Source organism: Pseudomonas sp. P7759 (assembly GCF_013386445.1).
Classification (GTDB): Bacteria; Pseudomonadota; Gammaproteobacteria; order Pseudomonadales; family Pseudomonadaceae; genus Aquipseudomonas; species Aquipseudomonas azotoformans_A.
This window is the reverse complement of record NZ_JACART010000002.1, coordinates 1-57112: the sequence shown is the minus strand read 5'-3', so window position 1 is coordinate 57112 and position 57112 is coordinate 1. Positions and strand designations below refer to the sequence as shown.

At 59.7% G+C, this 57112-nt stretch carries 51 protein-coding genes; 26 read left to right on the top strand and 25 right to left on the bottom strand.

The window, feature by feature from the left end; all coding sequences use genetic code 11:
* Window positions 1-162: 162 nt before the first annotated feature.
* Together HX823_RS00305 and HX823_RS00300 are read left to right on the top strand one after the other, a co-directional pair.
* On the top strand, window positions 163-585 hold the full coding sequence (locus HX823_RS00305; protein ID WP_122560937.1) for a hypothetical protein: 423 nt from the start codon (window positions 163-165) through the stop codon (window positions 583-585).
* Window positions 586-640: 55 nt separating this feature from the next.
* Entirely contained in the window at window positions 641-1234 is a 594-nt protein-coding gene (locus HX823_RS00300; RefSeq protein WP_177073836.1) for a tail assembly protein, read from the top strand.
* Between the two features lie 27 nt (window positions 1235-1261).
* Here the strand turns inward: HX823_RS00300 and HX823_RS00295 are convergent, their stop codons facing one another.
* Window positions 1262-1456 (bottom strand): hypothetical protein, encoded by a 195-nt coding sequence (locus HX823_RS00295; RefSeq protein WP_170042750.1) that lies wholly within the window; start codon window positions 1454-1456, stop codon window positions 1262-1264.
* Window positions 1457-1635: 179 nt separating this feature from the next.
* On the opposite strand from HX823_RS00295, the gene HX823_RS00290 reads away from it, so the two are divergent.
* The 6 genes from HX823_RS00290 (at window position 1636) to HX823_RS00265 (ending at window position 9636) form a co-directional block, all read left to right on the top strand.
* Complete coding sequence (locus HX823_RS00290; RefSeq protein ID WP_177073906.1) at window positions 1636-5205, top strand: host specificity protein J; 3570 nt, start codon at window positions 1636-1638, stop codon at window positions 5203-5205.
* A 1000-nt stretch (window positions 5206-6205) separates the two neighbouring features.
* The gene (locus HX823_RS31885) at window positions 6206-7831 is read left to right on the top strand and encodes a pyocin knob domain-containing protein (RefSeq protein WP_256349935.1); all 1626 of its coding nucleotides are present in this window, start codon (window positions 6206-6208) and stop codon (window positions 7829-7831) included.
* Window positions 7828-8226, top strand: a complete 399-nt coding sequence (locus HX823_RS31880; protein WP_256349934.1) for a hypothetical protein — start codon at window positions 7828-7830, stop codon at window positions 8224-8226. The genes HX823_RS31885 and HX823_RS31880 overlap by 4 nt, the downstream gene beginning before the upstream one ends.
* A 58-nt stretch (window positions 8227-8284) precedes the next feature.
* Window positions 8285-8710, top strand: coding sequence for a structural protein (locus tag HX823_RS00275; RefSeq protein ID WP_177073835.1), 426 nt, complete (start codon window positions 8285-8287; stop codon window positions 8708-8710).
* Window positions 8707-9207, top strand: coding sequence for a lysis system i-spanin subunit Rz (locus tag HX823_RS00270; protein ID WP_177073834.1), 501 nt, complete (start codon window positions 8707-8709; stop codon window positions 9205-9207). Before HX823_RS00275 ends, HX823_RS00270 begins: the two co-directional genes overlap by 4 nt.
* A 93-nt stretch (window positions 9208-9300) precedes the next feature.
* A complete protein-coding gene (locus HX823_RS00265) occupies window positions 9301-9636 on the top strand; it encodes a hypothetical protein (RefSeq protein ID WP_177073833.1) in 336 nt (111 codons plus the stop codon).
* Here the strand turns inward: HX823_RS00265 and HX823_RS00260 are convergent.
* Window positions 9620-10300 carry an SOS response-associated peptidase family protein gene (locus tag HX823_RS00260; protein WP_177073832.1) on the bottom strand — a complete coding sequence of 227 codons (681 nt, stop codon included), beginning with the start codon at window positions 10298-10300 and terminating at the stop codon, window positions 9620-9622. The two genes, HX823_RS00265 and HX823_RS00260, sit on opposite strands and share 17 nt — an antisense overlap.
* A 164-nt stretch (window positions 10301-10464) precedes the next feature.
* On the opposite strand from HX823_RS00260, the gene HX823_RS00255 reads away from it, so the two are divergent.
* The gene (locus HX823_RS00255) at window positions 10465-10743 is read left to right on the top strand and encodes a helix-turn-helix domain-containing protein (protein ID WP_177073831.1); all 279 of its coding nucleotides are present in this window, start codon (window positions 10465-10467) and stop codon (window positions 10741-10743) included.
* Window positions 10744-10758: 15 nt separating this feature from the next.
* Here the strand turns inward: HX823_RS00255 and HX823_RS00250 are convergent, their stop codons facing one another.
* The 4 genes from HX823_RS00250 to HX823_RS00235 all read right to left on the bottom strand — a co-directional run bounded on the left by HX823_RS00250 (window position 10759) and on the right by HX823_RS00235 (window position 15062).
* Window positions 10759-10968 (bottom strand): hypothetical protein, encoded by a 210-nt coding sequence (locus tag HX823_RS00250; protein ID WP_177003950.1) that lies wholly within the window; start codon window positions 10966-10968, stop codon window positions 10759-10761.
* Window positions 10969-11296: 328 nt separating this feature from the next.
* Window positions 11297-11659, bottom strand: coding sequence for a response regulator (locus HX823_RS00245; RefSeq protein WP_105523560.1), 363 nt, complete (start codon window positions 11657-11659; stop codon window positions 11297-11299).
* A gap of 23 nt (window positions 11660-11682) precedes the next feature.
* Complete coding sequence (locus HX823_RS00240; RefSeq protein WP_177004066.1) at window positions 11683-13125, bottom strand: ATPase domain-containing protein; 1443 nt, start codon at window positions 13123-13125, stop codon at window positions 11683-11685.
* A gap of 698 nt (window positions 13126-13823) precedes the next feature.
* Window positions 13824-15062, bottom strand: a complete 1239-nt coding sequence (locus HX823_RS00235; protein ID WP_177073905.1) for an MFS transporter — start codon at window positions 15060-15062, stop codon at window positions 13824-13826.
* Window positions 15063-15217: 155 nt separating this feature from the next.
* Here HX823_RS00235 and HX823_RS00230 point away from each other — a divergent pair, with 155 nt between their 5' ends.
* On the top strand, window positions 15218-16030 hold the full coding sequence (locus HX823_RS00230) for a bifunctional 2-polyprenyl-6-hydroxyphenol methylase/3-demethylubiquinol 3-O-methyltransferase UbiG (RefSeq protein ID WP_177073830.1): 813 nt from the start codon (window positions 15218-15220) through the stop codon (window positions 16028-16030).
* 136 nt (window positions 16031-16166) lie between these two features.
* Here HX823_RS00230 and HX823_RS00225 read toward each other — a convergent pair whose 3' ends face one another.
* A complete protein-coding gene (locus HX823_RS00225) occupies window positions 16167-16553 on the bottom strand; it encodes a TIGR03067 domain-containing protein (RefSeq protein WP_038850435.1) in 387 nt (128 codons plus the stop codon).
* Between the two features lie 402 nt (window positions 16554-16955).
* On the opposite strand from HX823_RS00225, the gene HX823_RS00220 reads away from it, so the two are divergent.
* Window positions 16956-18269 carry a Wzz/FepE/Etk N-terminal domain-containing protein gene (locus HX823_RS00220; RefSeq protein WP_177073829.1) on the top strand — a complete coding sequence of 438 codons (1314 nt, stop codon included), beginning with the start codon at window positions 16956-16958 and terminating at the stop codon, window positions 18267-18269.
* A gap of 253 nt (window positions 18270-18522) precedes the next feature.
* Window positions 18523-19422, top strand: coding sequence for a lipid A hydroxylase LpxO (lpxO, locus tag HX823_RS00215; protein WP_010210619.1), 900 nt, complete (start codon window positions 18523-18525; stop codon window positions 19420-19422).
* 21 nt (window positions 19423-19443) lie between these two features.
* Here the strand turns inward: lpxO and ligD are convergent, their stop codons facing one another.
* Both ligD and HX823_RS00205 read right to left on the bottom strand, forming a co-directional pair.
* Window positions 19444-21903 (bottom strand): DNA ligase D, encoded by a 2460-nt coding sequence (ligD, locus tag HX823_RS00210; protein WP_177073828.1) that lies wholly within the window; start codon window positions 21901-21903, stop codon window positions 19444-19446.
* A gap of 3 nt (window positions 21904-21906) precedes the next feature.
* Window positions 21907-22737, bottom strand: a complete 831-nt coding sequence (locus HX823_RS00205) for a Ku protein (protein WP_038850440.1) — start codon at window positions 22735-22737, stop codon at window positions 21907-21909.
* A gap of 184 nt (window positions 22738-22921) precedes the next feature.
* On the opposite strand from HX823_RS00205, the gene HX823_RS00200 reads away from it, so the two are divergent.
* A complete protein-coding gene (locus tag HX823_RS00200; RefSeq protein WP_038850441.1) occupies window positions 22922-23236 on the top strand; it encodes a hypothetical protein in 315 nt (104 codons plus the stop codon).
* 12 nt (window positions 23237-23248) lie between these two features.
* Window positions 23249-24406, top strand: coding sequence for a PQQ-dependent sugar dehydrogenase (locus HX823_RS00195; protein WP_177073827.1), 1158 nt, complete (start codon window positions 23249-23251; stop codon window positions 24404-24406).
* A gap of 32 nt (window positions 24407-24438) precedes the next feature.
* Here HX823_RS00195 and HX823_RS00190 read toward each other — a convergent pair whose 3' ends face one another.
* Window positions 24439-24918 carry a nuclear transport factor 2 family protein gene (locus HX823_RS00190; protein ID WP_033901169.1) on the bottom strand — a complete coding sequence of 160 codons (480 nt, stop codon included), beginning with the start codon at window positions 24916-24918 and terminating at the stop codon, window positions 24439-24441.
* Window positions 24919-24971: 53 nt separating this feature from the next.
* On the bottom strand, window positions 24972-25535 hold the full coding sequence (locus HX823_RS00185; RefSeq protein WP_177073904.1) for a TetR/AcrR family transcriptional regulator: 564 nt from the start codon (window positions 25533-25535) through the stop codon (window positions 24972-24974).
* 125 nt (window positions 25536-25660) lie between these two features.
* Between HX823_RS00185 and pssA the strand changes: the two genes are divergently transcribed.
* Window positions 25661-27004, top strand: coding sequence for a CDP-diacylglycerol--serine O-phosphatidyltransferase (gene pssA / locus HX823_RS00180; RefSeq protein ID WP_038850445.1), 1344 nt, complete (start codon window positions 25661-25663; stop codon window positions 27002-27004).
* Window positions 27005-27067: 63 nt separating this feature from the next.
* On the opposite strand, the gene efeO (HX823_RS00175) is transcribed toward pssA, so the two are convergent.
* From efeO (HX823_RS00175) to efeU, 4 genes are read right to left on the bottom strand one after another with little or no spacing between them, the layout of a single operon-like run.
* The gene (gene efeO / locus HX823_RS00175; RefSeq protein WP_016979902.1) at window positions 27068-27886 is read right to left on the bottom strand and encodes an iron uptake system protein EfeO; all 819 of its coding nucleotides are present in this window, start codon (window positions 27884-27886) and stop codon (window positions 27068-27070) included.
* Between the two features lie 26 nt (window positions 27887-27912).
* The gene (gene efeB, locus HX823_RS00170) at window positions 27913-29211 is read right to left on the bottom strand and encodes an iron uptake transporter deferrochelatase/peroxidase subunit (protein ID WP_177073826.1); all 1299 of its coding nucleotides are present in this window, start codon (window positions 29209-29211) and stop codon (window positions 27913-27915) included.
* Between the two features lie 14 nt (window positions 29212-29225).
* Window positions 29226-30428 carry an iron uptake system protein EfeO gene (efeO, locus tag HX823_RS00165; protein ID WP_038850448.1) on the bottom strand — a complete coding sequence of 401 codons (1203 nt, stop codon included), beginning with the start codon at window positions 30426-30428 and terminating at the stop codon, window positions 29226-29228.
* Window positions 30429-30438: 10 nt separating this feature from the next.
* Window positions 30439-31284, bottom strand: coding sequence for an iron uptake transporter permease EfeU (efeU, locus tag HX823_RS00160; RefSeq protein ID WP_177073825.1), 846 nt, complete (start codon window positions 31282-31284; stop codon window positions 30439-30441).
* 169 nt (window positions 31285-31453) lie between these two features.
* Here efeU and HX823_RS00155 point away from each other — a divergent pair, with 169 nt between their 5' ends.
* Entirely contained in the window at window positions 31454-32470 is a 1017-nt protein-coding gene (locus HX823_RS00155) for an AraC family transcriptional regulator (RefSeq protein ID WP_177073824.1), read from the top strand.
* Between the two features lie 85 nt (window positions 32471-32555).
* Here HX823_RS00155 and HX823_RS00150 read toward each other — a convergent pair whose 3' ends face one another.
* From HX823_RS00150 to mexE, 3 genes are read right to left on the bottom strand one after another with little or no spacing between them, the layout of a single operon-like run.
* Window positions 32556-33971, bottom strand: coding sequence for an efflux transporter outer membrane subunit (locus tag HX823_RS00150; RefSeq protein ID WP_038850453.1), 1416 nt, complete (start codon window positions 33969-33971; stop codon window positions 32556-32558).
* A complete protein-coding gene (locus HX823_RS00145) occupies window positions 33968-37147 on the bottom strand; it encodes an efflux RND transporter permease subunit (RefSeq protein WP_038850455.1) in 3180 nt (1059 codons plus the stop codon). The genes HX823_RS00150 and HX823_RS00145 overlap by 4 nt, the downstream gene beginning before the upstream one ends.
* A gap of 15 nt (window positions 37148-37162) precedes the next feature.
* On the bottom strand, window positions 37163-38404 hold the full coding sequence (gene mexE / locus HX823_RS00140; RefSeq protein ID WP_033901191.1) for a multidrug efflux RND transporter periplasmic adaptor subunit MexE: 1242 nt from the start codon (window positions 38402-38404) through the stop codon (window positions 37163-37165).
* Window positions 38405-38813: 409 nt separating this feature from the next.
* Here mexE and HX823_RS00135 point away from each other — a divergent pair, with 409 nt between their 5' ends.
* The 7 genes from HX823_RS00135 (at window position 38814) to HX823_RS00105 (ending at window position 46219) form a co-directional block, all read left to right on the top strand.
* Window positions 38814-39761: an AraC family transcriptional regulator gene (locus tag HX823_RS00135; RefSeq protein ID WP_177073823.1), complete on the top strand. Its 948-nt coding sequence runs from the start codon at window positions 38814-38816 to the stop codon at window positions 39759-39761.
* A gap of 106 nt (window positions 39762-39867) precedes the next feature.
* Window positions 39868-41244, top strand: a complete 1377-nt coding sequence (locus tag HX823_RS00130) for a Rieske 2Fe-2S domain-containing protein (RefSeq protein WP_177073822.1) — start codon at window positions 39868-39870, stop codon at window positions 41242-41244.
* Window positions 41241-41729: a benzoate 1,2-dioxygenase small subunit gene (gene benB / locus HX823_RS00125; protein ID WP_177073821.1), complete on the top strand. Its 489-nt coding sequence runs from the start codon at window positions 41241-41243 to the stop codon at window positions 41727-41729. Before HX823_RS00130 ends, benB begins: the two co-directional genes overlap by 4 nt.
* A 10-nt stretch (window positions 41730-41739) precedes the next feature.
* Complete coding sequence (benC, locus tag HX823_RS00120; protein WP_177073820.1) at window positions 41740-42762, top strand: benzoate 1,2-dioxygenase electron transfer component BenC; 1023 nt, start codon at window positions 41740-41742, stop codon at window positions 42760-42762.
* Between the two features lie 10 nt (window positions 42763-42772).
* Window positions 42773-43534: a 1,6-dihydroxycyclohexa-2,4-diene-1-carboxylate dehydrogenase gene (locus HX823_RS00115; RefSeq protein ID WP_177073819.1), complete on the top strand. Its 762-nt coding sequence runs from the start codon at window positions 42773-42775 to the stop codon at window positions 43532-43534.
* A 54-nt stretch (window positions 43535-43588) separates the two neighbouring features.
* A complete protein-coding gene (locus HX823_RS00110; RefSeq protein ID WP_177073818.1) occupies window positions 43589-44923 on the top strand; it encodes an MFS transporter in 1335 nt (444 codons plus the stop codon).
* Between the two features lie 39 nt (window positions 44924-44962).
* Window positions 44963-46219 carry an OprD family porin gene (locus HX823_RS00105; protein WP_177073817.1) on the top strand — a complete coding sequence of 419 codons (1257 nt, stop codon included), beginning with the start codon at window positions 44963-44965 and terminating at the stop codon, window positions 46217-46219.
* Here the strand turns inward: HX823_RS00105 and HX823_RS00100 are convergent.
* Window positions 46216-46440 (bottom strand): DUF2790 domain-containing protein, encoded by a 225-nt coding sequence (locus HX823_RS00100; protein ID WP_038850465.1) that lies wholly within the window; start codon window positions 46438-46440, stop codon window positions 46216-46218. The two genes, HX823_RS00105 and HX823_RS00100, sit on opposite strands and share 4 nt — an antisense overlap.
* A 109-nt stretch (window positions 46441-46549) precedes the next feature.
* Here HX823_RS00100 and HX823_RS00095 point away from each other — a divergent pair, with 109 nt between their 5' ends.
* A complete protein-coding gene (locus HX823_RS00095) occupies window positions 46550-47515 on the top strand; it encodes a LysR family transcriptional regulator (protein ID WP_177073816.1) in 966 nt (321 codons plus the stop codon).
* Here the strand turns inward: HX823_RS00095 and HX823_RS00090 are convergent.
* The 5 genes from HX823_RS00090 to HX823_RS00070 are packed head-to-tail and all read right to left on the bottom strand — an operon-like array spanning window position 47496 to window position 55031.
* The gene (locus tag HX823_RS00090) at window positions 47496-49109 is read right to left on the bottom strand and encodes an ABC transporter ATP-binding protein (protein WP_177073815.1); all 1614 of its coding nucleotides are present in this window, start codon (window positions 49107-49109) and stop codon (window positions 47496-47498) included. The genes HX823_RS00095 and HX823_RS00090 overlap by 20 nt on opposite strands.
* A complete protein-coding gene (locus tag HX823_RS00085; protein WP_177073814.1) occupies window positions 49106-50005 on the bottom strand; it encodes an ABC transporter permease in 900 nt (299 codons plus the stop codon). The genes HX823_RS00090 and HX823_RS00085 overlap by 4 nt, the downstream gene beginning before the upstream one ends.
* 3 nt (window positions 50006-50008) lie before the next feature.
* Complete coding sequence (locus HX823_RS00080; protein ID WP_177073813.1) at window positions 50009-50959, bottom strand: ABC transporter permease; 951 nt, start codon at window positions 50957-50959, stop codon at window positions 50009-50011.
* Entirely contained in the window at window positions 50956-52566 is a 1611-nt protein-coding gene (locus HX823_RS00075) for an ABC transporter substrate-binding protein (protein WP_177073903.1), read from the bottom strand. The genes HX823_RS00080 and HX823_RS00075 overlap by 4 nt, the downstream gene beginning before the upstream one ends.
* A 44-nt stretch (window positions 52567-52610) precedes the next feature.
* Window positions 52611-55031, bottom strand: coding sequence for a TonB-dependent siderophore receptor (locus HX823_RS00070; RefSeq protein ID WP_177073812.1), 2421 nt, complete (start codon window positions 55029-55031; stop codon window positions 52611-52613).
* Window positions 55032-55373: 342 nt separating this feature from the next.
* On the opposite strand from HX823_RS00070, the gene HX823_RS00065 reads away from it, so the two are divergent.
* Entirely contained in the window at window positions 55374-55847 is a 474-nt protein-coding gene (locus HX823_RS00065; protein ID WP_038850475.1) for a hypothetical protein, read from the top strand.
* Window positions 55848-55880: 33 nt separating this feature from the next.
* Here HX823_RS00065 and HX823_RS00060 read toward each other — a convergent pair whose 3' ends face one another.
* Window positions 55881-56876 carry a LacI family DNA-binding transcriptional regulator gene (locus tag HX823_RS00060; protein WP_177073811.1) on the bottom strand — a complete coding sequence of 332 codons (996 nt, stop codon included), beginning with the start codon at window positions 56874-56876 and terminating at the stop codon, window positions 55881-55883.
* On the opposite strand from HX823_RS00060, the gene HX823_RS31825 reads away from it, so the two are divergent.
* A partial coding sequence (locus HX823_RS31825) for a hypothetical protein (protein WP_218169598.1) occupies window positions 56869-57112 on the top strand: 244 nt, incomplete at its 3' end. The genes HX823_RS00060 and HX823_RS31825 overlap by 8 nt on opposite strands.

Sequence of the window (57112 nt, the reverse complement as noted above, 5' to 3'; positions counted from 1 at the left end):
AGCTTTCTCAAGCTCCTGATGGGGGCGCAGACATCGGTTAGCCCCAATCGCTGAACGTCTGCTTCTGGCCGAAAGCTGTCTTTGGAATAGCCCAGCCCCGCGCTGGGCTTTTTACATCTCCCCCTCAGTGCTACATTCCCGCCAAACCAAAGAGGGAACGACATGCGGATTTTGATAGCGGCGGTTGCGGTGGCGATGCTGGCGGGGTGTGCCTCATCGGCGATCTCGGTGCGGGATGCGAAGCCGGTTCCGTCGGACGAGGTCTATGCCTTCCAGACTAAACCGGCTGGCGAGAGCGGAAAAATCACCGTGGTGCGCGACTCTGGCGCGGTCGGCTCTGGTTGCGACATTGTTGTTTATGTCGACGGCCGCAGGGCTGCAAAAATCGGTACTGGTCAGCGAGCTACATTCTACCTTCCGCCGGGGTCGCCCAATCTCGGCGCAGGCCTGGCTGGCTCTGGCTTGTGCGCAGGCGCTGCAATTCGAACCATCGCAGCAACGGTGCAGCCAGGCAAAGAAAGCCTGTACCGTATCAGCGGCGACATGGCTGGGTTCTACATAGGGCCCTATGTCGATTACAACTGAATCAAGAAAACCTTGAAACCGCCTCCGGGCGGTTTTTTATTGCTCGGAGAAAGTGATGCAGGCATCAGCGATCAACTACCAACCCATGACGACGATTCGCCTGCACGGGCAGCTCCGACAGTTCGGAAAGTCCTTCAGGCTCGCAGTGAAATCGCCGGCGGAGGCGATCAAAGCACTATGCGTGCAGATCCCTGGATTCGAGCGGTTTCTCTCGAATGCCAAGTCGCGCGGCCTTGAGTTCGCGGTGTTTCGCGATAAGCGTAATATCGGGGAGAAGGAGCTGTGCTACAACGGTGCCGGAGACATCCGGATTGCGCCCGTGATCGTAGGCAGCAAGCGCGGCGGTATTCTTCAAACCATCGTCGGTGCGATCTTGATTGTTGTGGGTGTTATTTTCTCTGCAACGCCTTTCGGTACTCCGCTCATAGGTGCAGGCATCGGCCTCGTCGCCGGCGGCGTGATCCAAATGCTCAGCCCCCAGGCGGGCGGACTCAAGACCAGCGCGGCGCCCGAGAACACGCCTGGATATGCCTTCGGCTCAGCGCAGAACACAACAGCGTCTGGGAACCCTGTACCGCTTTGTTATGGGAAGCGCCGCGTTGGCGGAGCCATAATCAGTGCCGCAATTTACGCTGAAGACCAAGCGTGACCAGGCTTCAGCCTGGTCGGTGCATGATTACTGGGGTATGGAGATTTTTGAGGCGCGCAGTGCTGCCTCAAGCTTTTTCACTCGCTGATCGAGATCATTAATTACGACCTTGAACGCCTGAGCGACGCTGTGGAGTTCGTTTGGCACCTTGCCGCTAACGCTCTTGTCTGCGATGTCCTGCAGCGCTCGGGATAATGCTACGTGTCCAGGTGTATCGTTCATTGCTGACCTCCTAGGTCATATCGCCCGGGTCCATGGGCTTGCGAATCAAAGGACCGGAGCGGCTCATTGGAGGCGCAAAGCTACTACTCCGACACCGGCAAGTGCCACTGGAATTTCATCCAAGCTGTACAGATACCCACACCGCCCGCGAGGCGGTTTTTTATTGCCTGGAGAAAAGCATGGGCGCAGCACAAAAGATCGACATCCACGGCGCCAAGGGCGGCGAAGAGAAACCCAAAACGCCAACGGAAGCCCCGGATAGCCTGCGCTCTGTTGCTATTGCCAAGATGCTGATTGCTGTCGGTGAGGGCGAGTTCGAGGGTACGCCAACGGCCAGGGACATCTATCTGGACAACACCCCACTGCAAGACCCCCAAGGCAACATGAATTTCCCGAACGTGAAGTGGGAGTGGCGGACCGGCGCGGTGGATCAGCCCTATATCCAAGGGATCCCATCGGTAGAAAACGAGACCACCATCAGCACCGAGTTGCGCAGCGGTACGCCATGGGTGCGGGCCATCACCAATACTCAGCTCTCTGCTGTGCGCGTGCGGTTTGCTTGGCCGGCACTTCAATCGGTCGACTCGGGCGGAAACATCAACGGTTACGCGATTGGCTACAAGGTCGAGCTGGCAACTGACGGCGGTGCCTACCAGGAGGTGCTGAACGAGGCTGTATCCGGCAAGACCACGAGCGTCTACGAGCGCACGCGCCGTATCAATTTGCCGAGGGCTACTTCTGGTTGGCTGATGCGGATCACTCGCCTGACTGCAAACCAGAACAACAACAAAATCTCCGACACGATGCAGATTGCCGGATTCACAGAGGTGATCGACGCCAAGATCCGGTACCCGAACACCGCGTTGCTCTACATCGAGTTTTCCGCCGAACAGTTCCGCAGCATCCCGGCCGTGACGGTCGAGACAAAGCTGAAGAAGATGCAGGTGCCGAGCAACTACGACCCAGTGTCTCGAACCTATTCCGGCGTTTGGGACGGCACATTCAAACAGGCCTGGACCGACAACGCGACCTGGATGACGTATGACATCACCACCGCCGACCGCTTCGGCCTGGGCCGCCGAATCAAGCCGTGGATGGTAGACAAGTGGGAGCTGTACCGCATCTCGCAGTACTGCGACCAGCTGGTGCCGGACGGGAAGGGCGGCCAGGAGCCTCGCTTCATCTGCAACCTGAACCTGCAGAGCAAGGCTGACGCCTGGTCGCTGCTGCGCGATATCTCGGCGATTTACCGGGGCATGACCTACTGGGCCCAAGGCCAGGTCTTTACCCTGGCGGACATGCCACGGGCAACTGACTTCGACTTCGCCTATACCCGGGCGAACGTCATCGACGGCAAGTTCACCTATTCCAGCGCGTCGGAGCGCACCCGCTACACGCGGGCGCTGATCAGCTACGACAACCCGGGGAACAACTTCGACACCGATGTCACGGCTGTGACCGATGCCAAGTTGCAGCGGCGCTACGGCGACAACCCGCTGGAGATCAGTGCCATCGGCTGCACCCGCGAATCCGAGGCCCAGCGCCGCGGTAAGTGGGCACTGCTCACCAACTCCAAGGACCGGGCTGTCAATTTCAAGGTAGGCCTCGACGGGCGCATCCCGCTACCTGGCTACGTAATCCCAATCGCCGATGAACTGCTGGCCGGTCGCCCGGTGGGCGGGCGTATTTCGGCAGTCAACGGCAAAGTCATCACCCTGGACCGCGACACCCAGGCCAAGCCCGGCGACCGGCTGATCCTCAACCTTCCCGACGGCAAATGCGAGGGCCGCACCGTGCAGCTGGTCAGTGGCCGGCAGGTCACCGTGACCGTGGCTTATTCCGTGCCGCCGGAGCGTGAACTGGTGTGGGCGCTGGATGCTGACGACTTGGCCATCCCGCTTTATCGCGTGGTCAGCGTGGCGCGGCCAGAACCTGGCGTGTTTGAAATCTCGGCTGTGCAGTACGACCCGAGCAAGTTCGATCACATTGACACCGGGGCCCGGCTGGAGGAACGACCAATCAGCGTTGTGCCTATCACCGTGGTACCGGCGCCGGCGAGCGTCGACATCTCGTCGAACTACTCTGTGGATCAGGGCTTGGCGATCAGCACCATGAACATCTCGTGGCCCGCTGTGAACGGCGCGGTCGCGTATGACGTGGAGTGGCGTAAGGACAGCGGCAACTGGATCAAGCTGCAGCGCACGGGCGCGACGAGCGTTGATGTCACCGGCATTTACTCGGGGGCCTACATTGCCCGCGTACGCTCGGTGAGCGCCTTCGAGATATCTTCGATCTGGAAGAGCTCCAACCTGACCAACCTGGAAGGGAAGGTCGGCCTGCCGCCGGCGGTGGCGTTCCTGTCCGCCACCAGCGAACTGTTCGGCATCGGCGTTCGGTGGGGTTTTCCTGCTGGCGCCGAGGATACCCAGCGCACCGAGCTTTGGTATGGGCAGGCCAATGACCTGTCTGTGGCAACCAAGCTCGCCGACCTGGCTTATCCCCAGGCGAACTACAGCATGCAGGCCCTCAAGGCAGGCGCGCAGTTCTTCTTCTGGGCGCGCCTGGTGGACCGCACCGGCAACGTTGGGCCGTTCTATCCAGTCGGCAACGGCGTGATGGGTATGGCCAGCGCAGACGCGGCGCCGGTGCTGGACTTGATTGCCGGGCAGATCGGTCGCACCGAACTGGGCAAGGACATCTTGGACGAGATCGACAAGATCCCAGGGCTGCAGGAGCAGATCGATGCGCTCGACGGGCTGTCGGCCTATGACCCTGAGACGGTCTACCTCGAAGGAGACCTGGTGGTCGTCGGCAAGCGGATCTACCAGGCCACGCAATTGGTGCCCGTGGATACGCCACCGCCGAACGCCGATTACTGGGTGGACGTCGGCCAGGTGCTGGAGACTGCCAACGGTCTTGCGCGCCAAGTGGAGATCAACACCACCAGCATCACCGAGTTGGACGGCGTGGTCACGGCGGCCGCGTCGAGCCTTCAGGCCTTGCAGTCAGCGTACCGTGACGACACCGGTGAGGGAGACCTGGCGGATGCACTCCAGGGCTACAACGCTTCGGCCAGTTTTGCTCAGGAGGTGAAGACGCAGGCCACCAAAAATGCCGCGATGGTGCAGCGACAGACTGAACTCACCGCAGAGGTGGAAGAGGTCAGCGGCTCGGTGGTCGAGTTGGAAAGTGTTGTGGTCACGGACCGTGAGGCGACGGCCCAGGCCATCCAGCAGATCGGCGTCAAGATCGAAGACAACTCTGCGGACATCCAGACAGTAAGTCGCGCCCAGGCCGACACTGACGGCAAATTCTCCACGATGTACTCCGTGAAGATGCAGGTTAACGCGGACGGCCAACTGGTCGCTGCCGGGTTTGGCCTGGGTATCGAGCAGGACGAAGAGGGTGTTCTTCGGAGTCAGTTCTTGGTGAGCGCTGATCGTTTCGCGATTGTCAGCACGCTGGCTGGTGGGCAGGTGTTCACACCTTTCACAGTGGATAACGGCCAGGTCTTCATGCGCTCGGCGTTCATCCAGGACGGCAGCATCACCATGCTCAAGATCGGCCAGGCGCTGCAATCGGACAACTACGTCGCCGGTGTGCAGGGTTGGCGCCTTGATAAGGCGGGAAATCTGGAGTTCAACGGGCCCGCTCCTGGTGGCGGGCGACTGACTATGACCAATCGCGCAATCAAGGTCTACGACGAAAACGGAGTCAAGCGCGTACAGCTTGGAGATCTTACAGCATGAGCTTCGGGATGAGGATATGGGGCGCCACTGGCGCCCTTGAGCTCGATGAGAACTCGTTTACAGTCAGGGTAACTTACTCAGAGGTTGTCCAATCTGGGCAGCCAGCACCAGGATATACAAGATTTATACCTATACCGGGGGTTGATCCTTCAACACACTCTGCTGTTTGTATACCAATTGCAAACTATGACACTGGCGGCACCAGTATGTATGCAATTCAATACATCCCTATAGTTTCGTCAGGAGGTGTAACTATATTTTTTGGGCAGCCTGGTGCGCCGTCCGGATCGTCTTTGGGTCTAGCTCCGCAAAGACTTATTGTTATGAGGTTTAGATGATGTCTTTTGGGCTAACCTTCTCCAATAGCGATGACGTGGTCACATTAGATTCTGAATTCTCAAGATTGGTTGTTTTGGCGCGGGGTGCCTACAGTGGTGTAGGGGGGGCAGGGGCTAGCTTTCCGTTCCCAATTACCACGCAAGAGCCACCTCTTGTATTTGTAAGGCCAGACCAATCAAATACGCTATGTTTTTGTAAACTATCTGGGAGTGCTGGAGCTTGGACAGGTTTCTCGTTTACAGGGATAGCCGGTTCATCAACTTCTGGTAGGTGGTTTTCTGCTGCTTTTCAATCTAAAGAATTAGCAGTTTTCGGGTTAAGGCTTTGGGGTGGAGACTCTAGGTTACTGTTTGATAATGGCACTGCATGCGCCCAGTTTACAAGAACGATTACAGGATGGTCGTATTTGGGGTCGTCTCCGACAGGGCAGGGTACGTCGAGATTAAGCTGGACATCTAATAGTCCACTGAATACAGGCGATTTCATGTTATTGAACAATATCGCAATGGATGTTGCTGGTACAACCTCCCGCCAGGGCAACCAGTATGCGGTATGGGACTATCCAAACAACCGATTGGTTATGCAGGTTGTAGGTGTTGATATACAAACATCATTCTATACGCCTGTGGTTTTCGCAAAGCCTATTTCATAGGGGAATCAAATGACCTGGTATAAAACAGGAACAGTAACTGTTACGCCTGGCAGCAATGCGGTTATCGGGACGGGAACATCCTTCATTGCCAACTCGCGCGTAGGAGACGGCTTCCGTGGTCCTGATGGTGGCTGGTATGAGATCACCAACATCGCCAGTGATACTGCGATGTCGATCTCACCGCCTTACGGCGATCCATCTGCTTATGCAATCGCTCCGTTGCAGGGGTACGTCAAGGAGTCGGCAGACCAGCTCCGTGCTGCGACTAAAGTAATTGCTGGCGCCGCCACCGATATGACTGCCCAGATTGAAGAGGCGAAAGCCTCAGCAGTTTCCGCTACTGCCTCCGCCGCTATTGCAACAAGTAAAGCTTCTGACTCAGCTACATCTGCAGCCTCCGCGACGAGCCGGGCAGCGGCTGCGCTTGCAAGTCAAAATGCTGCAAAGACATCTGAAACCACAGCTAAAAATTATGCTGATCAGGCCGCGGCATCCGTAGCTGTACCATTGTCGACTCCGCTCAATGGTTTGAGTGTTGCCGTTTCGGCTGCGATTGCAGCATCGGATACCATTATTTCTGCCTTTGGAAAGCTCCAAGCACAAATCACGCTTGGCGGTTGGGGCGCGCCCAAAGGTATCGCTGCCGACATAAATGCGCTGACGGTCAGCCAGCAGTTCAACATAAATACTCCAGCAGCTACCTCCAATATCCCTATGAAACTTGGCAGTACAACAACGCCTTTTGCTGCTGGCTCTACGGGAATAGTCTCGGCATGGCAGAACGGAGGCACGGGACACTGGCAAATGCTGGTTTTTGATCGGAACTCAAACAGCATTGCCTACCGCAGAAAAGCGGCAGGCATTATTCAGCCAGATGACTACCTGGTTGTTTACCCGACAGGCAAAACGGTTCTGGATATCAGTCAAGGCGGCACCGGCGGTAATACCGCGTCAGATGCGAGAATTGCTCTTGGGTTGAAAACAGGGGCGCTGGCGGACGTTACCACGTCCAATACGGACTCCGACGCCTCGCGAGTAATGCGCCCCGGTAACTTCGGCATTGGGAGCTACGACCCTCTTGTCGTGGCAGACGCCAATACCATCAGGATGACTGGGTTCTATTACGGAACAGGTTCAGCCAATACCCCGGAAACATACGGTTTTATCCGGCACCAAGGCGCGGGTGCTCAGGATGGACTTCAAACTTTCATCTCCGCTGTTACCAGGATCGAGTACAAGCGCATCCTTTCTTCCGGGACTTGGGGTGCATGGGATTCTGGATCGTCTAGCGCTCCAATTACTAAGAGATGGACTAGCTCTGCGTTATCCGGTACAGCCGGTTCTCCTATGACACTCACCCATAACCTTGGTATTAAAGCCAAGATTATCAATGTCTACGGTACTATGTTGACTGCGGCTGGGGGTTATTCCGTTGGAGACACTATCGATTTCGGTAGCTGCCCGGTTACGTTGAACGGCTCCCTTAGCTTCAATTTTACTTTTTACAACTCTAGCGTCAACTCGCTGGTAGCTATCCTTGGTTCCAGCGGTATTGCTCTGAACAATAAGACTACAGGGGGTGTTACTTTCCTGACGTCCGCGCAAATTTCACTTACGTTTGAGGTGATGGCATGACAGAGCCGACCAAGCTGATTGAAAGTTCTCAAGAAGACGAAATGCTCTACTACATAGACGCGAACGGGAACTACCTCGGCGCCGCAAATGGTGATAACCCCTACGGCGGCGAACCTGTTTTTCCACCGCCTGAATATGGTGACCAGGTATGGCTGTTTTCCGATGCCGCGCCCTATTGGTCGGAAAGCCCGTCCGTGGCAGCGACGAGAGAAAACAGTTGGCGAGATGAGCAAATGCCTAAGGCCGAGCAGACCGTCACCGCTATTCAATATGGAGAGGAAGGGATCCTGGGCACTGCTCAGCAATGGCAGCGGTACTGGCTGGCGCTGCGTAAGTGGAACGCCGATAACCCCGAGTTCCCAGACAGCAGCAAGCGCCCAATGGCGCCAAGCTGATTGACAGCAGAACACCGTCACCCGCCTTGAGCGGGTTTTTTTTCGCCTGGAGAAAAGCATGCCTATCACCGAAACCCGCGGGGTGCGTAACAACAACCCCGGAAACATCGACTACAGTCCAGCCAACCAATGGCAGGGACAGCTCAAGCCAGACTCGGCCATCGAGAAGCGCTTCGCACGGTTCGATACACCAGAGAGCGGCATCCGCGCCCTGGGGAAATTGCTGCTGACCTACCAGCGCAAGCACGGACTGAAGACGGTGAAGGCCATCATCAGCCGTTGGGCTCCGGCGGGGGAGAACGATACCGCTGCCTACGTGCGTGCGGTGGAGGTGAACACCGGCACCCGGCCTGGTGCCTATGTCGACCTGACCCAGGCAGCGGTGATGTCTGGTTTCGTTAAGGCGATCATTCATCATGAGAACGCCGGGTATGCCTACCCCGACGCGGTGCTGGCTGAAGGCGTGCGGCGGGCGCTGTCATGACGCCCGGTCAGATCCTCGCCGCGATCCTGCTGGCGATGGTGATCAGTGCCGGCGGCACCTGGCAGGTGCAGGACTGGCGCTACGGCAAGCAGCTCGCAGAGCAGGCCGGCCTGCACAAGGATGACTTGGCGGCGATCAGTAATGCCGCCTCTGCCCAGGCCCGCGATGAGCAAGACAAGCGCCTGGCCACGGAGCAGAAGCTCGCCGTCCAAGACCAACAACACACCAAGGAATTATCCGATGCCCAGCGCAACCAGGCTCGCCTGCGTGACCAGCTTGCTACTGCTGATGTCCGGCTGTCAGTCCTCCTCGAGGATTCAGCCAGTGGCTGCGACGTGCCTGCCGCCCCCGGCGCCGTCGGCGTGGTTCATGCAGCCCGTCGAGCCCAACTTGACCCAGCGCATGCTCAACGAATTATCGGCATCACCGATGCGGGCGACCGCGGATTGATTGCACTTAGGGCGTGTCAGGCGTACGTCAGGGAAGTAAATCGATGAGTGCGAACGTCACGGTCAGATGTTGGCTACGAAGGGCTGGCCGTTTATAGAATGTGTCCTAGAATGAACTTCCAAATATGGAAGCCATTCACGATGTTAAATATCGATTTGAAAACTATCGTTTACTGGATGAAAATCGTATCCGGGATTTCTCAGCTTGGTGGGCTGGTGGTCGCCTCCCGAATCGATCTTAAAAGTAAAGCTGTAGATCTCGCATTGGAAAATGTTCCGGGTAATCCAGCTCTAGAGGCATACCAATCCAGCAAGTGCGGTGGCGTTCGTATCCCCTCAGTAGAGGAGATTCGCTACAACGACTTAGCGAGTAGGGAAAATCCACAAAGAAACGCAGCTCTTTTCAAATTGTCGATCGCTATGGTTGGTTTCGGCATGGCGTTGCAATTAATCGCGGACATTATTGAACCGGCTTGATCAGCTCTATCCCTTTATTCCGCACGTTGCCCACTGCCGTGCTGACCTTGAACCACTCGAAGGCCTCGGCCGGCTCGCCTTGGTGCAGCACCATCTGCTCTGCGCGCTCTTTGGGCGTGGCCAGGTCCAACCATTCCCGAGCCAGTTCCGGAGTCAGCACCACTGGCCGCCGGTCGTGGATATCCACCATGCCCCCGGCGCTGTCTGCGGTGATGATCACAAACCCGTCATGCTCACTTGGACCTTCGTCAGCATCTGGTAATTGGCCGATGGCCGCACACAGCACCGGTGCGCCGTCGCGTCGACGGATCAGATAGGGCTGCTTCTTCGGCCCGCCTTCATCCACCCACTCAAACCAACTATCGATAGGCGTTATTGCCCGGTGCGGCCAGATCGCCCGAAAGAATGGCCCGTGCGCCACCTTCTCCACACGCGCATTGATCGGCGCGGCGCGGTCCTTGGCCCAATGAGGGCGCCATCCCCAGCGAACGGAGTCGGCGTGCAGCAGTTCACCATGGATATGCAGTAATGCGACCTGGGTGGATGGCGCGACGTTGTAGCGTTCAATAGGCTCATCGCCCACGGAGTTGGCCAGAGCATTGGGCATGCTCAGCGCTGCAACAAAGTCATGGATTCCCCGATACTGTGTAAGCCTTCCGCACATGCCTGCACCCCCTATTTTAAGTCAGTGTAGATCGTGACCGCTAAGCGTGCAGTGGGGATGGGCGCGATTGCTAGACCAAAATGAGTTGCAGATTTAAGCAGTGCTGCGGCGCCGATAACAGATGGTAATCTTCTGAGAAAGACTTTTGTTGGAGGGTTTTTTAGATGAGTATCGGTGCTAGATTAAAATCTGAACGGCTTCGCCTCGGATTAACCCAAGCCATGCTCGGTGCCGCAGGGGGAGTAGAGGTGAATGCTCAGGGTCGTTACGAGGCCGGAGCTAGAATTCCGCGGGCGGACTATCTAACGTCGATCGCCAAGGTCGGTATCGACGTTCTTTATGTTGTCACTGGTCAGCGAATGAAGAATCGGGCCGCCGACTTCACCAATAGTCGCGAGTTACTATCAGTGAGTCAAAGCGAGCCTAAGATCCGAGTGCACTGAATTCTGTTGTCGAACTCACTCCGGCGACATTAACACTGCCAGCGTCAGCTTTATGAACTCTTCATTCTCATCGATGGTGTGCAAAGCACCTCGAATGTTTTCGGCCACTTCGGAAGAACCACGTTGTTCAACCCAGTTCGATAATTCCATGATGGAAGCTTCGAGTGCGAGTTGGTTGTCGTAGAGCTTGGAGAGCAGCGTAGGGATCAGGTCTGAGTTGGGCATCGGCATTCCTCTGGTGCAGTGAACAGCCTAGCAGTTGGCGATTGGGAGCCCATTCCAAGGTCAGGAGTGTCTGCTTTCGCCCGATTGTGTTGAAAAAGTCGGTCCTTCCAGACTGCCCGCACACTGGTTGCTGAAAACGCCTTTTTTGCGCGCAGCTATGCGAAATCTGAGCCCGAAATCCTCTGCTCATAGTAAAGATTTTATCTCAAGCACGTACTTTTCTGCCGTGGAAACCATGGCCGACTTTTTCAACAGAATCGGCCGAAAGCGGACATCAAGAACGTGTACGAAACCCAGGGCTACTCACATTGCCTCGAGCTGCTACAAGCTACTCCGAACCTAAGAGATTTCTAACCTCGGCGATGATTAAATCGATATTAAATGGCTTTGCCAACACTGCATCAAACAGATCCGATCTCTGCATACCGATGTGCGCCTGGGCACCGCTCATCAAGATGATCGGCAAATCGTTAGCGGAAGGAAGTGCTCGTACAGCCGTCGCGAATTCAAGCCCGTCCATGACCGGCATCATAAAGTCAGTAATGATTAAGGAAGGCCTTTCCCTTTCGAGCACCTCGAGCCCCTTTCGACCATTGCTGGCGGTTACCACCATGAACCCCTCATCCTCCAGCGCGAAGCCGAGGATGTCAGCGATCAAATACTCGTCGTCGACGACTAGGATGGTGGTCATGTTAATTCAATCCGCACAAAGGCTTAGGATCTTGAACCGGGCAATGTCTCAGTGGGGACTGATGGTTCATGTCTTGAAGCCTTTTTCAGGAAAACATCATGATCGCGGATGACGACCTCAAACCGTGAGGGATCGTAAGAGCTGTCTCTTACTTTAAGAATGGATAGCGTCCGGCTTAGTTCAGAGTGATTCTCAGAAAACCGCATCAGCATCAGGTTGTCCACGATGCTAGACAGATCAGAGTTCGGAGCGCTGACCTCGGAGCCAAACAGATCGCGCATTTCCCAGGAGGCAAAGACAGTTACGCCCCTGGATCGCAGCTCGTTCATCAGTGCACTAAAGAAGTCAGTAATCCGTGCGGGGTTTGTCGAGACTCGGGTCATACCGCTAAGGCTATCGATGAACAGTCGCTTGATGCCCTTTTGTTCAACGATACTCAGCAGTCGTGCGCCTAACCCATCCAGCAAGCCTTCGGTAGTCGGCTGCCATGCAATGCTCAGGGCGCCGCTGTCCTCCATACCTTTGATATCGATGCCCAATGATTGGCCTTTGAGTCGCAACCGTTGTGGACTCTCGTAAAAGCCAAAATGCAGTCCTGGAGCATCCACCGTCGACTCGGCAAGAAACTTGAGACCGAGAGTCGTTTTACCTATGCCGGAGGGGCCCATGACCAGAGATACACTGGAACTGTATAGGCCTCCACCCAATATGCCGTCCAGTGAACCAATGCCACTCGGAATGCGCGTCATGTCGGCGCTATCTGGGGCGGACGGGTGGCTGTAAAGGCTTTCGAGTCGAGGGTAAACCACCAATCCGTTATCGGTGATCTCGCACTCGTGAAGCCCAGTCATCGCTCCACTGCCGCGAGTTTTACGCAGTTGAATACGACGTACCGAGCGAGTACCAAATAACTCTTCGCCCATTTCAATAACGCCATCAACCATGGTGTGCTCAGGGCTGCCGTCGTCGAGACGGGAGCTGGTGAGAAAAAGCACTGTGCAACCAGCGAAAGCAGCGTGCCCTTGCAGCTCAGAAATGAATTTCTTAGTGTCAATGTGCGAGTCGGCTTTTGAGCGAGCATTGAGCAAGCCGTCTACCACCATCACTGTGGCTTTCTGACGGCTTATCTCTCGCCGAAGCAGTTTCACCACCTCGTCCAATCCTTCGTTTTCCAGAGTGTCGAACGCGCTGACAAACTGAATTTCAGCGCCTACTTTGGATGAGTCGAAAAAGCTCAGAGTGGAAAGAAACTGAAAAAGACGGTCGTGTGACTCGGCCAGCAGTGTGGCGACTAGAACCCGACCTCCATTGTTCGCATGATGGAACCCAAGTTGGTTGGCTAGGATCGTCTTGCCAGACCCTGGCCGCCCCTGAATTATGTATGAGGCGCCCGCGACCAGCCCTCCCTTGAGCAGAGCGTCGAGCCCTTCAATTCCACTTTGGAGGCGTTTTAGCTTTTCCACGATGCGACCCTGATCTGAAAAACAGGCTGTTTAAGCCAAGTGAGGCGGAATGCTAACGCCATTTTCGCTCTGGGGCCATTCTCGCCTAGAACATGGCTGTTTAAAGGAGTGATAAATTGCAATTTAACCGCCTCCACCTCTGACTTCCCCCCCCTAAAGTTGGGTGAAATCAATGTTGCTAGTAGATGCCCCTTTAATCTCGCAGTGATTCAATTGTAGTAATTGACCCCAGCATTTGCGTCCAAAACGCAGGGTAGAACCTGAACCCCTGGATTTCTTAAATGTGTTCGAGCGCTTCTGGTCGGAAGCGGCCATACGGACTTATCTCACGAGTTGGGGTTATTGGTGGCTTGTGTTCGTCGGCAGGACGCCGAGGGAGGGGTTATGCATTTCCGGCATGGCCCAAAATCCCCCCGTTGGGACCACTTCTGGGACCAACGGGTGCATTTCGGTGCTTTACGAGTGATGACTCACGACGACTTCGCCCAATAAACGCTGATCACCGCTAATCACCAGTATGCGTTTCAGACCGCATGGTGATGTTAGCTGTGGAGATCAATTACTTTACCTATCAATGGGTTGCGAGCGTGGCGGCAGGAGCCTTCAGGCATGCGTCAACAGCGACATCAAGGCGCGAAACCCGGTCGCTGAGCAGAAGATTTTGGATGTGTGTTGGAATTTGGCGCGCATTGTCGCATATGTCAGGCGACAGTTGTATGTCCGGCGAAGGATGGTTTTGCCAAGGTCTCCGGCATCGCCAGCCACAGCAGCGCCAACGCCAGTGCCGCCACGCCGGCCAGGGTCAGGAAGGCCGCGTTGTAGCCGGCCTGTTGCACGACGAAACCGGCCAGGCTGCTGCTCAATGCCGCGCCCAGGCCGAAGACGGTGGACAGGGCGCCCAGGCTGACGTTGAAGCGCCCGGTGCCTTGGGTCAGGTCCTTGACGATCACCGGGAACAGCGCGCCGAAGATCCCGGCGCCGATGCCGTCGAGCATCTGCACGGCCACCAGCCAGTACGGGTCGCTGGACAGCGTGTAAAGCACGCCGCGCAGCGGCAGGATCATGAAGCCGGCCATCAGCAGAGGCTTGCGTCCCCAGATGTCGGCTTTGAGTCCGACCAGCCAAGCCATCGGCACCATCACCAATTGCGCGGCGACGATACACGCCGACGTCAGCGGCGTGGCCATCTGCAGGTTGATCTGAGCGAGCTTCTGGCTGACCAGCGGTAGCATCGCGGCATTGGCCAGGTGGAACAGGGCGCAGCAGATAGCGAAAAGCAGCAGTGGGCGGTTCGCCAGCAACACACGGATACCGGAGGGTTGTTCGTGGTCCGTGTGGTGCTCCGGGTCAAAACCACGGGCGACCTCGTGATCGATCGCCTCTGCGGACACGCAACTGATCGCGACGATACTCGCCACGGCCATGAAGGCCATCAGGTAAAACACCACCACTGGCCCAAACAGATAGGCCAAGCCACCGGCCAACAGCGCCGCGACGGCATTGCCGGCGTGGTTGAAGGTTTCGTTGCGCCCCGTACGGCGGGTGAACGCGCGAGGTCCGGTGATGCCCAGCGAGATTGCGCTGATGGCGGGCGCGAATACGGACGCGGCGACAGCACTGGCGGCCTGGGTTAACGCCACCAGGCTGAAGGAACTGACAAAGGGCAGCAGCAGGCAACTGCCGGTCACCACGATGGCGGCCAGCGCCACCACTGCGCGCTTGCTGCGGGTGCGGTCGATCAGTGCGCCTGCTGGGCCTTGGGTGAGTAGGGCGGCGATGCCTGCCAGGGTCATGACCACGCCGATGCTGGCCGGGTCCCATTTGTGCACGGCCAGCAAGTAAATCGCCAGGTAAGGGCCGAGGCCGTCGCGCACATCCGCCAGGAAGAAATTCAGGCTGTCCAGGGACAAGGCATTACGCAGGTCGGAGTGTTTGGCCACGGCGAGGTCTTCGGAGGCGGCGTTCAAGGGCTGAACACGCATTGCGTTAATGACCCGTGGGCCCTGCGTTAAGTTTCGCCCACTTCTCGGGGTTTTAATCCGAGGGCTCTTGGCTTATTTTCTGGGCCCCGCTGCTATGAATATCTGGAGACGCAATGGACATGCCCTCAGCTCAACAGGCAATCGCCTGCAACAAGGACGCCTGGGACCAATCCGCCAGCCTGCACAAAACCACGGACACCTGGAACGCGCTGCTCAACAGTGTCGGCGCGGCTGGCTTTTCTTGCCTGGACCCGACGCTGACCGGCTTGCTGCAAGACGTGGGTGTGAACGGTAAGGATGTGGTGCAACTGTGCTGCAACAATGGCCGTGAAAGCCTTTCGCTGTATGGCCTGGGTGCGCGTTCGGTGGTGGGCGTGGATCAATCCCGGGCGTTTCTGCAACAGGCCCGTGAACTGGCCGACGTCTCACCGCACAGCCCCGAGTTCATAGAAAGTGATATCCACCAATTGCCGCAACGTTTGCAGGCGCGTTTCGATATCGCGCTGGTGACCATCGGCGTGCTGGGCTGGATGCCGGATGTGGCGCAGTTCATGCGTCATGTCGCCAGCACCTTGAAACCCGGCGGCACGTTGGTGATGTATGAAACCCATCCATTCCTGGAAGTGTTCGATCCGCGTGCGGAAAACCCGTTCCTGCCGGCCAGTTCCTACTTCCAGCGTGAGCCGTTTGTGCTGCAGGAGTCGATTGTCTATGAAGGCCAGGGCGAGGTGGCAGGACCCACATCCTATTGGTACGTGCATACCCTGGGCGATGTGGTCAATGCTGCTATCTGCGCACAGTTGCAGATCGGCCACCTGCAGGAATACGCGCACTCCAATCGCGAAGAGCTGTACGACCAGTACGAGCACCAGCCGGCGCAGCTGCCGATGTGCTTTACCTTGACCGCCACCAAACTTCCCGGATAACGCCAGGTACACAGGCAAAAAAAGCCCGCGAGGAGAGGCGGGCCAAGGGATTCACTGGAGTAGGTAGGCTTCACCTTATCGCCCCGAAAGTGAAGGCTTTGTGAAAATCCAGTCGCAGGTTCAGATGACGCGCTAATCAGGTCAGACGCACGAAAGTGCGCATGGTTTGACCGGGGCCAGTACTGAATTCGAGGGGGCGGGGCATATGTTCATCGGCTGCAATGAACACAAACTCATTGCCTTGCAGCCGATAACTGGCGGGCAACTGTTTGCCTGCGTCATCGCCTATGGAGTCGATCCAGGTAATGCGCTTGGGGACGGTGCTGCTGTCCAGGAAAAATCGGCCAGCCAGTAATACTTCGCCATCGACGGTCTTCACTTCGAAGTGGTCGCCGGTAATCGTGGTGATTGCCCCAGGCGCGCTGTGGGCGTCGATTGGATTGAGCACACCACTGTCTTCGAGTGAAGTTTGCTCCCAGGCGCCTTGCAGGGCTTGAAAGTCCGGGTCTGGAATGGATGACATACAAATTCCTTTTTGCTGAAGGTTATTTCGGCTCTTGTTTCGGTAAAACACGCTGTTCTTTGTCATTAAACGTGCAATTACTCGTAGGAAAAGTCCTGTTTTTACGTTGGTATGCAATTTTTCGTTATTACGAAAAGCAATTGGCGCTAATTTGCCGGGCCGTGGGTAACGTCTTGACACGAACCGTCTATGCTCTGAGGGCTTGTCATAAAGTTATGACACCTGTGTCACTGAAATGAAACCGACTGCTGTTAGGTATAGGTTCAGGGAACTAGGTGGTGTCGTTGCTGGCAAAGGGCCGTGTGTGCCGCGTGCCTGGACGTTGCCCCCTGTTTAGTCAGAAGTTGATCAGGGCTTTTGTAGTAGGGCGCCTAATATCAACTCATCAGGGTGTAAAACAATTTGAACAACGCTCCTCAGCTTCAACATTTATCTTCGGATGAAATCGATCTCTTTGAACTGTTCGGCGCCATTTGGAAGCAGAAAACACTGATCATCGGCTGTACGCTGGTGATGGGCCTCCTGGGCGTCAGCTACGCGTATCTAGCGCCCAAGGTGTATCAGGTCAGCAGCGTGTTGCGGCCCGCCGCCCTCAATGAACTGGATGCCCTCAACCGCTCTGAAGTCTACAAGCTACCGCCGGCGGATGCGTTGGCCAAAGTCGCCGAGCAACTGGACTCGTACGAAACCCGTTTGGGCTTTTTTCGCGCCAATCCCGTGTTGTTTGAAGCGTTCCAGCAGCCTGGGCGCAGTCTGGAACAGAGTTTCGAGACGTTCAACAACAACGCCATCAGTCTAGTGATGCCGGACCCCAAGACGGCCGACGGTCATTCCATTCGCCTTGAACTGCAGTACCCCAATTCAATTGATGGGGTGGCGATTCTGAACGGATTCGTGGCTTATGCCCTTGCGCGGCAACAGGAGCAGGTAGGGGCGGACTTCAGGGGTATCGTCAATAATCGCCTCAGCGAAATCAAAGGCAAGATCGAGGCGGCGCGCGCCAGCTATGAAACCGATAAGGCGTCACAGATCGCCAGGTTGCTGGAGGCGGATAAAATCAAGCGCGCTCAATTACACGACGAACTCAGTGCCTTGCGCTTGCAGATGGAAACGCAGCGGACCAGCCGCCTGGCCGAGCTGGCCGAGGCCATCTCGATTGCCAAGGCAATGGGCATCAAGACTCCCACTACACCTTCTGCGATGGGCGCTGAAGCACTGCGCGGCTCCAGCCAAGTGATGCGCACTGAAGTGACCAATCAGAGAATCCCCATGTACTTCATGGGCACCGAGGCGCTGGAAGCCGAGCGAGCTGCCTTGGAGCGACGCACCAACAGTGACTTTACCAGCCCTCGCATTGCTGAAATCGGCAAGGAATTGCATATGCTTGAGGTCAACCGCAAGGTCGAAGTCCTCGGCAGTCGCGAGAATCAAGACACGTTCCTGTACCTGTATGACGTCGAGCGCCTCTGGGCCGAGGAAACTCGGCTGCGCAGCCTCAATACTGATATGAGCGCGTTGAAACTGGTAACGGTCGACCGGCAGGCGCAGGAACCGCTGGGACCGATTAAACCCAAAAAGCTATTGATCATCGTCTTGAGCCTGCTGGTAGGGCTGATGCTGGGCGTAGTGGTGGCGCTGATCCGATACTTCGTCCAAGTCCGCCGCCAAAATGGGCCGTTTTCGGTGTACGGGGAGCGCCAGCTGACACCCCGCTAGTCGTCGCTGCACCCATCGCGGGCTTGCCATTCGACAAGCCCGCCCATCCCATTCAGAAGACAGCTTTTCACAATTCCTAGTTAACTTTTAGTTACAACCTGTGGCTAAATAACTGCAAAGGGCCACGAGCCGGGTTGTCACTCAGCCGGTCGTGCCGATTGTGTGAATTGTGATTTCAGGTGCTGCTATTCAACCTCGGCCGTTGTGGGCACGCAGGAGCAGCCTGTTCTCTTCTGACTTGTGACGAAATCTCTTGAAACTCATCATTGTTGTTCTCTACGTTGCCTCGATTGCGTATGTACACCTGCGTGGCCGGGTGCGGCACAAGCTGGGCCGCCAGCTCAGTGATCATTCGACCTTCCTGGCACCGATCAACTGCTTTCTTTATCTCTTCTCCAAACTACCCAGCCGACCGTACCTCTCGCCCAGCGATTTCCCTGACCTGAGCCCGCTCCAGGAACACTGGGAAGAAATCCGCCTGGAAGGGCAGAACCTGATGCGTGCCGGGGAAATCAAGCGTTCAGATCAATATAACGATGTGGGTTTCAATTCGTTCTTCAAATCGGGCTGGAAGCGCTTCTACCTGAAATGGTATGGCGACAGCCATCCTTCAGCGATGAAACTGTGCCCGCGCACCACTGAGCTGGTGCAAAGCATCGGTTCGATCAAGGCCGCGATGTTCGCCGAGCTGCCGCCAGGCTCCAAACTGGTGCGCCACCGTGACCCGTATGCCGGTTCGTACCGCTATCACCTGGGCCTGGATACTCCGAACGATCCCGGCTGCTACATCAATGTGGATGGCGAAAACTACTACTGGCGTGACGGTGAGCCGGTGATGTTTGACGAGACCTACATCCACTACGCCGAAAACACCACGCAGCAGAACCGCATCATCCTGTTCTGCGACATTGAGCGCCCGATGAAGTACCGTTGGGCCGCGGCTTTCAACCGCTGGTTCAGCCGCAACGTGATGGCGGCCGCAGGCTCGCCCAACGATGCCGGGGACAAGACCGGTGGACTCAACCGCGCCTTTACGCGCCTGTACAAGATCCGCCTGCGCGGCAAGGAGCTGAAAAAACGCAATCGTACGCGCTACTACCTGGAAAAGTGGGCGATCTTTGCTGGGTTGGCGGCGATTTTCCTGCTGATCTAAGGCCCACCTCACGGGCGCTGTTCACTTCGGTGGATGGGCGCCCAGTTTGTCCCACATCTTCTTGCTGATCTTCTGTCGATTGGCATACCCGACCCACGGATCCGCTTTCAACGCGTTCAAGCGCCTAAGCAAATTGGCAACTGTCCATTGTTGTGCACTGCGCAGGTCCTGCAACTCCTCACGACTGACCGGGACCGACACGGGTAGCCCCGGCCGCGCGCGCACAGAGTATGCCGCTACCGTACTGGCACCGCGTGCATTGCGCAGGTAATCGATAAAGATCTTGCCAACCCGATTCTTGGGCCCCGATGTCGCGGTAAAACGTTCGGGCAACTGCTCGGTCATGAACTGGGCGATGGCCTTGGCGAATGCTTTGACGGTATCCCAATCGTCTCGGCGCGCAAGCGGCACGACCAGGTGCAGGCCCTTGCCGCCGCTGGTCTTGACGAAGGCTTGCAACCCCAACTCATCCAGCACCGACAGGGTCAGTTGCGCGGCCTCCAGCATGGTTTTCCAGGGCAATGCCGGGTCCGGGTCGAGATCAAGCACAAACTGGTCCGGGGTTTCGATCTTGTCCGAGGTGGCACCCCAGGTGTGAAACTCTACGCTGCCCATTTGCACCGCGCCGATCAACGCGCCGACGTTGTCGATTTCCATCAGCCGCGCGTGGCCCGGATCGAGTGCCTGATCCAGGTGCTTGATGTTGGGGATCGTCAGGCGCTCCGAGTGTTTCTGGAAGAACTGCTCGCCCTCGATACCCTCGGGTGCTCTCAGCAAGGACACCGGCCGATGCCGCAGGAAGGGCAGAATCCACTGGCTGATGCTCTCGTAGAACTGCGCCAGTTGCTGTTTTTGCGTACCGCTTTGTTTGTCGATCACGCGGTCTGGGTGAGTGATATTCACCTCACTGCGGGTCTTCTTGGCAGGCTTCATGGATTTGGCCGTTCGCGGTTGTTCATGAACAATCTGCGCCGCGGGCTTGTCAGTGCGCAGCCCGACGAATGCGGCTTGGCGGACCACGCCCTCGCGTGTCCACTCGGCAAACTGCACCTCACCGACCAACGTCGGCTGCACCCAATGCACACCCCGCGCTTGGGCACTGGACAGTGGTTTCTCCAGGGGCGATGTCTTGCGCTCCAGCGGCACGAGTTGCGCGTAGATGGCTTTCAGTGACGCTTGATCGAAACCCGTGCCCACACGCCCGGCGTATACCAGGCCGGATTCGTCATTGACCGCCAGCAATAACGCGCCGAACCCCGTGCGTGAACCCTGTGGCCGGGTATAGCCGACGATCACAAATTCCTGGCGCAGTCGGCATTTGAGTTTGATCCAGTCGGCATTGCGGCTGGAGGCATACGGACTGCCCAGGCGCTTACCGATCACGCCTTCGAGGGCCAAGTCGCAGGCGCTTTCGAAGATGTCACGGTGGTGCGCAGTGAATGCCTCGGAAAAACGTAGCAATTTGCTGCGGCTACCGGCCAGCGCGACCTTCAGAGCGGCACGGCGATCCTCGACCGGCGTCTGGCGTTGGTCTTGGCCGTTGAGAAAGGGGGCATCGAACACGTAGTAGACGATGTCGAGGCTACGGCCAATATCGAAGGCATTTTGCAGCGCCTGGAAGTCCGGCAGGCCATCGCCATTGAGGCTGACCACCTCGCCATCCAGCCAGCTGTCCTTGAGCTTCAGAGCCTGCAACGCCTTGACCTGGCGCGGCAGGCGGTCGGTCCAGTCGTGCCCGTTGCGGGTGAACAGGCGCACTTCGCCATCGCGTATGCGTGTGAGCATGCGGTAGCCGTCGAACTTGATTTCGTATTGCCAATTACCTTCCGGTGCGCGGTCCAGCAGGGTGGCCAACTGCGGGGTGAATTGCTCAGGGAGCTTGGTTTTCCTGGCTTTGGCTGGAGCCTTGGGTTGTCCCACTGAAGCATCGCTGAGCACGCTGTTCGGCTGGGCCTGGACGATATCGTAGTCGTCGGCCGCGCGCGCCTGCGGGTCCTTTTCCTTGATCAGCAACCACTGTTCCTTGTCGCCGCTGCCCTTCAAACGGGTGCGCACCAGTGCCCAGTCGCCGGACAGTTTCTCGCCAATCAGGGTGAATTTGAGCTTGCCGGCCGCGTAGGCTTTGCGGGGCTCGTCATGGGGCTGCCAGATGCCACGGTCCCACACGATGACATCACCGGCGCCGTACTGACCGGCGGGAATGCTACCTTCAAAGCCGCCGTAGCTCAGCGGATGATCTTCTACATGCACGGCCAGGCGCTTCTGGCTGGGATCCAGGCTCGGGCCTTTGGGCACGGCCCAACTGAGCAGCACGCCGTCGAGTTCCAGACGAAAGTCATAGTGCAGGTTGCGTGCGTCGTGCTTCTGGATCACGAAGGACAGCGCCGACACTTTGCGTTTAGCGCCAGGCGCACTGCCGGCCGGTTCGGCGGTTATCCCGAAATCGCGTTTGCGGTTGTATTCGCTGAGGGGCTTGGACATGACTCAAGAGGCCTTGGTGGATTTTTTCGTGGCTGGCTTCTTCGCGGGTTTGCCGGCCAGGCTGCGTTTGAGCAGTTCCGTCAGGTCGATCACATCGGCGGACTTGCGCTCTTCGCTGTCCTTGGTCTCCACATCCTCGATCTTGCCGGCCTTGGCTTTTTTGGCCACCAGCGCCATGATTTTTTCCTGGAAACTGTCGCGGTAGTCATCGGGCTGCCAGTCGGCGCTCATGTCGTCGACCAGGCGCTTGGCCATGTCCAGTTCGCCCTTGGCCAGGCTCGGTTTGGTCACGTCACTGCCCAGCTCCAGTTCGTCCAGGCTGCGCACTTCGGCCGGCCAGCGCAGCATCACCAGCACCAGCGCCGAGTCCAGGGGCATCAACGCCGCCAGGTGCTGCTTGGTGTGCAGCACCACATTGGCCAAAGCGACCTTGCGGGTTTTCCTGAGGGTTTCCCTTAGCAAGGCATAGACCTTGCCGCCACGCTTGTCCGGCGCGAGGAAGTAGGGGGTGTCGATGTTCTGCAACGGGATCTGGTCGCTGGCGACAAACGCGATGATCTCGATGGTCTGGGTCGACTTGGGGTGGGCCGAGCGGATTTCTTCTTCGCTGAGCACCACGTAGCGGCCTTTCTCGAACGCAACGCCTTTGACGATGTTGTCCTTGGTCACTTCTTTACCGGTGGTCTTGTTGATGCGCTTGTAACCGACCGGGTCCATGCTGCGCTTGTCCAGCCAGTCAAAGTCGACTCCTTGGGAGGAGGTGGCGGAGACCAGTGAGACCGGGATATGCACCAGGCCAAAGCTGATGGCGCCTTTCCAGATTGCCCGTGGCATAGGTGCGATTCCTTTTGAAGAGGCTGTGTTCTGGAGACTCGGAGGCGGTGGGAAAAGTTTCCCCGAGCAGATGCGCGGACAGATCGTGTTACACCTGATGAGAAACTATTTAGTGTCGAAAGCCGAACCCAAGGCGTAGCGTGTTATCGAAAGCACGTACTCCTCGCCCCAGAGAGGCTTTGTCATGAACAGTTGTATGCGTCACGTAGCAATGCTGGTGTTGGGCCTGGCCCTTATTCCCGCGGCCCAGGCGCAAAACTTGCCCGGCAGCAACAATGGCAACAACGGCCCGATCCACCGGGCCAATCCCAACAGCATGCAGGGCACCCAGCCGAATGCGCCGGCCGTTCGCGGTATCCAGACCGGGCCGACTACGCGCACGCCGACCCTGGAAAACGGCGGCATCGGCAACAGCTACCCCAAACGCAATGCCGCCCCCAGCCGCCCGGCCACCGAAACCAAAGCCCCCACTTATGATGCCAACGGCAATCGCCGGTAAGGATCCCGCCTTATGTTTCTACGCAAACGCCTGCTAGCCGCCCTGTGCGCCACCTCGTTGCTGCCGTTGACCGCCGCTTACGCCGCCGACGCCCAGCAGTTCCCCAGCGAACAGGGCAGCATCACCGCGACGCCGATCGCAAAAGGCCTGGACCACCCATGGGCGGTGGCCTTTTTGCCGGACAAACAAGGCTTCCTGGTGACGGAGCGCCCTGGTCACCTGCGCTTTGTCAGTCCCGAGGGCAAGCTGTCCGCGCCACTCAAGGGCGTGCCGCAAGTCTGGGCCAAAGGGCAGGGCGGTCTGCTGGATGTGGTGTTGTCGCCGGACTTCAAAGAGGACCGCACGGTCTACCTGTCCTATGCAGAAGGTGGCGGCGAGGGCGGTACCGCTGGCACAGCCGTGGGCCGTGGGCGGCTGGCGGCAGATCTGAGTGGCTTGACCGACTTCAAGGTGATCCTGCGCCAGGAGCCCAAGTTGTCGACCGGCAACCATTTCGGCTCGCGCCTGGCGTTCGACCGCGATGGCTACCTGTTCGTGACTCTGGGCGAAAACAACGATCGCCCGACGGCCCAAGACCTGGACAAGTTGCAGGGCAAGGTCGTGCGCATCTACCCGGACGGCCGTGTGCCGGATGACAACCCCTTTGTCGGCCAGCAAGGCGTGCGCCCGGAGATCTGGTCCTACGGCCAGCGCAACCCCCAGGGGCTGGCGCTCAACCCGTGGAGCGGTACGATCTGGGAAAACGAACACGGGCCGCGCGGAGGTGATGAGATCAACATCATCGAGCGCGGCAAGAATTACGGTTGGCCGTTGGCCACCCACGGCATCAATTACTCCCTGACACCGATTCCCGAAGCCAAGGGTAAAACGGTGGAAGGCACAGTGCCGCCCCATCATGTGTGGGAAAAGTCGCCGGGTATCAGTGGCATGGCGTTTTACGATGCGGATCGCTTCAAGCCCTGGCAGCACAACGTGTTTATCGGTGCGCTGGTCAGCCAGGAGTTGATCCGGTTGCAGTTTGATGGCGACAAGGTGATCCACGAGGAACGTTTGCTCGGCGGCCTGAAGGCGCGGATCCGCGATGTACGGCAGGGCCCGGACGGGTTCTTGTATGTGCTGACGGATGAAGATGATGGCGTGTTGTATCGGGTTGGGCTGAATCAGGATTAAGCAGTGGGGCCGGCAAACCGGCCCCACCTGTTTTACAGCCCCAAATCGGACAACCCCGGATGATCATCCGGGCGTCGGCCCAGCGGCCAGTGGAACTTGCGCTCGCTTTCCTTGATCGGTAGATCGTTGATGCAGGCAAAACGATTGGCCATCAGGCCGTTCTCGTCGAATTCCCAGTTTTCGTTGCCGTAGGAGCGGAACCAGTTGCCCGAATCGTCGTGCCACTCATAGGCATAACGCACCGCGATGCGGTTATCGGTGAATGCCCACAACTCCTTGATCAGGCGGTAGTCCAGTTCCTTGGCCCATTTGCGCGTGAGGAAACCTTTGGCTTCTTCGCGGTTATGCGCAAATTCGGCACGGTTACGCCACTGTGTGTCCAGCGTGTAGGCCAGGGACACCCGCTGCGGATCACGGGAGTTCCAGCCGTCTTCGGCCAGGCGGACTTTCTCGATGGCCGACGCGCGGGTGAACGGCGGCAGGGGCGGACGTGTTTCTACAGTCGATGACATTGGCAATTCCTCAATGAATAAGGATTGATCGGAAGTTGCGACTACTGGCAGGTTCAAAGTCCCAATAACGTTCGCGCCATGCATTGCGCATTATCGGCAGCCGTTGAATCGCCCATCACCAGGGCAACGGTAATGGCGCCATCGATCAGGATCAGCAGTTGCGCGGCCTGCCGTTCGGGGTCGGGGGTGCCATGTGCTTGACACAGTTCAAGTGCGTACTCGAACAGTTTCTGTTTATGCGCCTTGGCCAACAGGCGCACCGGGTCTTGCGGGTCACCGGTTTCACCACTGGTGTTGATGAACGCGCAGCCCCGGAAGTCAGCCGTGCCGAACCAATCCTTCAGCGCGCTGAACAGCGCCAGCAGGCGTTCTCCCGTGCCATCGCGGCGTTCCACTTCAGTGCGCAGCCACTGCATCCAGCGCTCATCGCGACGCTGCAGGGCGGCCATCACCAACTCGTCTTTATTGGCAAAGTAGCGGTAGATACTTTTTCTCGAGACACCGGCGGTTTTCACCAGGAAGTCCATGCCGGTGGCGGCGATGCCATGGCGATAGATCAACTTTTCAGTGACGTCGAGGATAATGTCGCGGGTTTCATTACTGGTCATGTTGTTCATGTTGCGAACAGTAGAACGATCGTTCTTCTTGGTCAATTAAAATTTTTCCATGCGCCGCAGCGAGACCTGAGCACCCCCATGGTGTAAGCTCGGGGCCTCTTCGGATTCGACCCATTGCGAGCCTTATGCCGTCGTTCTTCAAACGCTCCCTGTTGCCCAAACTGCGCGGTTTCCCCCTCACTCCCGATGCCCTTGAGGTGCTGTCTGGCGCCGACGCCTATCGTCGCTGCCTGCTGGAGAAAATTGCCCAGGCCACCCGGCGCATCTATATCGTCGCGCTGTACTTGCAGCAGGACGAAGCGGGGCAGGAAATCTACGACGCCCTGCACGCCGCCAAGGCTGCACGCCCGGAGTTGGACATCGTGGTGGTGGTCGACTGGTTGCGCGCCCAGCGTGGTTTGATCGGCGCCGGCAAACAACCGGGCAACAGTGCCTGGTACCAGGCCATGACTCAAAGCCACAGCAGCGAAGTGCCGGTGTACGGCGTGCCGGTGCAAACCCGCGAGTTGTTCGGCGTGCTGCACCTCAAGGGCTTTGTGATCGACGACACGGTGCTGTACAGCGGCGCCAGCCTGAACAACGTGTACCTGCACAAGTTCGACAAGTACCGCTTCGACCGCTACCACTTGATCCACAATCCAGCGCTCGCCGATTCCATGCAGCACCTGGTGGAGCACGGCCTGGTGGCGTCCAAGGCGGTCAATCGCCTGGACCTGCCCAACCCGCCCACTACCCGCAGCCTGCGCAACGATATCGGCGATCTGCGCAGCCGCCTGAAGCACGCGGCTTACGACACCACGGCCGGGCAACTGCCCAATGGTCACCTGTCAGTCAGCCCTTTGCTCGGGGTCGGCAAGAACAACCCCCTGAACCGGGTGATTCTCGAACTGATCGCCAGCGCCCAGCATCAGCTCACCATCTGCACCCCGTACTTCAACCTGCCGCTGCCGGTGACCCGTGAAATCAACCGCGCCCTGGCGCGTGGGGTGAAGATCGATATCGTGGTCGGCGACAAGACTGCCAACGACTTCTACATCCCGCCCAGCGAGCCGTTCAAGGTCATTGCGGCGCTGCCTTACCTCTACGAAATCAGCCTGCGCCGCTTTGCCAAGCGCCATCAGCCGATGATCGACAGCGGCCAGTTGAACCTGCACCTGTGGCGTGACGGCGATAACACCTACCACCTCAAGGGCATGTGGGTAGACCAGCGCTACACCTTGCTCACCGGCAACAACCTCAACCCGCGCGCGTTCCGCCTTGACCTGGAAAACGCCTTGTTGATCGATGATCCCAAAAGTGAATGGCTGGCGCCGCGACGCACCGAACTGGCGCAGATTTTCCAGCACACCACGCGGATCGAGCGTTATCAGGACCTGCAAACGCTGCCGGATTACCCGGAGGCAGTCGGCAAGTTCCTGCGCCGTGTCAGCCGTGTGCGGATCGAACGCTTGCTGTACCGCATCCTGTAAACCTGCGGCCAAAAAAAGACCCAGTGCCTTCAACAGGCGCTGGGTCTTTTTTTTGCGTGTCGCTTAGTTCAAGCCCAGCTTGCCGCGCAAGGTGGACAGGTCTTCCGCCAGGGTGTTGACCGGGCCCACCAGGGCCTTGCGATCGTTTTCCTTGACCTTGTCGTAGGTCTCGAAACCACCGTCCTTGGTCTTGTACTTGGCCAGGATCTTGTCCACGGTGGCGAAGTTCTTGTCGACCTTGGCCAGGAACGCTTTGTCTTGTTTCTCGATCTGGCCACGGAACAGGTCGACGATCTTCTTCGCACCGTCGATGTTGCCCTGGAAGTCATACAGGTCGGTGTGGCTGTAGCGGTCTTCTTCGCCGGAGATCTTGGTGGCGGCGACTTCTTCGAGCAGGGCTGCAGCGCCGCCCACGACTTTTTCCGGCGGGAAGGTCAGGCCGTCGACGCGGGTCTTGAGGTCATTGACGTCGGTGTTGAGCTTAGCCGTCAGCGCTTCCAGGCCCTTGGTGGTGTTCTGCGAGAACAGCGCGTATTCGATACGGTGGAAGCCGGTGAAGTCTTCGGCGGTGACGCCTTTTTCGTGGTCGTCGACGCGCGAATCGATGGACGCATCGAGGTCGCTGAACAGCTCGGCGATCGGCTCGATGGACTCATAATGCACACGGGTCGGCGCGTAGAGTTTCTTGGCGGTGGCCAGGTCGCCCTTATTGATGGCGTCGGTGAAGGCTTGGGTCTGAGTGACCAGCTCGCCGATTTCTTCGGTGACGTAGATCTTGTAGTCCGACACCGGCCCTACCAGGTCCAGCGGTGCGGTAGCGGCGAAGGCTGCCAGCGGCGAAAGGGTCAGCAACAACGACAACGCGATAGACGACTTTTTCATGGGACGATTTCCGCTCTGGGTTTGTTTTAGGTATGGGCAGTGGTGTGAGGGTGCGTTGCAGCCAGCAGCGTGCGGCCGATGAAATCCTTGGGCCCGGTGACGCCCGGCAAGGTGAAGAAGTACCCGCCGCCAACTGGCTTGAGGTATTCCTCCAGGGGCTCGCCGTTGAGCCGGGTTTGCACGCTGATAAAGCCTTTCTCCAGGTCAGCCTGGTAGCAGATGAACAACAGCCCCATGTCCAGCTGACCGTTTTTGTTGACGCCGTTGGAGTAGTTGAACGGCCGGCGCAGGATCAGGTTGGCCTGAGTCTGCGGGGTGCGCGGGTTGGCCAGGCGGATGTGGGCATCGAGCTTGGTCACTTTGCCTTCCGGGTCCTTGCTGTAATCGGGCACCTGGGTTTCTTTGTCGCCGTCCATGGGCGCACCGGTCGGCTTGACGCGGCCGATGATGCTTTCTTGTTCTTGCAGTGGGGTACGGTCCCAACGCTCGACGAAGTTGCGGATGATGCGCACCGCCTGATAACTGCCGTTGGCCGCCCAGGCCGGTTCGTCGCTGCCCGGTTGCACCCACACAATCTGGTCCATGGCCTTGGCGTCGTTGGAGTTCGGGTTGGCCGAACCGTCACGGAACCCCAGGAAATTGCGCGCGCTCTGCGCAGGCTCGCCGGGTTTGCTCGGCGCCTGAGGCGGCACGCTGCCTTCCTGCTTCCAGCGCACCAGCAACAAGTCGGGCAGGTTCTTCACGATGTCGCGCAGGGCGTGGATATTGGTGTCCGGGGTGTTGGAGCTGAATTGCAGACTCAGGTCGCCGTGGCACTGCGCCGGTTCCAGCGCATCGTTGGGAAACCCGATCATGCGACTCAAGCGTTTGGGCTTGACGGCACTGAGGCCGAAGCGCTCATCGAACAGGGATTCGCCGACCGATACGGTGATGGTCAGGTTGTCCGGCGCGACCACCGGGCCGAGGATGCCGGAGTCGGTCGGCGGCAGTTTCGGGTCGACTTGCGGCACAGTGCCGCCGGTCATCAGGAAAGCGATGCGTTCGTTCAGGGTGCGGAACAGGCGCTCCAGGTCTTCGCGGTCGCTCGCCAGCACATCGAACGCCACGAGCATGCCGCAGGCTGGGCGCGGCGTGACGATGCCGCTCTGGTGCTTGCCGAAGAAATCGTGGTGATCCTGGGTCTTTTCGCTGCGCGGTGCGGTTGTGACTTGCTCGGCGGCCATGGCCGGGCAGGTCAGGGTGCTGCCGGCGATGGCGGCGCCGGTGGCAGCCATGCCCAGCAGGACACGGCGGCGAGTAAGGTCAAATTGTTCTGAATCACTCATGTGTGCGGTCGTCTTCACTGCAGGCCGGAGAGGCCAAGGGCGGGGTCGATTCCATCGAGTGCAGCGGCCAGAGCCTTGGCCTTGTCGGCGATCTGCTTGCGCTGATCGGCGGTTACGCTGTCGTAAGTGGCGTAACCCTTGTCGACCTTGAAGACCTGGAGTTCGGCATCAAAGGCGGCGAGGGCGCTGTCGACCTTGGGCAGCAGGTCGGCGGCAGACTTGGTCAGCAGTGGGCGCATCAGGTCGACAACCTTGTGGGCAGCTTGCAGGTTGGCGGCGAAACCATTCAGGTCGACGTGGCTGTAGCGCTCCTCTTCACCGCTGATGGCACGTACATCGGCCAAGCTGTTGAGGTTGCGCACCACAATGCTCACCAGTTGCTCCGGCGGCAGCGACTGGGCGAGCAGTTGTTGCTTGAGCGTGGTGACGTCAGTCAGCAGGCGCTGGGCAACCGGCGCCAAGCCATCGAGACTGCGTTGTTGGAACAGGCTGTATTCCAGGCGGTGGAAGCCGCTGAAGGCTGGGTCCTGCTCGCGTTTTTCAAAGTAGTCGGCGCGGGCGTTGATCGCGTTGTCCAACTCGGCCAGGCGTTGCGACGCGGGGGCCAGTCGTTGGTAAGCCTCGCGCGCCGGAACGTAGAGCGCTTGAGCCTGGGCCAGGTCGCCGGCGTCGACGGCCTGTTGCAAGGCGGTGACGGCCTTGACCAAGGCGCTGCCTTGGCTGCTCAGGTACACGCGGAATTCCGACAACGGCCCGATAAACGCCACCATCGATGGCTTGGCCTTGGCTTGTGCGTCGGATTCGGCGGTCGGCGTTACGTGCAAGGTGCCGCGCGGGTTGCTCAGCAGGCCGCAGGTGATCGCGTAGTCGCCGGGCAGCAGGTTGGCGTTGATCACCTGGCTCAGGCCGGGGGCGATGTTTTCACGTTCTTCAACCACCAGCACGCCGTCGAGGATTTCCCATTCCACCGCGCGGTCGGAGCGGTTGATGATGCGAAAGCTGGCGCGGCCGGCGGGCACCGTCAGTTCATTCGGTTCGCAGGCGTGGCCATGGATGGTCACGGCGATTTCATTGTGGTTGGTCTGGCGCTTGCTGGCCGCCAGTTGCGAGGCGTAATAGAACAGGCCTCCGGCGGCGATCATCACGACCACCGAACCCGCCACTGCCCAGCGCAGGGCGCGGGGTGGCGAGGAGGGTTGAGGAGTAGGCTTGGACAAGAGGCGGTCCTTACTGGCTGGAAACGGAAGAGGGCGAGGCGGCAGGCTTGGACGGTGCGGCGGGCAGGAAGAACATCACCAGCGCCACCACCAGGTAAATCACGTAGGCGCCGAGGGTGCTGATGGTCGGCGCTTCCTGATAGCCGAACATGCCGGCCAGTACCGAACCCAACGGGCTGTCCACGGGCAGTGCGGCGCTGAAGTCGAAGAGCACGGTTTGCAGGTGATTCCATACCCCCGCTTCGTGCAGGGCTTGCACTGAATTGGCGAGGATGCCGGCGGCCACCACGAGGATAAACAGGCCGGTCCAGCGGAAAAACGCGCCCAGGTTCAGGCGCATGCTGCCGGTATAGATCAGGAAACCGACGATGATCGCCAGGATCAGGCCGAGCAGGGCGCCAATCGGCGCGCCTGGGCCTTCGCTTTGTTGGAACACGGCCAGCAGGAAGAACACGGTTTCCAGGCCCTCACGGGCCACGGCGAAAAACACCATGAGAATCAGCGCGGTGACCTGATGCTTGGAACCAGCCAACGCGTGATCGAGGGATTCGTGCAGGGAATGCTTGATGGAGCGCGCCACCTTGCGCATCCAGAACACCATGGAACTGAGGATACCCACGGCGACCAGGCCGACGATGCCTTCGAACAGTTCCTGCTGCTTTTGCGGGAATTCGGCGCTGACCAGTTCCAGGCCACCGCCGACCAACAGGGCCAGTGCGGCGGCGAGAAATACACCGATCCACACGGCGGGCATCCACTGGCCACGGCCGGTCTGTTGCAGGTAGCTGGCGATGATGCCAACGATCAATGCGGCTTCAATGCCTTCGCGCAGCATGATGAGGAAAGGAACGAGCATTCGGCACCGCGTCACAACTAGATAGGGTGCTAAGTTGTAACATAATGATACTCATTGCTAAACAACAATTCTTGACGTTTGCTGAACAGTGGCTGAACGGTGGTGGCAATGCGCGTCCACCCTTATGATGCGTGCCATTCTTTGCGCAGCTCTGGATACGCGGTCCACCATGTCGGAAAAAGACACCATCTCCATTCATCTTGTGCGTGAAGCCTTGCTGCAAAGCTGCGACGGCGATGTGGCCCGTACCGACGTGCTGCATAAAGCCGGCATTGACCCGCAGTGGCTGGCCGAGCCTGCCGCACGGGTTTCGGCCACCACCTACGCACGACTGTGGCGCCTGCTGGCACGGCGCACCGACGATGAGTTCTTCGGGATGGACCCGCGCAAGCTCAGGTCCGGCAGCCTGGCGTTTCTCTGCCGTGCTGCAATGGCGCAGCCGACCCTCGTCACCGCCCTGGAAACTGGGCTCGGGTTCCTGTCACTGATGCTGGAGCGATTGCCCGCTGAGTTGGTGCGTCAGCAAAGCCTGGCGGAGATCGTGCTGGTTGAGCCCGAGGCGGAACCCAAACGAGCCTTCACCTACTTCACTTACTGGATGATCGTCCACGGTGTTGCGTGCTGGCTGGCAGGACGCCGTATTCCAATCCTGGCGATTGAACTGCGCTGCGCAAAGCCGCACTTCTGCGACGACTATCAGGTGATGTTCTCCGACAACCTGCGTTTCGACCGACCCCGCACACGCATGATCTTCTCCGCCGACTGCCTGGACCTGCCGATCAAGCGTACCCCGGAAGAACTCAAGCGTTTCCTGGCCCACGCACCGGCCAATATCCTGGTCAAGTACCGCGACCCCGACAGCCTCGCCACCCGCATCAAGCATGACCTGCGCCAATTGCCCCCCGATACCTGGCCGGAAACCGAAGGGCTCGCTGTCAGCTTGTGCATTTCGGCGTCAACCTTGCGCCGTCGTCTGGCTGAGGAAGGGCAGACCTATCAGGGGCTCAAGGACAGTGTGCGTAAGGAATTGGCGATTGTGTGGTTGGCGGAGCCACAGATCAGCTTTGCCGAGATTGCAGGGCGTTTGGGGTTTGCTGATACGAGTTCGTTTTATAAGGCGTTTCGTAAGTGGGCGGGGTCGAATCCGGGGCATTATCGGAGTTTGATTCTGGGTGAAGCGGGTTAATCAAGGACCAAAAAAAACCCCGTGACCGAATGGACCACGGGGCAAAAAATTGGCTGGATGCGACCAACCAAAGGAGCTCTTTACATCACTTGGCGCTGGCGACCACCGTATCCGGCTTCCAACCACCACCCAGGGCCTTGTAGATCGCAACAATGCCGCGATACAGGTCCACTTCGGCCTGGGCCTGGGAGTCTTCGGCGGCCAAGCGCTCACGTTGCGCGTCGAGCAATACCAGGAAGTCCACGGTGCCTTCGCGGTAGCGGATCGCTGCCAGGTCGGCGGCGGCGCGGCTGGATTCGCTTTGGCGGATCAGCGAAACCAAACGTTGCTGACGCTTGCCGTAGTCGCTGAAGGCGTTCTCGGACTCTTCCAGGGCTAACAATACTTGTTGCTCGTAGGTCGCCAGGGCGCCATCTGCCTCGGCATCGGCGCCGCGCAAACGGGCGCGCACGCTGCCCAGGTCGAAGGCTGCCCAGGTGATGCTTGGGCCCAGGGCCCAGGCATTCGCGGCGGACGAGCCGATCTGCGAGCCACGCCCGGCGGTAAAGCCAAGGAAGCCGCTTAGGCTGACCCGTGGGAACAGGTCGGCCTTGGCCACGCCGATACGCGCGGTGGCGGCAGCCAGTTTGCGTTCGGCGCTGAGGATGTCCGGGCGACGTTGCAGCAGTTGCCCTGGATCGCCAATTGGCAACGCCTTGGCAATCGCCGGCAGGTCTTTCGGGCCCAGGTCGACGGTCAGCTTGTCTGGACGCTGGCCGAGGAGGGTGGCGATGCGGTTACGCTCGCGCACTTGCTCGGCCTGCAGTTGCGGCACGCTGGCTTCGACGGCCGCGAGGCGTGCGTCAGCACGCTCCACGTCAAGTTGGTCGCCGACACCGGCATCCCGCAGGCTGACGGTGATGGTGCGCGATTCCTGCTGGTTTTTCAGGTTGTCCAGGGCAATGCGTTCACGCAGTTGCGCACCCCGCAGTTGACCGTAGGCATCCACCAATTCGGCAATCATGGTGACTTGCAGTTGGTACAAGTCAGCCTCGGCAGCCTGCTGGTCGGCGTCGGTGGCTTCCAGGTTGCGCTGGATGCGACCAAACAGGTCCAGTTCCCAAGCCATGTCCAGACCGAGGTCGTAACGCTCGGTCTTGACGCGACTGGTGGTCTGGCCTGGAATCTGGCCTTTGCCCTGGTCGCTGCTGACCCGGCTGGTGATGGTCGGCATGGCGTCGTTGCTGGCGTCATCGCGAATCGCGCGGGCCGCCCGCAGACGGGCAAAAGCGACGCGCAAATCACGGTTGCCTTGCAGCGATTGGGTCACCAACTGGTTGAGGGTCGGGTCTTCGAACTGCTGCCACCAGATGCCTTCGAACTTGGCGTGGTCATACGTTTTGGCATCGGCAGCGGCCGTGATATTGGCCGCCTCCGGGGTCTGGGCTTTGTAGTCCGGGCCCACGGCACAGGCGCTCAGCGCCAGTACCAGCAAGCTCGGCAAAAATACTTTCACACTCATTGCTGTGTCTCCAGCTTCAAGGCCTTGGCCGCTTTGCGTGCCTCTTGGCGCTCCACATAGCGACGGATCAGTACGTAGAACACTGGCGTCAGCAACAGACCGAAGAAGGTCACACCGATCATCCCGGAGAACACCGCCACACCCATGGCATGACGCATCTCGGCACCGGCACCGCTAGACAGCACCAGTGGCACCACACCCATGATGAAGGCGAAGGAGGTCATCAGGATCGGCCGCAGACGCAGGCGGCAGGCTTCCAGTACCGCAGCGAGCGGGTCGAGGCCTTCTGCCTGTTTGTCCTTGGCGAACTCGACGATCAGAATCGCGTTCTTACACGCCAGGCCCACCAGTACGATCAAGCCGATCTGGGTGAAGATGTTGTTGTCGCCGCCCGAGATGATCACCCCGGTAATTGCCGACAGCAGGGTCATCGGTACGATCAGGATCACCGCCAATGGCAGGCTCCAGCTTTCGTATTGGGCGGCCAGCACCAGGAACGCCAGCAGTACGCAGAGCGGGAACACAAACAGGGCGGTATTACCCGAGAGGATTTGCTGATAGGTCAGGTCAGTCCACTCGTAGGTCATGCCGTTGGGCAGTTCTTCTTTCAGCAGTTTCTCGATCGCCGCTTCTGCCTGGCCCGAGCTGTAGCCCGGTGCAGCGTTGCCGTTGATTTCAGCGGTGATGAAGCCGTTGTAGTGCATCACGCGGTCCGGCCCCGAGGTATCGCTGACCTTGATGAAGGTCGCCAGCGGGATCATCTCGCCTTTGTTGTTGCGCACTTTCAGCTGGCCGATCTGGTCTTCATCCAAGCGGAACTGTTGCTCAGCCTGTACGTTGACCTGGTAAGTCCGGCCGAAGCGGTTGAAGTCGTTGGCATACAGCGAGCCCAGGTAGATCTGCAGGGTGTCGAAGATGTCGCTGATCGCCACGCCGTGGGTCTTGGCCTTTTCACGGTCGATGGCGGCATCGACCTGGGGCACGTTGACCGTGTAGCTGGTGAACAGGCCGAACAGTTCCGGCGTGGTGCGGCTCTTGGTGATGATGTTCTGCACTTCTTTGTACAGCTCGTCGTAACCCAGGTTGCCACGGTCTTCGATCTGCAGGCGGAAACCACCAATCGTACCCAGGCCCTGTACCGGCGGCGGGGGGAAGATCGCCATGTAGGCTTCCTGGATCTCGCTGTATTTACCATTCAACGCGCCGGCAATCGCACCGGCCGACATGCTCGAGTCTTTACGCTCGTCGAACGGTTTCAAGGTCACGAACACAATGCCGCTGTTCGGGCTGTTGGTGAAACCGTTGATCGACAGGCCAGGGAAGGCTACGGCGCTTTCCACGCCCGGTTGTTTCAGCGCGATGTCGGACATGCGCTTGATCACGTCTTCGGTGCGGTCCAGGCTTGCGGCGTCCGGCAATTGGGCGAAGGCCACCAGGTATTGCTTGTCCTGGGCCGGTACGAAACCGGTCGGCGTGTGGGCAAAACCGAACCAGGTCAGCACCATCAAGCCGGCATACAGGAACAACGCGATACCACTGCCGCGAATGACCCGACGCACGGTGCCGACGTAGCCGTGGCTGGCTTTGTCAAAGAAACGGTTGAACGGTTTGAACAACCAGCCACCGAAGAGCTTGTCGAGAACCTTGGAGAAACGATCCTTCGGCGCGTCATGGCTGCGCAGCAACACGGCGGCCAGGGCAGGGGACAAGGTCAGTGAGTTGAACGCCGAGATCACCGTCGAGATCGCAATAGTCAGAGCGAACTGTTTATAGAACTGTCCGGTCAAGCCGCTGATGAATGCAGCCGGGATGAACACCGCACACAGCACCAACGCGGTCGCGATGATCGGGCCGGTCACTTCGCTCATGGCTTTTTCAGTGGCCGGGAACGGTTCCAGGCCCAGCTCGATGTTCCGCTCGACGTTCTCCACCACCACGATGGCGTCGTCCACCACGATACCGATGGCCAGTACCAGGCCGAACAGCGATAGCGCGTTGAGCGAGAAGCCGAACAGGTGCATCACCGCAAACGTACCGATCAACGATACCGGCACCGCCACCAACGGAATGATCGAGGCGCGCCAGGTCTGCAGGAACAGGATCACCACCAACACCACCAGGATCAGCGCTTCGAACAGGGTATGCACCACTGCCTCGATGGAGCCGCGCACGAAGATGGTCGGGTCATAGACGATGCTGTAGTCCATGCCTTGCGGGAAGCTCTTTTTCAGCTCTTCCATCTTGCCGCGCACTTCGTTGGAGATCTCGATCGCGTTGGAGCCTGGGCGCTGGAAGATCGGGATCGCCACGGCCGGCTGATTGTTCAGCAACGAACGCAGGGCGTATTGGCTGGAGCCCAGCTCCACCCGTGCGATGTCTTTGAGGCGGGTGATTTCACCGTTATCGCCGGAGCGAATAATGATGTTCTCGAACTCTTCCTCGGTCACCAGGCGACCTTGGGTGTTCACCGACAACTGGAATGCGGTGGCGGTCGGTGCAGGTTGCGCACCCAGGGCACCGGCGGCCACTTGACGGTTTTGCTCACGGATCGCGGTCACCACATCGGTGGCCGTCAGGTTGCGCGAAGCGGTCTTGTTCGGGTCCAGCCACACCCGCAGGGAGTAGTCGCCCATACCGAACAGTTGCACGTCGCCTACACCGCCCAGCCGTGCCAGCTCATCCTTCACGTTAAGCAAGGCGTAGTTGGACAGGTAAAGCATGTCGTAGCGCTGATCCGGGGAGGTCAAGTGCACCACCATGGTCAGGTCGGGGGAGGCCTTGTCCACGGTGATACCGATGCGCGTCACTTCTTCAGGCAGTTTCGGCTGAGTCCGGGTCACGCGGTTTTGCACTTGCACCTGCGCGTTGTCCAGGTCGGTGCCCAGGGCGAAGGTGATGGTCAGGGTCAGCTTGCCGTCGGCGGTCGACTGCGAGGACATGTACAGCATGTTCTCGACGCCGGTGATCGCCTGCTCCAGCGGAGCGGCCACGGTTTCACCGATGACTTTGGGGTTGGCGCCCGGGAAGTTGGCACGGACCACGACGGTCGGCGGCACCACTTCCGGGTATTCGCTGATCGGCAGTTGGAACAGCGAGATTGCGCCGGCGATCAGGATCAGCAGCGAAAGCACTGCTGCGAAGATCGGCCGCGAAATGAAGAACTTGGAAAAATTCATCTTGAGTCGTATCCCTTAACCGCGTGGAGTCGCAGCGCTGGCAAGTTTGGGCGCGGCTTTATCCGGCGCCACTTGTTCCAGGTTGCTGGCTTCAAGCGCTTGTCGTTGTTGGGCCAAGGCGGCGAGGGTTTCCTTGCTGGCCATCGGAATGGTTTCCGGAGCGACCGGCGATCCTGGGCGCACGCGTTGCAGGCCCTTGACGATGATGGTGTCTTCTTTATTGAGGCCGCTGCGCACGATGCGCAAACCTTCGATTTTCGGCCCCAGTTCTACCGAGCGATACGCGGGCTTGTCGCCTTCCATCACCAGCACGAACTTTTTGCCGAGGTCGGTGCCGACGGCTTCGTCGTTGATCAGCACGGCGGAGTAGGTGCCGCTGCCGACCAGCTTCAGGCGGGCGTACAGGCCAGGGGTGTATTCGCCCTTGCTGTTATCGAACACGGCGCGACCCCGGATGGTGCCGGTGGCCGGGTTGACCTGGTTGTCGACGAAGTTCATCTGGCCCAGGTGCGGGTTACCGGTTTCGTTGGACAGGCCCAGGTAAACCGGGGTGGTCGCACCGCGACGGCCTTGGCGAGCCAGTTCGGTGTACTTGAGGAACACGCGCTCATCGGCATCGAAGTAGGCGTAGACCTTGTCGGTGGAGACCACGCTGGTCAGCGCGGTGACATCGGCGGTCACCAGGTTGCCGGCGGTGATTTCGGCACGGCTGACACGGCCGCTGATCGGCGACGTGACGCGGGTGAAGCTCAGGTTCAGCTTGGCCAGGTCCAACTGCGCCTGGATCCCGGCGACAGCGGCGCGGGCTTCTTGGGCGGCGGTGGTGCGCGAGTCGGCCAGTTCGGCGGAAATCGCATTGCTCTGGCGCAGGCGCTCGCCGCGTTGAGCTTCGTTATCGCTGCGGGTGGCCGCGGCGCGGGTTTGTTGCAACTGGGCTTCAAGGCGACGCACTTCAGCCTGGAACGGACGTGGGTCGATCTGGAACAGCAGGTCGCCTTTCTTGACCAAAGCGCCTTCGGTGAAAGCGACTTGGTCAATCTGGCCAGACACGCGCGGACGAATCTGCACGGTTTCCGGGGCTTCAAGGCGACCAGTGAACTCATCCCACTCGTTGACCGGTTGTTCCAGCACCTTGGCCACACTGACTTTGGCCGCTGGCATGGCGGCCGCTTGGTCCGGGGTCTTGCCGCACGCGCTCATCACCACCACGGCCAGGATCGCCAGGGGGAAGCGCAAATGTTTGAGTGACTGTTCCATGAGGTGCATCCGCCAATGTATTTGAGATGGGCGGATCATGCGCGGCGATGTGCTATGTCACGAATCGAATGAAGCAAAGGTAACTATCATTCGGAATGATATAAGCGCGGGATTAGCCCTCTAGCATGGGGGTTTCGTTAGCAGGCTATCAATGAGATTAATGGCAAAAGTCTTTTGCCGTACCGGTAAGGAACCTGATTGCGCCGCTCAGGGTCTGGCCGGTGCAGGACACCTTAAGATTGTTTCGGAATAAATCAAACTGAAGATCCAGCGCCCGCCAATAGCGCGGTAGAAGGCGGTTCGCGTGTGTTCCATACCCGCTGAGTATTCCTTGAGACCTTATCCATATTGGACGCCTTGCACCGCCAAGCGTCAGCCTGAACCCTATAACTATAAAAGAGGCGCAACCATGACCGTGCTATTGAGTGAGCGCAGCCAGATTTTCCAACGTGCCGATGCCTATGCGGTCTCCGACTACGTCAACCAGCATGTCGGCAGCCACTGTATTCGCCTGCCACCTCGTGGGCGGCCACAGGCGAGCATCAGCCACCGCACCTTTTCCAGCCTGGACCTGTGCCGGATCAGCTACGGTGCGCCGGTGCGAGTGACGTCGGATGCGCTGCAAACCATCTATCACCTGCAAATCCTGCTGAGCGGTCACTGCCGCTCCAATGCCCGTGGGGTAGAGCAGGTCTTCCAACCCGGTGAGATCCTGCTGATCAACCCGGATGACCCGGTGGACCTGACCTATTCCGCCGACTGCGAGAAATTCATCATCAAGTTGCCGGTGCGCCTGCTGGAGAACGCCTGCCTGGAACAGCGTTGGACGCTGCCGCAACAGGGCATCCGTTTCGCCACGGCGCGGCATGCGCTGAGTGAGATGAGTGGGTTCCTGCAACTATTGGGGCTGATCTGCCATGAGGCTGAAAACGCCGCCGAGTGCGAAGTACAAGGCCTGTATGAACTCATCGTGGCGAATAAACTCTTGGCGCTGTTGGCCAGCAACGTGTTGCGCGTTGCCCCGCAAGCGGCTCAAGGCGGTGGTTTCGAAGCGGTGCGCCAATTCATCGAGGAACACCTGACCGAAGACATCAGCGTCGAACAACTGATGGCCACCGCCAAGGTCAGCGAGCGTTCGCTCTATACCCTGTTTGAACGTCAGGTCGGCCTGTCGCCGCGCGACTACGTGCGTCAACGCAAGTTGGAGCGCGTGCACGCGCGCTTGCAATTGCCCTCGGCTCGTAGCGTGACCGAAGTGGCGCTGGATCATGGCTTCGTGCATTTGGGGCGCTTTTCCGAGGCCTACCGCAAACGCTTCGGCGAATTGCCGTCGCAGACCTGGAAACGCCAGCGCTGACAGCCTGCGCCCGGCGGATAACGTTTTGCAGCCAACGGATATTGAGGAGTGGAGCGTGCCCCTACAGTGAAGGCGCCTGATACAAGAACAACCGAGGGCCTACCCCATGATCAGCACGCTCGACCGCCTCGCCCGGCAACTCGGCGAATCCGTCCAGGAAGATCCCGCCACCGGGGTGTTCCGCTGCCGCCGCGACATCTTTACCGACCCTGACCTGTTCGCACTGGAGATCAAACACATCTTCGAAGGCGGTTGGATCTACCTGGCGCACGAAAGCCAGGTGCCCGAGATCAACGACTACTTCACCACCTGGATCGGCCGCCAACCGGTGGTCATCACTCGCGATAAACACGGCACCCTGCATGGCCTGGTCAACGCCTGCGCGCACCGTGGCGCCATGCTCTGCCGGCGCAAGCAAGGCAACAAAGGCTCGTTTACCTGTCCGTTCCACGGCTGGACCTTCAGCAACGCCGGCAAGTTGCTCAAAGTGAAGGACCCCAAGACCGGCGCTTACCCGGACAGCTTCGACTGCGACGGCTCCCACGACTTGACGCGCCTGGGCCGTTTCGAAAACTACCGTGGCTTCCTGTTTGGCAGCCTCAGCGAATCCGTACCGGAACTCAGCGATTACCTGGGTGAAACCCGTGTGATCATCGACCAGATGGTCGACCAGGCGCCCTTGGGCCTGGAAGTGCTGCGCGGCAGCTCCTCCTATGTGTACGACGGCAACTGGAAGCTGCAGATCGAGAACGGCGCCGACGGTTATCACGTCAGCTCGGTGCACTGGAATTACTCGGCGACCATGGGCCGCCGCAATTATGAAAGCGAAGGCACCCGCACCGTGGACGCCAATGGCTGGTCGAAAAGCCTGGGCGGCGTCTACGCCTTCGAGCACGGGCATATCCTGCTGTGGACGCGCCTGCTCAACCCCGAAGTACGCCCGGTGCATGCTCACCGCGAGGCCCTCGCCGAGCGCCTGGGCCAGGAGCGCGCCGACTTTATCGTCGACCAGACGCGCAACCTGTGCCTCTATCCCAACGTGTACCTGATGGATCAGTTTTCCACCCAGATCCGCGTGGTGCGGCCGATTGCCGTCGACAAGACCGAAGTCACCATCTATTGCATGGCGCCCATCGGCGAAAGCGCCGAGGAGCGCGCCACCCGTATCCGCCAGTACGAAGACTTCTTCAACGTCAGCGGCATGGGTACGCCGGATGACCTGGAAGAATTTCGCGCCTGTCAGACCGGCTACCAAGGCGCGACCACCCTGTGGAACGACCTCAGCCGTGGCGCCAAACAGTGGGTCGAAGGCGCCGATGAAAACGCCCGCGCCATGGGCATGCAGCCGCAGCTCAGCGGGATCAAGACCGAAGACGAAGGCCTGTTCGTACGCCAGCACGCCCATTGGGCACAGAGTCTGCAACGCGCCATCCAGCACGAGCAGCAGGGCCTGATTGCCAGCGACAAGGCGGTGCTGTCATGAGTACCTCCCGCGACCGCCTGCTCGACTTTCTCTACCGCGAAGCGCGCCTGCTGGATGATCGCCAGTGGGACGCGTGGCTGGAGTGCTACTCGCCCAAGGTCGAATTCTGGATGCCGGCGTGGGACGATCACGACACCCTCACCGAAGACCCGCAAAGCGAAATCTCGCTGATCTACTACCCCAGCCGCGATGGCCTGGAAGACCGCGTATTCCGCATCAAGACCGAGCGCTCCAGCGCCAGTACGCCCGAGCCGCGCACCGCGCACCTGATCACCAACCTCGAAGTGCTGGCCGACGACGGCGAGCACGTGAGGTTGCGCTTCAACTGGCAAACCCTCAGCCACCGCTACAAGACCACGGACACGTACTTCGGCACCTCGTTCTACAGCCTCGATATGCGCGGAGAACAGCCGCTGATCACGCGCAAGAAGGTGGTGCTGAAAAACGACTACATCCATCAGGTCATCGACATCTACCACATCTGAGGACGCCCCAATGACGTACGCCATTGCCCTGAACTTCGAGGATGGGGTCACCCGTTTCATCGACTGCAAGGTAGGTGAAAAGGTCCTGGATGCGGCCTTTCGCCAACGTATCAACCTGCCCATGGATTGCTCGGACGGTGTCTGCGGCACCTGCAAATGCCGCTGTGAAACCGGCGCCTACGACTTGGGTGACGACTACATCGACGACGCCCTCAGCGAGGACGAAGCCCAGCAACGGCAGGTGCTGACCTGCCAGATGGTCCCGCAGTCCGATTGCGTGATAGCGGTGCCGGTGCCCTCCAGTGCCTGCAAGACCGGCATTGGACAATTTGCCGCAACGCTCTCGCGTATTACCACGCACGCCGATGCGGCGTTGGAAGTGTGTTTCGAGCTGGACCAGGCACCGGCTTTCCTGCCGGGCCAATACGTGAATATCGGTGTGCCGGGCAGCGGGCAGACTCGTTCCTATTCGTTCAGCAACCGCCCCGGCGACACGTGCGCCTCGTTCTTGATCAAGCATGTGCCCGGCGGCTTGATGAGCGGCTGGCTTGCACAGGCAGAGGTGGGCGACGCGGTGCCGATGACCGGCCCCCTGGGCAGCTTTTATCTGCGCGAGGTGACACGGCCGTTGTTGCTGTTGGCCGGGGGCACCGGGCTGGCGCCGTTTTTGTCGATGCTCGAAGTGCTGGCGGAGCGTCAGGAGACGCTCACGATCACGCTGGTCTACGGCGTGACCCGTGACGCGGACCTGGTGATGGTCGAGGCGCTGCAAGCGTTTGCCCAGCGGCTGCCGAACTTGAGCGTCGTCACCTGCGTGGCCGACCCGCAGACCCACCATCCACGGCAGGGCTATGTCACCCAGCACATGACGAACGACCAGCTTAACCACGGTGACGTCGATGTGTACCTGTGCGGCCCGCCGCCGATGGTGGATGCCGTGCGCCAGCACTTCAAGCAACAGGGCGTCAGCCCGGCCAGCTTCTACTACGAGAAGTTCACGCCCAACGCCATCGTCACCGGCGACGCCGCCTGAGGAAACCCACATGACACTACGTTTCAATAACCAGGTCGCGCTGGTCACAGGCGCAGCACAGGGCATTGGCCGGCGCGTTGCCGAGCGCTTGCTGGAGGAGGGCGCCTGGCTGGTGGCGGTCGATCGTTCGGAGCTTGTGCATGAATTGCAGCACGCGCGGGCGCTGACTCTTACCGCCGACCTGGAGCAGCACGCCGAATGCGCACGGGTGATGGCGCAGGCCAAGGCGCGTTTCAAGCGCATCGACATCCTGATCAACAACGTCGGCGGCACCATCTGGGCCAAACCCTTCGAGCACTACGCCGAGCCGGAAATCGAAGCGGAGGTGCGCCGCTCGTTGTTCCCTACGGTGTGGTGCTGCCATTGCGTGCTGCCCTACATGCTGAAGCAGGGCAGCGGCGCCATCGTCAACGTGTCGTCGATTGCCACGCGCGGCATCAATCGGGTGCCCTATGGGGCGGCCAAGGGCGGGGTGAATGCGCTGACCGCCTGCCTGGCCCTGGAAACCGCCGGCCGTGGCATTCGCATCAACGCCACGGCACCCGGCGGCACCGAAGCTCCGCCACGCCGCATTCCGCGCAACAACCAGCCGCAAACCGAACAGGAACGCGTCTGGTATCAACAGATCGTCGATCAGACTCTCGACAGTAGCCCGATGAAACGCTACGGCAGCATTGACGAGCAAGTCGGCGCGATCCTGTTCCTGGCCTCTGACGAAGCCTCCTACATCACCGGCGTGACCTTGCCCGTAGGAGGCGGCGACCTGGGCTGAGCGCCATTACCCCTGCAGACACTGACTCACAACAACAATAAAGAGAGCACTGCCATGCGTACCCATGACGTTCATTCGATTATCGATAATGCCCGCTTCAGCCGTTTTCACTGGAGAGTGGTGGGCCTGTGTGCCTTGCTGTTGATCTTTGACGGCTATGACTTGTTTATCTACGGCGTGGTGCTGCCGTCCATCATGAAAGAATGGAGTCTGTCGCCGCTGCAGGCCGGTGCGCTGGGCAGTTATGCGCTGTTCGGCATGATGTTCGGCGCGCTGGTGTTTGGCAGCCTGGCGGACCGGTTCGGGCGCAAAAAAGGCATCGCCGTGTGCTTCGCGCTGTTCAGCGTTGCCACGGTGATCAACGGGTTTGCCAGCAGTCCCACCGAATTCGGCATCTGCCGTTTTATCGCGGGCCTGGGCTGCGGCGGCCTGATGCCCAATGCGGCGGCGCTGATGAACGAATATGCGCCGAAGAAACTGCGCAGCACCCTGATGGCGGTGATGTTCAGCGGCTATTCCCTGGGCGGCATGCTCGCGGCCAGCGTCGGGATTTTCATGCTGCCCAATTATGGTTGGTCGTCGATGTTCTTCGCGGCGGCTATTCCGCTGCTGCTGCTGCCTTTGATCGTGTATTGGCTGCCCGAATCCATCGGTTTTCTGGTGCGTCAGGGTCGCCAGGAGCAGGCGCGGGCGTTGCTGATGCGACTGTCGCCGGGTACGCAGATCGAGGCAGGTGATGAACTGCTGCTTAACGAAGTGAAAGCCAAGGGCGCTTCGGTGGTGGAGCTGTTTCGCCATGGGCTGGGCGTGCGCACGGCGATGGTCTGGACCGCGTTTTTCTGCTGCCTGTTGATGGTGTACGCACTGAGTTCATGGCTGCCCAAACTGATGGCGGGCGCCGGTTATAGCCTGGGGTCGAGCCTGTCGTTCCTGGTGGCATTGAACCTGGGCGGCATGGCCGGGGCGCTTGTCGGTGGTTGGCTGGGTGACCGGTTGAACCTGATCAAGGTGATGATCGGCTTCTTCGTCACCGGTGTGGTTTCCATCAGCTTGCTGGGGATCAACAGCCCGATGCCGGTCCTGTACCTGCTGATCTTCCTCGCAGGCGCCACCACCATCGGCACGCAAATCCTGCTGTATGCCGGTGCGGCGCAGCTCTACGGTTTGTCCATGCGTGCCACCGGCCTGGGTTGGGCGTCCGGGATCGGTCGCAACGGCGCAATCGTTGGCCCATTGCTGGGCGGCGCCTTGATGTCTGCGGAGCTGCCGTTGCAGCTCAACTTCCTGGTCTTTGCCATTCCGGGTGCGATTGCTGCGCTGGCGATGATGACCTACGCCCTGAGTCAGCGTCGGCCGCGCAGCCATCTGGAGGCTGCTGGCGTGCGTTGATCTGCCACCGTCGATAACAACAATTAAAAGAGCAACGACATGAATCAACAGACCCTACAGCGTATCTGGCTGCCCCTACTCGGCATGCCTTTGGCGGCGACCGCGTCCGAAGGCGGCTTTTTCGAAGGCTCGAGTGCCACCTTGCAAGCCCGCAACTATTACTTCAGCCGTGACTTCTCCGACATTGTCGGGGCCAACAAACAATCCAGGGCCGAAGAGTGGGGGCAGGGTTTTATCCTGACCTATAAATCTGGTTACACACCAGGGCCTGTCAGCTTCGGCCTGGATGCGCTCGGCACCCTGGGCCTCAAGCTCGACAGCAGCCCGGACCGGGTCAACAGCGGCTTGTTGCCGGTCAAGGACGATGGCCGTGCGGCAGATGACTACAGCCGCCTCGGCCTGACCTTCAAGGCGCGGGTTTCCAAGACTGAGCTGAAAGTGGGTGAATTACAGCCCAACCTGCCGGTGCTCGCCTTCAGCGATATCCGCCTGCTGCCGCCGAGTTATCAAGGGGTGAGCATCAGCTCCAATGACGTCGCTGGCCTCACGCTACAGGCCGGACACCTGACCACCACCAGCCTGCGTAATGAGGCCGGCGACGAAAAGATGATCGCCATGCTCGGCCACGTGCCGCAGCGCAGTGCCGAGAGTGGCGCATTCAACTATGTTGGCGGTGACTACGCCTTCAACGCCAATCGCACCAGCGTCAGCCTGTGGCGCGGCCAGTTGCAAGACATCTATGCGCAGAACTTTCTTGGCTTCAAGCACAGCCAGCCGATGGGTGATTGGGTGCTGGGGGCTAACCTGGGTTACTACGCAGCGCGAGAGGACGGCGATAAATTGCTCGGCAAGATCGACAACCAAGCGTTTTTCTCGCTGCTGTCGGTCAGGCGGGGCGGTCATACCGTCTATGTCGGCTACCAGGCGATGTACGGTGACAGCGCGTTCCCACGGGTGTTTGCCAACGTCACGCCGCTGGGCAACGAGGTGCCCACCTATGAGTTTGCCTACACCGACGAGCGCTCCTGGCAAGTGCGCTACGACTACGACTTCGGGGTACTCGGGCTTCCAGGGTTGATCACGACGGTGCGTTACATCACCGGCGACAACGTGACCACCGGCGCGGGTTATCAGGGCAAGGACCGCGAGCGTGACCTGGATATCGGCTACGCCGTGCAGAACGGTGCTCTGCGCGGCCTGGGTATACGGTTGCGCAACGTCATGGCGCGCTCCAACTACCGCAGCGATATCGACGAGAACCGGCTGATCCTCAGTTACACCTGGACGCTGCTTTAAACGCCACCCTGGCACGTGCCCATCACCAGGTAGTTCACGCTATGGCTGACGCCCTGGCTGTCGACGTACACCAGGGTCGCGGGCTCGACCTGGCAACTGCCTGGCACGGGCGTCACGGAAACGATGCGCTGGATATCCGGCGCAGCGTTCTCGGGATTGCCTTGGGCAAAGGCACCGCTGGCGGTAAAAAGCAGGATAAGGCTGAAAAATTTGATCTTCATGCGATGGCCCTCGGTCAGTGGTTTCAGTTTAGTCAGAACCGCGCAGGGTTAAAGACAGGGGCAGGTAAATGACTCATACGGATTACGTAGCAATCGCGGGGCAACGCTGATGGACATGCTCAATGGCATGCAGGTATTCGCCCGTGTGGTGGACAGCGGCAGCTTCGCAGCGGCCGCCGAAACCCTAGAATTGTCGGGGGCACAGGTGTCCCGGTTGGTGTCCGAGCTTGAGAAACACCTCCAGACGCGCCTGCTGCAACGCACCACACGGCGTCTGTGCCTGACGGAGTCGGGCGAACGTTTTTTGCTGCGCTGTCGTGACATTCTGGAAGACGTCAGGGAGGCAACGGCAGAAGCCAGTGGCGCTCACCTCAATCCCCGAGGGCGTCTGCGTGTGCATTGCATGAGCGGCCTGGGCGTGCTGATCACCCCGCTGGTCGCCCGCTACAGCGAGCGATATCCGCACGTCGGCGTGGAGCTGACACTTTCCCAGCACACCCCGGACCCGCTGGAAGAAGGCCACGATGTGGTGATTTCGATTGCCCGTTCGCTACCGGACTCAGCGTTGGTCAGCCAGACCATCGGCCAGTTGTTCAGCGTGCCCTGTGCCGCGCCCCGGTACCTGCATCGGCACGGCGTGCCCGAACAGGCGGAGCACCTGAGTCAGCATCAGTGCCTGCATCTGCAAGACTTCCAGGAAGATGCCTGGTTGTTCAAAAGCGAGGCGGGTGAGCTCGCGGTTTCACCCGGCGACACCTTCAGGACCAACGTGGCCGACGCCATGGTCAAGGCGACACAGGAGGGCATGGGCATCAGCCTTTTGCCGTTTTTCAGTGTCTCCCAGGCGTTGCAGGACGGCTCGCTGGTGCGTTTGCTGCCGGATTACCGGCTGCGCGAACGCAGTATTTTCGCGGTGTACCCGTCGCGGCGCTTTCTGGATGCCAAGGTGCGTACGTGGGTGGAGTTTTTGCAGGCGCAGTTGCCATTGCTACTGTCGCAACATGTCCGAGTGATTGATGCCCCGGCGTATGCCGCCCAATCCGCTGTAGCCCTGGTCAGGCGGCGGTTGCCGTGACGTGCCGGCCCGGGATCGCAGCAATCAGCTCCCGTGTGTAATCACTCGCCGGCCGATTGAATATCCGCTCCACCGAACCCTGCTCAACTACCCGGCCATTGCGCAACACCAGCACCTCATGCGCGAAGTTGGCCACCACCGACAGGTCATGGGACACCAGCACATAGGCAATGCCCATCTCCCGTTGCAGCTCTTCCAACAAATCCAGAATGTGCGCCTGCACCGACACGTCGAGGGCACTGACCGGCTCATCCAGCAGCAACAGGTCCGGCTTCAACGCCAGCGCCCTGGCAATGGCGACGCGTTGGCATTGGCCGCCGGACAGTTCGCGTGGCAGGCGGTCCAGGTAGCTGACTGGCAGGTGTACGCGACTGATCAATTCCCGCGCGGCCTGTTCCAACGCTGGCCCCTTGAGCAAGCCGAACGAGACCAGTGGTTCGACGATGCTGTCGAACACGGTGAAGCGAGGGTCCAGCGCTGCGAACGGGTTTTGCTGCACCAGTTGCAGGCGCTGGCGCAGCGGGCGGAAGTCGCGCCAGCTCAGGTGCGTGACGTCCTGCTGTTCGAACCAGACCTGGCCATGGCTCGGCTTTTCCAAGCCCAGGGCGATGCGCAATGCAGTGCTTTTGCCCGAACCCGATTCGCCGACGATAGCCAGGGTCTGGCCGGGATACACCTGCAGGTTGAGATCTTCAAGCGCCACAAAAGTCGACTGCTCACCTTTTACCTTGGGCAGCGCAAACGTCTTACCCACGTTTTGCAGGCGCAATATCGGCTGTTGTGCCGGATCAACCCGTACCAACGGTTCACGACGTTTGGCAAACGCGGGCGCGGCGGCAATCAGCGCGCGAGTGTAGTCGTGCTGCGGGGCATCGAGAATCTGCCGTGGCGGCCCCTGTTCCACCAGTTCACCCTGCTGCATCACCAGGATCCGGTCGGCGCGGTCGGCTGCCACACCCAGGTCGTGGGTGATGATCAACAGCGAAATTCCACGCTCGCTGACCAGGCGTTGCAGGTGGTCGAGGATCTTGCGCTGCACGGTGACGTCGAGGGCGCTGGTGGGCTCGTCGGCGATGATCAGGCGTGGGTTGCCGGCCAGGGCAATGGCGATCAGCACGCGCTGGCGCATGCCGCCGGACAGTTCATGGGGATACTGACGGGCGCGCAGCACGGGTTTGTCGATGCCCACCTGTTGCAGCAGCTCGACAATGTCCGCATCGACAGCGGGGTAGCGTTTGCCCTTGGCCAGGATCAGCGCCTCGGCGATCTGCTGGCCCACGCGCAATGTGGGGTTGAGGCTGACCATCGGGTCCTGGGGCACCAGGCCGATAGTGCGGCCGCGCAAGGCACGTTTTTGGCGTTCATTGGCGTGGGTCAGATCCTGGCCGTCTACCCACAGTTGGCCGGCGCTGATCTGCGCACTCTCCGGCAATAGACCCAGGATCGCGTTGGCCAGGGTCGATTTGCCCGAGCCGGACTCGCCCACAATCGCCACGGTCTCGCCCTGGGCAATGCTCAGGGATAGGCGATTGACCGCCGTGTTGCCGTGCCGATAACTGACACTGAGTTGGCGAACATCCACTAAAGCATTCATCGCGGGGTCTCCTCGAAGGTGCGGGCGATATGGTTGAGGCTGAACACCACGGCCACCAGGAACAGGCCCGGCAGCAGCGACACCCACGGGGCGGTGATCAGGAAGTGACGGCCATTGGCAATCAGCGTGCCCCACTCGGCGGCGGGGGGCACCGCGCCGAAACCGAGGAAGCTCAGCCCCGCCGTTGCCAGGATCGCAGCGCCAAAGTCGAGCGTCGCCAACACTGCCACCGGGCCCCAGGCATTCGGCAGGATGTGGCGCAACAACGTACGGCTCCAACTTGCACCGCCCAGGCGCGCGGCTTCCACATAGGGCAACGTCTTGACCCGCAGCACCTCGGCGCGGGTGGTGCGGGCGAACCCCGGAATGATGCCGACGCCCACTGCGATGGCCACCGGTACGGTGCCGAAGCCGATCGCGGTGACAATCGCCAGGGCCAACAGCACGCCGGGCAAGGCCAGCAGCACATCGACGAAGCGCATGATCACCGAGTCGATACGCCCGCCGGCAAAGCCCGACAGAATGCCCAGTCCCAAGCCGCCGAGCAGGGCGATGCCGACGGCCAGCGAGGCGGCCAGCATCGACAGGCTCGAACCGTAGACCACCCGGGTAAACAGGTCGCGGCCCAGTTCATCAGTGCCAAACCAGTGGGTGAGGTTTGGCGCGCGTAGCTTGTCGACAGGCGAGGTGGCGTAGGGGTCAAAGCTTGTCAGTACGTGAGGCGCCACGGCTGAAATCAGTGCGAAGAGCACCAGCAACAGCGCCAGGCTGAAACCAGGCCGTCGCAACAAGGGCAACAATACCGTCGTCGCGCGCTGCAATCGGCTGCGGCGACGCCACAGCGGTTGGCTGACCGGGATGGCTGTGCCGCGCAGGTTCTGCTCAAGGATGGTCATGATCTAAGACACCTTTGGCGTGTGGGAGATGCGCGGGTCGAACCAGGGGTAAAGCAGGTCGACCAACAGGTTCACCAATACAAAGGCCGCAGCCGACACCGCGACGATGGCCAGTACCACCGGAATGTCCTGGCGCAGCACCGCCTCCTGGGCCAGTCGGCCAATGCCGGATCGCGCAAAAATGGTCTCCACCAGCACCGCGCCGGACACCGTATTGCCGACCTGCAAGCCGATCAGGGTCAGGATCGGCAGCGCGGCGTTCTTGAACCCATGCCGCGCCTGCACCTGACCCCGGCTGAGGCCCTTGGCGTAGGCGGTGGTGATGTAGGACTCTTTCCAGACACCCTGGAAGCTCCGTTGCAGTACCTGGGCGTACACCGCTGCACTGGGAATGGCCAGGGTGACGGCCGGCAGCACCAGGCTTTCGAAACCCCGACTGCCGGTAGCGGGAAACCAACCCAGGCCAAAGGCAAACACCTGGATCAGCAATAGCCCCATCCAGAACACCGGCACCGAAAAGCCCAGGGACGGCAAGCGCGTCAACGCTTTCTTCAACGGTCGCCAGCGGATATAGGCGGTTAGGTAAGCCAGGCCAATACCGCCCAGCAACGACAGGACGATGGCCAGGCCCGCCAACGACAAGGTTTGCGGCAGGCGTTCAACCAGCAGCTCGGCCACTGGACGGTTAAGGGAAAGTGACTGGCCGAAGTCACCTCGAACGGCGCCCCACAGCAGGTCGAAATACTGTTCGAATACGCCCTTGTCCAAACCGTAATAGGCCCGCGCCTTTGCCAGGTCTTCTACCGACAGCGCGTCGGCTTCCATGCCCGAGGCGCTGAGCATCAATGACAGCGTGTCGCCCGGCAGCAGATAGAGAATGAAGTACGTGATGCTATAGGCACCCCACAACACCAGCAGCGCCTGGCCGACCCGACCGATCAGGTAGCGGCTCATGGCGTGCCGATCTCGATATCACCCAACAGCGCAAAACCCTCGGCGGTCCAGCGGAAGTTTTTCACCTTGGGCGAGGTTGCTGCCTGCCACACGCGCTCGTAGATCGGGAATGCCGAGCTCTCATCAATCAACAGGTCTTGCAGGTCGCCGTAGGCGGCTGCGCGCTGCGCGCTCTGGGTGGCCGTGATGCCGGCATCAAACAACGCCTTGGCTTTGTCCAGTACCGCCGGTTCATAGGTGTTGGTGGCCACGGTTGAGCTGTTGGCGCTGCGCGGATCGAGGATGGTTTGCAGGATGATCGGGTCGGCGCGGGTCATGTAGTTGATGGTCAGGTCGTAATTGCCCGCAGAGTTGTTGGCGACCCATTCGGCGCGGGTGACGACGCTGAGTTTCAACTCGATACCAACCTTGCGCAGTTGGTCCTGGATCAGCACATCGCCGGCAGTCTCGGCCGGGCTGATGTTATAGCTCAGGCTCAGGCGCTTGCCGTTTTTCTGCCGGTAGCCATCCGCGCGCTTGGCCCAGCCGGCTTCGTCCAGCAAGCGCTCTGCACCGGCCGGGTCATAACCGAGCTTGGCCGCCTGGCTTTTGACATACGGCGTGGTCACATCAAACACGCCGTCCACCACCGGGAATTCGGCGTTGTACACCGTGCTGGCGTAACTCTTGCGATCAATCGACTTTTGTACGGCCAGGCGCACTTGCTTGTCAGCCAGCAGGCGCTCGCCACGGGTGTTGGGGAAGAGGTTGAGTGCGGGGCCCGGCAACGAACGGCTCTGGATCGTCGCGCCCTTGGACTGAAACAACTTCAGGTCAACTTCCGAGAACGGGTTGCGCGGCCACAGGATGTCGGTCTTGCCTTGCAGGAACAGGCCGTTGCGCACGCTTTCTTCGGGGATGTAGCTGATGTCTACCGCATCCAGGTGCGCTTCGCCCTGGTTTTTCATATTGGCCGAGGCCCAGGCGTAGCCCTTGCGCTTGGTCAGGTGTGCGCCGACTTCCGGCGTGTAGCTGGCCAATACGAACGGCCCGGTGCCGATGATCTTGCCCAGGGAGCGCTCTTTCACCGTCAGTGCGTAGGAGGCGGGCGCGAGGATCGCCAGGTTGGTGGTGGAAGTCGCCTGCAGGAAACCCGCGTTGGGCTTGGACAGCACCAGCTTGACGGTGAAGTCATCGACCACTTCGGCATGGTCGTAACCTGCCAAGTAGGTGGCGCCGAAAGTGGCGGGCAGCTCGGTCGCCAGGGCCTTGTCGCTGTCAAACGCAGTTTTCACCGCCTTGGCATCGAAGCGTTCGCCGTTGCTGAAGGTGACGTCCTCACGCAGGTGAAAGGTATAGGTCAGCGCGTCGTCACTGACTTCCCAGCGTTTGGCCAGCCAGGGGATGATCTTGCCGGTCTGCGGGTCCTGGTCGGTGAGGGACTCGGCAACGTTGCGCAGCAGCACGCGGTGTTCCAGCCAATACACTTGGAACGGGTCGACGCTGACCAGAATGGTGTTGTCGCCAAAAAACGCAATGTTCAGGGTTTTGCCCGCCTGGGTATCAGTCCCGGGCGAGCAGGCGGCGAGGCTCAGCGCCAAGGCGCAGGGGGCCAGCAGACGGCTCATCAAGTTGGAGGTATTCAATGGGGGGCCCTCAGGTGGCGGTTGGATCAGAAGTCATAGGCGAGCTTGGTGTACCAGTAGCCGCCGCCGGGGTAGAACGGCGGGTTGCCGTAGGCGGCCAGGCCGAGGTTGCTGTACACCGCGTGTTTGTCGGGGCGCACGTCGAAGATGTTGGTACCGCCGATGCTGACGGTGAGGCTGTCGACGAAGGTGTAGCTGATGTCCAGGTCGGTGATCCACTTGGCGCCAAAGCTGCGGTCGCCGCTCGGGTTGACCGCCAGTGTCTTGACCGCGCCGTAACGGGCAGTTTGCAGGTTGACCGCCAGGTCCTCGACCTTCCAGTTGGCGCCCAGGATCCACTTGGTCTTGGGTGACGCATCGGTCAGGTCGCCTTCACGGTCACGGCCCACCAGGGTCACGCCTGAACCGGCCAGCGCACTGGGCGTGTCGCGGGTGCCTTCGATGGTGGTCTTGTTCCAGTTGAACCCCAGGCTCCAGCGCACACTGCCCCAGGCGTCCAGTGGCGTGGTGTGGTCGGCGACCACGTCCAGGCCCTTGGTGCGGGTGTCGAAGGCATTGGTGTAGTAGTTGACCCAGGTGCCGGTGGGCACGCCCTGGGCGGCGAGGATGGCGTTGATCGCGCCGTTGCCACGGTCATAAATGTTGCTGGTCAGGGCGATGCGGTCGTCGATGTCGATCAGGTAGGCATCGGCGGTGATGCTGGTGCGTGGCGCCGGTTGCCAGGTCAGGCCCAGCCCCAGGTTGCGCGATTTCTCCGGCTTGAGGTCATCGCCACCGAGGGCCTTGGCCAGGTTGCTGCCGGACGGCGTCAGGCGGGTTACCGCCGGCACCACGTTACCGTTCACGTCGGTCGCCACCCGGTTGTCGGCCACGGTGTAGCCGATCTGGGTCAGGGACGGTGCACGGAAGCCGGTGCCGACGGTGCCGCGCACGGCCACGGTATCGGTCAATTCGTAGCGCGAATTCAGTTTCAGGCCGAACGTGTTGCCCGAGTCATCGTCGTAATGTTCGACACGGCCAGCGACGTCGAGGAACCAACGGTCGGTCAGGTCGAAACCCAGGTCCAGGTAGCCCGCGTAGTTGTTGCGGATCAGGCTCACTTCGTCTTCAGGGCGAATCGTTACCGCGGCCTGAGCGCCGGAAGCGGCGGGGTAGGTGCCGGTGATATAGGCCTCGGGGTCGCCGGCGAAGGTACTGAAGTGCTCCCAACGATGCTCCAGGCCCGCCGACACCTGCACCGGTGGCGTCAGGTTGAACAGGCTGTCGTAGCGGCGGGTGAAGTCCAGGTTGTTGACCCATTGCTCAAAGCGGAAAGTCGCCAGGTTGTCGAACTTGGTGGGGGACGCCGTGCCCAGCGACGGGTTGATATTGAGGTCGCTGGAATGGTGAACGTTGTTGCGCCCGTAAGTGGTGCTCAGGTCCCAGTTCCAGTCGGCCACCAGGCCCTTGCCGCCGAACAGCAGCTGGTAGTCGCGGTCCTTGATGTTGTTGAGCGGGAAGTAGCCGTCCGGGAATACCTCAGGGACTGCGGCGGTGCCGGTCGGCAGGCGGAAATAGTTGGCGGCCTCGGCATCGCGTTCGCCATAGGTAGAGAACGAATACAACGTCAGGTCCTCCAGCGGCAATTCGGCGTTGTAGGCCAGGTTGAAGGCCTTGAGGTCCGGGTCGCCGTTCTTGATCGCGACACGGTCCCAGGCCGCTTCCTTGGCGGGGTCACTGAATGCCCGCACGCTGCGGTCGGCTTTGTCGTTCCAGGAAGCGCTGCCGCGTTTGCGCGCATCGGCCGAGAAGTGGAAGAAGCCGCCCTGGCCCAGTTCAAAACCCTGGTCGCCCGCCACCTTGATGGTCTCGCCCTGGCCGGAATACAACTGGCCGTAACTGGTTTCCAGGTGGCCGCCGCTCTTGGTGTTCTTGAGGATGATATTGATCACACCCGCCACCGCGTCAGAGCCGTACTGCGCGGCAGCGCTGTCTTTGAGCACTTCGATATGGTCCACCGCGCTGACCGGGATCAGGTCGATGTCCACCGCATTCGCACCGCTGTTATCGATCGAGCCGCGCTGTCCCGTCGCGCCGTTGTGGCGGCGCTTGCCGTTGACCAGCACCAACGTGTACGCCGGGCCCAGGCTGCGGTTGCTCAACGGTCGGGTCACCGAGTTGTAGCCGGCGATGTTGGTGCCGAAGTTGAACGACGGCAGCAGCTTGGCGATTGCTTCGGACAGCTCGGCGCGACCGGTCTTGAGCAACTGGTCGCTGTTGATCACATCGATGGGCGCCGGGCTGTCGGCCACCGTGCGCTCCTGGCCACGCAGGCCGGTGGAGATCACGGTCACGGTGTCGAGCTTGGCGTCTTCGGCGAAGGCGGGCGCGGCTGCCAGGAGTACAGAGCTGGTCAGCAGCGACAGATGAAATTTTTTGAGCGCAGTGGGGAGTGCGATGTCTGGCATGTAGGCGACCTGGAGGGTGGGGGGTACGTCCTCCGCCAGGTATGGGGTCGGTCTGTGAAGCGAAGATATCTCTATAAAAAACCGTGGGGAAAGTCTTTTTTGGAATAAGCTAATTATTAATTAATGTTATTTTGAGAGATAATAAGATCATATATTTTTATTTAGTGCTTGAGGCGACTCCGTATGGTTGTGTGTGGGACTGAGTCAGGCTCGCTCGCAAGCTGTTCAAGGTCATGGACGGCTATTTGCGCGGCGACACGGATAATCTTTTAATGTGTCGTTACGATCGACTCCCGCCCGAACAACAAGATTTTGATGCGGCATCAGAGCAGAAGAAAAGCCATGGAAGTGATTAGAGCGACAGATCCTGTCAGATCTGCGAAATACGAGCGCTGGAAGACCCAATGGAAGGATCAGTCCGAGTTGGATGAGTTCTTTTTTATCAGTGATGTTGTACATCCTGAAGATGTCTTGATGTTTTCCAAGGTTTTATTCCCCGATCTGGTTGTTCATGAGTCGGGGGTGTTTCTGGCAAGCCAATTCACTGTCGAGGCTTTCACCAACTGGATGGAGACTTGTAATAAGGATGTGGTGGCGGTTGAAAAGCTTCTGAATCATATGCATCTGTATGATGTTTTTGGAGGCTGCAACGATAGGGTGGAAGAGGCTGTGTACGAACAGCTCTGCAGGATTGTTGCTCAGTCATGGAGGATGGTGTTGCTGAGTCAATTTCCAGAAAGGACATTTTGTGTCCAAGCGATAGTGTCCGATCAGGAATATGGCCCAGTGGTTACGTTCTCCCAAGTCAGCGTATAACCTTTCCGTTGCGGGAGGCCGCCGCACCGTCTGTTATCCCGTCGGGGGCGCAGCGCTTTTACGGACAGTCAGTTCAAAAGGCAGGGTCACATGCTGCTCAGGATTGGCTTTTTTCTCGATCAAGTTGATCAGCATTTCCACGGCCCTGCGCCCAAAGCCTTCGGCGGGCTGGGCAATGGTGGTCAGCGGCGGATCGCAGTAGTGCGCCAGCGGAATATCATCAAATCCCACCAGGGAGATATCTTCAGGCACGCGCAGGCCCGCTTCCTTGATGCGCTTGAGCGCGCCAATGGCCATTTCGTCGTTCTCGCAAAACAGCGCAGTAGGACGCTCCGGTAGTGTCAACAGACTGGCAGCACCCTCATAGCCGGCGCGCAGGCTGAAGTCGCCGTGGCAAATAATCGCCGGGTCACTGGGGATGCCTGCCTGCGCCAATGCCGCCTGATAGCCCGCCACTCGGTCCTGGGTCAGGGGGCTGCTTTGAGGGCCCTTGATCAAGCCAATCCGACGATGCCCCAGGCCGATCAGGTGCTCGGTCATCGCTTGGGCAGCCGCCTGGTTGTCGAGGCTGATGGTGGGATGGCGTCCGCCCTTGATCACCTCGCAGGCGTTGATCATCGGCGGCGTGTCTGTGCGGTCGGCCGGGAAAGGATCGTAGGCGCGCAACTGAATCACGCCATCGGCCTGATGGGCGTCAACCAGCCCGGCATATTCGCGCTCGACGTCTTCGCGGCCCTGGGTATCGCAGAGCAACAGTCGATAGCCGGCAGTCTGAGCCGCCTGTTGCGCGCCGCTGATCACGCGCGCGAAAAACGTGTTGGCAATCTTGGGAACCAGGATGACCAGGTTGGCGGTGCGCCGCGAGCGAAATTGGACCGCCATCAAGTTAGGGCGATAACCCACCTGTTCGACGGCAGCGTTGACCTTGTCGCGCGTGGCCTGACGCACGCGTTCGGGTGATGCCAGGGTGCGCGATACGGTCGCCACTGAAACCCCGGCGAGCCGGGCGACTTCACGAATATTGGACAAAATCACCTCTTGTTTGAACGCTAAGGCGGTCGAGCTTACCGCAGGTCTGCCTGCGCTTGAATCCTTGCGACTGTGGATTATCGATTTGACAGCCTTGCTTGCAGCGCATAAATTCCAGTTCAAATGTAACCGGTTACATTCTAATGGAAACAGCTTTCAGCCGAGCCGCGCAGAGAAGGTCAGCGATGAACACAGTGATACCCAAAATAAGAATGGGCTTTGTGGGTGGGGGGGAG

Coding starts and splice junctions, on each gene's coding strand:
- HX823_RS00205 (WP_038850440.1), bottom strand. CDS start 22,737: ATGCCACGGGCAATCTGGAAAGGCGCCATCAGCTTTGGCCTGGTGCAT.
- HX823_RS00225 (WP_038850435.1), bottom strand. CDS start 16,553: ATGTCATCCATTCCAGACCCGGACTTTCAAGCCCTGCAAGGCGCCTGG.
- efeU (WP_177073825.1), bottom strand. CDS start 31,284: ATGCTCGTTCCTTTCCTCATCATGCTGCGCGAAGGCATTGAAGCCGCA.
- HX823_RS00155 (WP_177073824.1), top strand. CDS start 31,454: ATGTCGGAAAAAGACACCATCTCCATTCATCTTGTGCGTGAAGCCTTG.
- HX823_RS00245 (WP_105523560.1), bottom strand. CDS start 11,659: ATGACCACCATCCTAGTCGTCGACGACGAGTATTTGATCGCTGACATC.
- HX823_RS00115 (WP_177073819.1), top strand. CDS start 42,773: ATGACACTACGTTTCAATAACCAGGTCGCGCTGGTCACAGGCGCAGCA.
- efeO (WP_016979902.1), bottom strand. CDS start 27,886: ATGAAAAAGTCGTCTATCGCGTTGTCGTTGTTGCTGACCCTTTCGCCG.
- HX823_RS00300 (WP_177073836.1), top strand. CDS start 641: ATGCAGGCATCAGCGATCAACTACCAACCCATGACGACGATTCGCCTG.
- HX823_RS00290 (WP_177073906.1), top strand. CDS start 1,636: ATGGGCGCAGCACAAAAGATCGACATCCACGGCGCCAAGGGCGGCGAA.
- HX823_RS00195 (WP_177073827.1), top strand. CDS start 23,249: ATGTTTCTACGCAAACGCCTGCTAGCCGCCCTGTGCGCCACCTCGTTG.
- HX823_RS00095 (WP_177073816.1), top strand. CDS start 46,550: ATGGACATGCTCAATGGCATGCAGGTATTCGCCCGTGTGGTGGACAGC.
- HX823_RS00200 (WP_038850441.1), top strand. CDS start 22,922: ATGAACAGTTGTATGCGTCACGTAGCAATGCTGGTGTTGGGCCTGGCC.
- HX823_RS00270 (WP_177073834.1), top strand. CDS start 8,707: ATGACGCCCGGTCAGATCCTCGCCGCGATCCTGCTGGCGATGGTGATC.
- HX823_RS00230 (WP_177073830.1), top strand. CDS start 15,218: ATGGACATGCCCTCAGCTCAACAGGCAATCGCCTGCAACAAGGACGCC.
- HX823_RS00110 (WP_177073818.1), top strand. CDS start 43,589: ATGCGTACCCATGACGTTCATTCGATTATCGATAATGCCCGCTTCAGC.
- HX823_RS00250 (WP_177003950.1), bottom strand. CDS start 10,968: ATGCCCAACTCAGACCTGATCCCTACGCTGCTCTCCAAGCTCTACGAC.
- HX823_RS00275 (WP_177073835.1), top strand. CDS start 8,285: ATGCCTATCACCGAAACCCGCGGGGTGCGTAACAACAACCCCGGAAAC.
- ligD (WP_177073828.1), bottom strand. CDS start 21,903: ATGTCCAAGCCCCTCAGCGAATACAACCGCAAACGCGATTTCGGGATA.
- benB (WP_177073821.1), top strand. CDS start 41,241: ATGAGTACCTCCCGCGACCGCCTGCTCGACTTTCTCTACCGCGAAGCG.
- HX823_RS00100 (WP_038850465.1), bottom strand. CDS start 46,440: ATGAAGATCAAATTTTTCAGCCTTATCCTGCTTTTTACCGCCAGCGGT.
- HX823_RS00085 (WP_177073814.1), bottom strand. CDS start 50,005: ATGACCATCCTTGAGCAGAACCTGCGCGGCACAGCCATCCCGGTCAGC.
- benC (WP_177073820.1), top strand. CDS start 41,740: ATGACGTACGCCATTGCCCTGAACTTCGAGGATGGGGTCACCCGTTTC.
- HX823_RS00260 (WP_177073832.1), bottom strand. CDS start 10,300: ATGTGCGGAAGGCTTACACAGTATCGGGGAATCCATGACTTTGTTGCA.
- HX823_RS00065 (WP_038850475.1), top strand. CDS start 55,374: ATGGAAGTGATTAGAGCGACAGATCCTGTCAGATCTGCGAAATACGAG.
- HX823_RS00130 (WP_177073822.1), top strand. CDS start 39,868: ATGATCAGCACGCTCGACCGCCTCGCCCGGCAACTCGGCGAATCCGTC.
- HX823_RS00080 (WP_177073813.1), bottom strand. CDS start 50,959: ATGAGCCGCTACCTGATCGGTCGGGTCGGCCAGGCGCTGCTGGTGTTG.
- HX823_RS00075 (WP_177073903.1), bottom strand. CDS start 52,566: ATGAGCCGTCTGCTGGCCCCCTGCGCCTTGGCGCTGAGCCTCGCCGCC.
- HX823_RS00265 (WP_177073833.1), top strand. CDS start 9,301: ATGTTAAATATCGATTTGAAAACTATCGTTTACTGGATGAAAATCGTA.
- pssA (WP_038850445.1), top strand. CDS start 25,661: ATGCCGTCGTTCTTCAAACGCTCCCTGTTGCCCAAACTGCGCGGTTTC.
- HX823_RS00295 (WP_170042750.1), bottom strand. CDS start 1,456: ATGAACGATACACCTGGACACGTAGCATTATCCCGAGCGCTGCAGGAC.
- HX823_RS00145 (WP_038850455.1), bottom strand. CDS start 37,147: ATGAATTTTTCCAAGTTCTTCATTTCGCGGCCGATCTTCGCAGCAGTG.
- HX823_RS00135 (WP_177073823.1), top strand. CDS start 38,814: ATGACCGTGCTATTGAGTGAGCGCAGCCAGATTTTCCAACGTGCCGAT.
- HX823_RS00090 (WP_177073815.1), bottom strand. CDS start 49,109: ATGAATGCTTTAGTGGATGTTCGCCAACTCAGTGTCAGTTATCGGCAC.
- efeB (WP_177073826.1), bottom strand. CDS start 29,211: ATGAGTGATTCAGAACAATTTGACCTTACTCGCCGCCGTGTCCTGCTG.
- HX823_RS00305 (WP_122560937.1), top strand. CDS start 163: ATGCGGATTTTGATAGCGGCGGTTGCGGTGGCGATGCTGGCGGGGTGT.
- HX823_RS00190 (WP_033901169.1), bottom strand. CDS start 24,918: ATGTCATCGACTGTAGAAACACGTCCGCCCCTGCCGCCGTTCACCCGC.
- mexE (WP_033901191.1), bottom strand. CDS start 38,404: ATGGAACAGTCACTCAAACATTTGCGCTTCCCCCTGGCGATCCTGGCC.
- HX823_RS00070 (WP_177073812.1), bottom strand. CDS start 55,031: ATGCCAGACATCGCACTCCCCACTGCGCTCAAAAAATTTCATCTGTCG.
- HX823_RS00255 (WP_177073831.1), top strand. CDS start 10,465: ATGAGTATCGGTGCTAGATTAAAATCTGAACGGCTTCGCCTCGGATTA.
- HX823_RS00105 (WP_177073817.1), top strand. CDS start 44,963: ATGAATCAACAGACCCTACAGCGTATCTGGCTGCCCCTACTCGGCATG.
- HX823_RS31885 (WP_256349935.1), top strand. CDS start 6,206: ATGACCTGGTATAAAACAGGAACAGTAACTGTTACGCCTGGCAGCAAT.
- HX823_RS31880 (WP_256349934.1), top strand. CDS start 7,828: ATGACAGAGCCGACCAAGCTGATTGAAAGTTCTCAAGAAGACGAAATG.
- HX823_RS00185 (WP_177073904.1), bottom strand. CDS start 25,535: ATGAACAACATGACCAGTAATGAAACCCGCGACATTATCCTCGACGTC.
- HX823_RS00150 (WP_038850453.1), bottom strand. CDS start 33,971: ATGAGTGTGAAAGTATTTTTGCCGAGCTTGCTGGTACTGGCGCTGAGC.